This is a genomic window from Turneriella parva DSM 21527, assembly GCF_000266885.1.
In the GTDB taxonomy this organism is placed as follows: domain Bacteria; phylum Spirochaetota; class Leptospiria; order Turneriellales; family Turneriellaceae; genus Turneriella; species Turneriella parva.
In genome coordinates this window covers 57,672-113,274 of record NC_018020.1, presented here as the reverse complement: position 1 = coordinate 113,274, position 55,603 = coordinate 57,672, and the positions used below count along the sequence as shown (strand labels likewise).

The window sequence follows — 55,603 nt, the reverse complement described above, 5'->3', positions numbered from 1 at the left end:
GCCGCGTGTTCGTGCAACTCTACAACGAAGGTTTGATCTACCGCGGCGAGCGCATGATCAACTGGTGCCCGAAGGACCAGACAGCGCTGTCGAACATCGAGGTGGAGTATAAGGAAATCGGCGGTCACCTCTACTACGTGCGCTACCCACTCGAGGGGGCGGAGCATGATGGTAAGAAATACCTGCTCGTTGCAACCACGCGCCCCGAAACAATTCTCGGCGACGAGGCGCTGGCAGTGCACCCTGAAGACGAAAGATACAAGCATTTGAAAGGCGCGAAAGCTAAAGTACCTTTCCTCAACAAGCTAATCCCGATTGTCTTTGATGATTCCGTCGACAAGGAGTTCGGAACCGGCGTGGTGAAAATTACCCCGGCGCATGACTTCAACGACTTTGCCACCGGCACGCGCCACAACCTGCCGCTCACGAACGTCATGACCGACTCGGCGCACATGAACGATCTTGCAGGCCCGTACAAGGGCTTAAGCCGCGAGGCCTGCCGCAAGAAGATTGTTGAAGATTTAGGTGCATGGACGCACCAAAGCGCCGGCGGACAGGATGTCCTCGGTGCCGGCGCCGAAGGCGGCCTGATTGAAAAAATTGAACCGCATAGACACAGCGTGGGACACTCGTACCGCTCGGGTGCAGTCGTTGAGCCGCGCCTCTCGCTACAGTGGTTCGTGAAAATTCGCCCGCTCGCCGACAAGGCCGTGAACGCAGTCACTTCAGGTGCGACGCAGTTTTACCCCAAACGCTGGGAGAACCTGTTCTTCGACTGGATGAACAAGATCGAAGACTGGTGCATCAGCCGCCAGCTGTGGTGGGGACACCAGGTGCCGGCATGGTATTGCAGTGACTGCGAAGGTGTGACCGTGAGCGTCTCTGATGCGACGGAGTGTTCGCACTGCAAGTCGAAGAACATCAAGCGCGACAAAGATGTGCTCGATACGTGGTTCTCGTCAGCGCTGTGGCCATTCTCGACGCTGATGCCACAGGAGATTGCAGAAATCGAAAACGTGTGGCCATCGCGCTCCCCCTCCGCCTCCGGCACCTCCCCCGCTAGCGGGGGAGGACGGGAGGGGGACTATCCAGCTCCAAGGAGTCCTCTCCTGGATAATTTCTATCCCACTTCAACTCTCGTCACGGGTTTCGACATCATCTTCTTCTGGGTGTCGCGCATGCTCATGATGGGTATGCACTTCATGCACAAGACGCCGTTCGAGAAAGTGATCATCCACTCGCTGGTGCGCGACGCCAACCGGCAGAAGATGTCGAAATCGAAGGGCAACGTTGTCAACCCGCTCGAGAAGATGGACGAATACGGCACCGATGCATTCCGTTTCTTTCTTATCAGCATCATGCCCGACGGCAAAGACATTATCTACGACGAAGCGCGCCTCAAGGGTTACCAGGCATTCTGCAACAAGATCTGGAATACCGCGCGCTTCATTCTCATGAATACACCCGAGGCATATGAATTACCGAAAGCTGCGCCAAAACTTTCTGCGATCGACGAATATGTGCTGCGCGAGCTTGATGTTGCCATTGCCAAATGCGATGCAGCGCTCGAAGGTTTCTACTTTGCCGACTACGCGCTGGCGATCTACGACTTTCTCTGGAAAACTTTCTGCGACCAGTATATCGAGATGAGCAAGGTTGCACTCAAAGATGACTCGATGCGCGACGGCGCGCTTTACACTCTCTACACAGTCTTTCGCGCGGCGCTGCGCCTTTTGCACCCCGCGATGCCATTTATCACCGAGGAACTCGCCAGTGTTCTGCCGGGCGGTGACGCAAAATTGCTCACGGTGTCAGCTTGGCCAAAGGCTGGCGCACACGCACCTACAGCCGCCGCCGACAATCACACTGCCATAATGCTGGAACTCGCGGGAAAAATCCGGCAGGTGAGGGCCGAACTTTCGGTCGAACCGGGTGCTAAAATCGCGGTGCATGTCATGCTCGAAGACGCCAGCGCGGCGGATTTCGTGCGTTCTCACTCCGCCTTTTTGGTGAGCCTCGCAAGGCTCGGCGAGGTGAAATTCGACAAGCCGGCTACCAAGATGATACACGCTGTGCTGCGCAAGGGTGTCGAAGTTTACCTTGATCTCGCTGGCTCGATTGACATCGAACGGGAGAAGGGGCGCCTGGAAAAAGAAATCATTTCCATCGAAAAAGGCAGACAAGCAGCGCAGGCAAAACTCGACAGCCCGCAGTTCGCCGATCGCGCGCCGGCCGAGCTGGTCGAGGCCGAAAAGCAAAAACTCGCCGATTACAATACCCGCCTTGACAGAGTACGCGACATGCTGTCTTCGCTCTCTTGATCATGAGCGTATTCAAAGAACGGGCTGAAAGAAGATACCAGATTATAGAAGACCAGGCTAAGATGCCCGGTATGCTGCGCCAATACGCGGCTGGCAAAACCTATATGATCAAGGGTTTTTATGAGAAGATCGAAGTCAAGGTTCTTGATTTTAAAGACCCGAATTGCCTGATCATTGATTCGCTGCGCGATCTTGAGGGCGAGCTGACGCTCTACCACACATTCAATAAGCAGCTCGAAATAGTCGGCGCTATCAGCGATAAGCTGCCCGGAAACCAGTACAAGTTTTCAGTCGCGCACGTCAAAATCGCGGCGAACGAACGCAAATCTGCCCGTTACGCCATGAGTTCAGATCTGGTTGTCGTGAACAATATTCGTGCCGCGCGCAATACGATCAACGCCTCGCTCTTTAACGTACCCACTTCGGTTAAGATTCACCTCGAGAAATTTCAACAGCGGCTAAAAGATTTTGCTGATGAAGTAAAAGTTAAGATTTTTGAAAAAGACGATGAGAAAACAGAACTTGTTCGCAAGACCATGAAAATTCTCATGATACACGACACGCAAGACTTGCTGTCGTATATGCCCGAAGACACCGATGGGTTTGTCGACTACCGCGAGCACCTCAATACCGAAATTGGTACAGTAATGGAAGACTATCGCAAGAAGAAGATCGTTTCAGAGATGATCGTGCCCATCATCTATCTGGGCCACGACGGCGCCTCGATTCCGCTCGGCTTTATTCAGCTGATTTCTCACGAGAAGAAACTTGGCATTGATACAGCGCTCGAACTGAAAATGCTTGCGTTTGAAATGGTCGACCAGATGCGCGATTCGAACACGATGCTGATCAACAAACGCCAGTCGATCGCCGATATTTCACGCGGCGGCATGCGTCTCGTTGTGACCGACCCCGAACTCAAGAAGTTTCTGGTGCACCAGAAGGGGTTCAGCTTCGATGTAATTTTCAAGTTGCAGCAACCGATAACTGTATTCACGCAGATATGTTATACCGGGTATACTCCGCAAGATGATCTCGCGATTGGCGTGGCTATAAAGGGTTTCTCTTCGCGCAAGGGCGAAAGCGATCGGTACCACCAGTACATCGATAATCTGGCAAAAACACCTTAAAGGTACCAAAATCATCTTTACGTCGCGGCGAAATCAGGTCAGGCGGTAGATTATGCGTGTTCTTGATATAATCAATGCCAAAAGCGAGCCGAAACCGCAGGTAAAACAATCCGACTCTGTGCTGGCGGCAGTGAGGCACATGCTTTCGATAAAAGAGACGGGCCTTTTGATTCTCACCCCCGCAGGCGATGTTGTCGGCATTATTACGCAGAAAGACGTGCTTCGGCTTATCGCCGAGCGCTACACGCAGCTCGAAAAAGTTGAAGTGTGGGAGGTCATGTCGAAGAATCTTACGACGGTACCTTCAGAAACGCCACTCGACCAGGCGCTCGGTCTGATGACAGAAAATCACATTCACCACCTTCCCGTGGTGCGCGACGGCAAAACCGTCGGCCTAATCTCGTTAGACGATATCATTTCGGCGCGCCTGAAGCGCACAGAATCAGAGGCGCAGCTGCTGAAAGACTTTATTGCGCAGCAGTAGGTTCTACCCGAAGATTCAAGGGTTGCGCAGCATCCCTTGAATACCAAAACAAGACAGAAATGCCAAAAGAAATCACCCATTGTATTCTGGCTGAGCGGGCAGTGCATACACTTGCAGCGGCCGCGTCTCCCGATAAACATGCTGTTGGGCGCGAGATTGTTTTTATAGCCGAACGTCTGCCGCAACTCTTGTACTTCGGGTCGGTTTCACCCGATATTTTTTTCTACGACATCAAGCTGCCTTGGGAACTTCGCGTGAAGCACCGCGGTCTTTTTTGGGGCGAATTGATTCACGGTACGCAAGGTGAAGACTCGCTCGCGCATGTTATGGTGATGCTCGATACGCTGCGCGACGAGCGTCTGCAGGCCAACATAAACGCGGGCAGGGCATTTTCAACCGAGCAGCGTGACGGTTTGCTGCTCTTTGTGCTGGGCTATCTTTCACACGTCGCCCTCGATACCGTGATGCACCCGATTGTATACCATTATGCCGGCAACTATTATGCCCCCGACCGACGTGAAAAGCTGCGCTCTGAAGCCAGGCACCGCGCCATTGAGACTGTGCTCGATCTTTACAATCTCGCGGCGATTGATTCTGATCTGAAGAAATTCAGGGCAAAGCACAAACTCGCGCTGCCTGAAAAATGGCGCGATTTGGTGCTGGCCTTCTATACACAGTCGATTCTGCTGGCATTTCCCGAAGAGGCTACACGGCAGTTTGGGTCTTTGACTCAGTCTGAAATTCGCCGGCATCCGCTGATTGCGGTTGTCAAACGGTGTTACAAGAAGCAGAGCCGATTTAACCGGCTTTTTCAGAATGCGGGCATTGCACGGTCGGGTTTATGGTATAACCGCAAGCGCCAAGACAGGCTGCATTTCAACAGTAGCCTGCTTTACCCGGCAGTTTCTTACAGTGCGTACCTTTCGAAATCAAAGGGGGATTTTTTTAAGATATCAGATTTGCAGTCTTATCGCGATCCCGTGTCTAACCGCGAGCAATCCATTCGCCCTCAGGCTTTGCAGCGCCGGGCACTCGCCCGCTCGCATGCCTTCTTTCGCGCCGCTTTCAACTATGCAAGGGGCTTTTCGCACAGACAAGACGCCCGCAGAGTTCTCAAAGGTTACAGCCTGAACAACGGTCGCGTCGCCGTGCCGACAGAAAAAATGCAATACTTTTCGCCCTTACAGATTGACGGAAACTTTCGTTACATTACCCAAGCGCACCACAGGAGCAGCACATGAAAATCATCTACGGAGTTACCGCTTCGATAGCGGCCTATCGTGCCTGCGACATTGTGCGCGAGCTGGTGAAGCGGGGCCATGACGTTCACGTGGTAATGACCCGCACCGCCGCCGGGTGGATTAATCCGGTCGTGTTTGGGGCGTTGTCAGAGAACCGCGTCGTGGTCGATGACGATTATAGATCCTCATTATCGCAAGACGCAATGCAGCACATAGAGCTGCGCAATGATGCTAAATTGCTGCTCGTTGCCCCGGCGAGCGCCGATTTTATTGCGCGGGCAGCCCAGGGCAGAGCCGACGATGTGCTCGCCGCGACGCTGCTCGCCTTTACAGGCAAGGTCGCGCTTGCCCCGGCGATGAACCCTTCGATGTACGCGCACCCCGCGACGCAGAATTCTCTAAAGGTCTGCAAGAGTTTCGGTTACCATATTTTTGACGCGGCTGACGGCGAGGCCGTGTGCGGCGACGTGGGTCAGGGAAAAATGATGGCCGTAAGTGAGATTATTAAAGAGACAGAACGCTTGCTCGCTTTCTGAGCGTGCCGCGGCGACGCTATTTTTTCGCCGTGGTGCGCGGCTTCTTTTTTGCAGTCGCTGCCTGAGCAGTTTTGCGTGGCTTGCGCACCGGCTTTTTCTCAGGCGCTTCGACGGCTGCTTCTGCATCGCCAGACCGGTTGATCTTTAGCAGGTCTCGAAGGCCCTTGCGTGCGGGTTTTGGGGCCGTTTCGGCTTTTGCTGCGGGCGATGACCTTTCGTTAGCGACGCGCTCTTGCAGGTCGACCATATCTTGCGCCTGTTTAATTTTTGCGCTGACAATCTGGCGAATCTGGGCGGCGCGCAGGGGTTTTTCGAGCACAGGAAAACCATGCGCTCTCTGCGGGACAGCGTCGAGGCGGTGTGTCAGAATCACAAAATCACTTTCTGCCAGGCCGGGGTACCTTTTGACCGCGTGCGCGACGAAGTCTGTGCCCTTCATGCTCGATTCGGTGTTCTGTTCAACAATGACGAGAAAAACACCGCCCTCATTATAAAGCTTGGCCATAGTGGCGGCCTTTTCTTTGCTCTTTTTGGCAGATGAGGTGGCCGCTTCAACCTCGCTTGCCACGAGATCTTCTGGCTTGTCTGGCGTTTGCCGGTTGTAGAAAACACCTGTTTTGTCGAGCAGCGCGACGGCGTCGCTGAAACGAAATGCCTGAGCAAAATCGAGCGATAAATCGCGCAGCATAACCTTGAGGCTGTCGATAAAGCTGTGATTATCCTCGATGATAAGGACCTTGAATGTCATTAGCTCCCAAAAATGGGAGTCAGACACACGGACAAGCGTTTGTGCTTTTCGCCCTGTCAGCAGCAGACGTTTGAACCCATGATCGTTGTCACCGGTGGGGCGGGTTTTATCGGCAGCGCTGTGGTGGCGCACCTGAATTCACTGGGTGAAACCGACATTGTCATCGTTGACAATCTCGAGGCGTCGACAAAGTGGAAAAACCTCGTCTCACTGAAATACCGCGATTTCGTGCATAAGTCGCAGTTTCTCGAAGCTCTGCGCACACCTGCATTCAAGTCGGTGAGCGCGATTATTCATATGGGTGCATGTTCGGCGACAACCGAACAACAGGGCGACTACCTGATGGCGAATAATTATGCCTACACGCGCTTCATCGCCGAGCACGCGCTCGAAAAAGGCATTCGCTTCGTCTATGCTTCGAGCGCCGCAACTTATGGAAGCATTGAGGCAGGCTTTAACGACGACGATGCGACAAGCATGACCCTCAAGCCTATCAACCGCTATGGCTATTCAAAGCAGATTTTTGACGAAGTCGCGATTCAGAACGGCTGGCAAAAACACATTGCGGGTATAAAATTCTTCAATGTCTACGGCCCGAACGAATACCATAAGGGTGACATGTCGAGCGTTGTCTATAAGGCGTTTCACCAGATATCAGAAGTGGGATCTCTCAAGTTATTCAAATCTAACCGTGCCGAATTCGGCGACGGTGACCAGAAGCGTGACTTTGTCTACATCAAAGACTGCGTCGATGTTATTTCGCAGCTCGTTACCAAACGCAGCGCGAACGGCATATTTAATCTCGGTTCGGGCGTGGCACGCAGCTGGAACGACCTTGCCGCGGCAGTTTTCGCTGCCATGGGCAAAGAAAAGAATATTGAATATATCGATATGCCCGCCGCACTCAAGGGCAGCTACCAATATTTTACCCAGGCCAATGTCTCGCGGCTGGCCGAAGCAGGCATTGCGTTGAAAAAAACGCCGCTCGAAGAGGGCGTCACTGACTATGTGGTCAAATATCTTCAGCCCGGTGAATTGAGGCTGCAAGATGCGCGATAGGCAAACCGAAAAAGGAAAACCATGAACGAAACAGCAAAACAGATTGATAAACTGATTAGAAACGTGCCGGATTTTCCGAAGCCGGGCATTCAGTTTAAAGATATTACTCCGGTGCTGCAAGACGCAAAGACGTTTGCGCTGGTCATCAAAACTCTCGCCGATGGGTTGAGAAATGAAAGGCTCACCGCTGTTGCCGGTATTGAATCGCGCGGCTTTATTTTTGCGAGCGCGCTTGCGACTGAGTTGGGTGTGGGGCTGGTGCTGCTGCGCAAACCCGGCAAGCTGCCCTGGAAGACGCTGCGCGCAACCTACCAGCTTGAATATGGTACCGACGCGATTGAAATCCACGAAGATGCGGTGAAAGAAGGCGATCGGGTTGCAGTCATCGATGACCTGCTGGCGACCGGCGGCACGGCGACCGCCGCGGCCTGTCTGCTCAGAGACGCCGGTGCCGAAGTGGTGAAGGCAATGTTTGTTATTGAACTCGATTTTCTGCAGGGCCGCGAAAAACTGCGTACCGCCGGTTTCCCGGCAATCGAAAGCCTGCTGCATTATTGAGACATGGATGTCTCAGAGGCGGCAACAGGCACGGATGCCCTCTGTGTTGACGCCTTGGACATGGATGTCTCAGAGGCGGCAACAGGCACGGATGCCCTCTGTGTTGACGCCTTGGACATGGATGTCTCAGAGGCGGCAACAGGCACGGATGCCCTCTGTGTTGATGCCTTGGACATGGATGTCTCAGAGGCGGCAACAGGCATGGATGCCCTCTGTGTTGACGCCTGGGACATCGATGCCGCCGAGACGGCAGCGCGCTCGCCTGGCCGGGCTTTATGTGCATCTGCCGTTCTGCGACGTCAAGTGCGCATATTGTGATTTTTATTCGGTTGCCGCAAGGCATGTCGATGCGGCGTTCTGGCCGCGCTATCTCGTTAAACTCAAAGCTGACATCGACTGGCAATACCAGCGCCTTACCGAAGATTCTGCCAGTGTAGTGCTGGCGTCGATATTTTTTGGCGGAGGTACCCCGTCAAAGGCCCCGGCATTCGTTTTCAGCGAAATCATCGCGCACGCGCGTTCTGTGTTCGCACGCAGTTTGCCGGCGATCGAAATTTCAGCCGAGGCGAACCCCGAGTCTTTGACAGAACACGTTGCCAAAGACTGGGCAGCCTCAAAAATCAATCGCGTCAGCATCGGCATGCAGAGCCGCGACCCGGCGGTGCTGAAATATCTTGGCCGACTCTACAACAGCGGGGCATATGAAAAGGTCATACAGATCGTGCAGGACGCAGGTATCGATAATATCAATACTGATTTTATCACCGGCGTGCCTGGGCAGACGATCAGAAGCACGCTCACCGACATCGATTTCGCGCTGGCAGCAGGTGTGAAACATTTGTCGCTCTACCAATTGACGATTGAGCCGGGCACGCTGCTGAAATCCCGCATTGAGGCGGGGCGGCTTGAAGCTCCCGCAGACGGCCGGCAACTGAGACAGATGCGCATTGCCGCCAACCACCTGCAGCGGTCAGGTTTCATGCGTTACGAGATTTCTAACTTCGCGCTGCCGCATTTTCGTTGCCTGCATAACCAAATCTATTGGACGCACCGGCCGTACCTGGGCGTTGGCGTCGCGGCGCACGCTTTCACAGGCGAGCGAAGATTTCTGAACGTTCGCTCGCTCGACGGCTATACGGCGGCCGAAAGTCTGCCCGAAGAAGATACCAACGTTCAGCCGCGTGATGCGCTGATCAATCGCCTGCGTCTGCTGCAGCCGCTGGCTGTGTCGCGCCTGCTCGGCTATTTCGAAGAAGCGCAGCACGCGAAGGTGATGGCAGTGCTCAAGGCGGCAGAGGGCAGAGGGTGGATTGATATCACCACGAATACCATTCGGCTCACTGAAACTGGTCTCGCATTCACCGATTCAATCATCGCCGAGCTCTGGAACATCTGACAGTTCCCTGAAAAAGGAGCCAGCTGGTTCAGTTCCAGAGAATCGGCGGCCTGACGTCGACCACATATTCGAGTACTTCAGTCGAAGCCTGGCTTGGCCGGTACTTGATCGTTGCCCTGACGTAGCGGGGCATCTGCCGGCGCGATTTGAAATCCCAGCTTTCTTCGAAGTCGACCCCGTTATTCGAGCCTTCGACGCGAAATTCTTCAATAAAGTTCAGAACCGGTACCGCGATGCCACGATAGAGATTTTTTGGGTCGATGAACATGTCTTCTGAGCGGTATAGGGTGTAGTCCTGACCGGCAGGGCTTTGTTCGACGAAATAGGCGACCATGAAGCTGCGCGCCTGCAGCACCGACGGATTCGCGTTCAGCGCCGCCGAGGGAAATACAAATGCATCGAATCGTTTGCCACCGTGCAGCTCTTTCTCGACAAGAAAGATCTGGCGCACATTGTACTTTTCAAATATCAGATTCGCCAGATCGTAACTGATCGCCACACCGACGTCGATGACTGCGGCCGACTGGCTCGACACCTGCGTTTGCGCGGTGGTGAGTTTTTTCACCTGCAGATAAACGCCCATGAGTGTCGTGAAAATAAAACCTGAGAGACCGATGACGATCAGCAGTTCAATGAGCGTGAAGCCGGCGAGGCGACGAATGCTGCGCATCAGATGCCCAGGCCCCGGTAATAGTCGAGCTCATACTTTTCTTTTTCGTTGAAAAATACTTCGACATGAAAATGCAGCAGTTTGAAGGTTAATCCCGTTGCACTTTTTGCGGTAGAATTACGCTCTTTGAAGTATTTGCCTGCGGCGCTGTTGGCCACGGCGTTGCCTGCACCGAGCTCGTCGGCAATTTTCTGCAGGTCGAGCTCTTGCTCACGAATCACGTACGCGAAACGATAGCCCGGCGAACCCTGAAATTCTCCGCTGCCGCTGTCGGTCTTGTTGAGCGCCTTGATCTCGTGCATCTTCTTCTTGGCCATGGTGATGGCGCGGTTGAGGCTGAGTGCGCGCTGCCGCATCGACATCGCGTTCATGAGGCTCGTGATGAGCAACCCGGTCATCGAAGCGGCTATTGCCATTGCCATCAGAACCTCGACGAGCGTGAAACCGCGCCGCCCTTTTTGCAGCAGGTAGAACCGAAACCTTCTGCGCAGCGTCATTGTCGCAGCACCTTCTGCCGCTCAAACTGCTTCAGGTCGGGCAGATGCACCGGCTGCAGGTTATACCGCGGTATGTAGACATAGTTCGGTTTCGTATCACCGAACTGGAGTATAACCGAGTCTGAATTGCCAGTCGGGTAAAAGTGCACATTGATGATCGGCCCCGTGAGCTCAAGGCCCGAACTGCTGAGTATTTTAGTCAGCACAGTCGGTATCTTCTGCACCGAGCTGACCCATCTCGGCTTCGGCAGCTCTTGTTCGGCATTTTCTTTATCGCGTTCGCGTTCGAAACGGTAGCGCTTCATTTCGGCGAGTGCCTGCAGCGACGCGTCGGGGTTGATTTCGAGCTTCGGGTCATATTCCCTGAGACCAAAGGTCTTTTTGTCGAGATTGATTTCGAGCGTCAGCGTCTTCGACAGAATGATCGCCTGCCGGCGGGCATCTTGAAAATAGCCTTCAAAGGCGATATCCTGATTGCCAGAGAGGCGTGCCTGCATGAAGCTTGTGAGAAGGTTATACGCCATCAGAAGCAATGCGCCGCCGATCGTTAAGACGACCATCAGCTCAACGAGCGTAAAGCCGGCCTGCGCCGAGGTACGCCGCAGCCGGGCCAATGACAGTTCGTGTGCTCGGGCGAGGCTCACTGCGGTAGCAGCGCATAAGCCCGTTGGAGTGTCAGCGAAAACTAAGAATCGGCGAAAAGCAGCAGCAACTAATGAATCCTCATTATTTCTTTTTTCTTTGCAGGCTGAGCAAATTTGCAAATAAACCCCATGGCGCAGATAAAGAAAACCGCAGCAAAGAAAAAAAACTCAAAGGGTGACATCTTTGTATACCCCGAAAAAATTAACAGTCGCGTCGCGTCGGGTACCGGGCATTTCAGGCTGCATGTGCGCTTCATCACCACCGAAGAAGTCAAAGAAATAAAAGATTTGCCTTCGTACTTCAAAGCCGACCCCGGCAGCACCGCGACGCTCGTCGCCGGCCTGACCGTCGGGCTTGGGCCACTGGAAAAACTGGACGCCGAAATTTTTGCCGACACAGTGGCGGCGGCACTCGGCAAAGCTGCGGCCCAGCTCAAAGAATATGAGATTGTCGCGAGCCAGGCGGTTCTCGAAAAAGTGGGATTTCGTACCGCCCTGCGTCTCATTACCGTCGCGCAGCATAATGCCGAATACCCCACCGACTTTCTTAAAGGTGCGGATGCGCGCAAAAAAGTTACTGTATCGGCGACCGTCGTGGTTGTGCCGAAGAGTTTTCTCGCGGCGGCCGCTGAGATTTATAACTCTGCGCTCATCGAAGCGCGCCACGTGGCGGCCATGCGGCAGACACAGGCTTTGCCCGGCAACTACCTGACACCGCAGACGATGGACGCGCGTTCGCAAGAAATTGCGACGCGTTACAAGCTGACACGTAAATCGTTCGGCCGTGCTGATTTGACGCGTATGGGTGCGGGCGGCATTCTTGCCGTGGCACAGGGCTCTGAGCGCGAGCCACGGCTCATCGTGCTCGAATACCGGCACGTCGGGGCGAAAAAAACTCTCGCGCTCGTGGGCAAAGGCGTTACGTTCGATACCGGCGGCATTTCTTTAAAGCCCGGCGCAGATATGCACGAAATGAAATATGACATGTCGGGCAGCGCCATGGCGATTGCAGCTCTTGCTGCGATCGCAGAGCAGAAGATTCCCGTGAATGTCGTCTGCGCTCTCGCGATGGTTGAGAATATGCCCTCAGGCAATGCCTTTAAGCCCGGCGATGTCTACACTGCGCTGAATGGTAAAACAGTCGAAGTGCAGAATACCGACGCAGAGGGCAGACTCATTCTTGCCGATGCGCTGACCTATGTGCAGCAGAACTACAACGCGAACCTGATAGTCGATATGGCAACACTCACCGGTGCCTGTGTCGTCGCGTTAGGTGATTTTTATGCAGGGCTTTTCAGCAACAATACCGCAGCACGCGACCTCGTGGTCGCTGCCGCAGAAGAAACACGTGAACCGGTGTGGCCGCTGCCCGTTGGCAAAAGATACCGTGAACTCTTAAACTCCGACATTGCTGATCTCAACAATATCGGTGGTCGTTATGGCGGGGCATCGACCGCTGCCGAATTTTTGCATGCGTTTATCGAAGACGGGCAGATGTGGGTACACCTCGATATCGCCGGGGTCGGCATGATCAAGAAGCCCTTTAACGTCTACACGGCTTCGGGCAGCGGCTACGGCGTGAGGTTGCTCGCTGAAATTGCCCGAAAACTCGCTCAATAACACTAAGGATAAAAAATGAAACACAAAGCAGATATCGGTATCATTGGCGGCACGGGGGTTTACGGCGTCGAAGGCATGCGCGTCACAGACAAGGTGCGTGTCAAAACGGCGTGGGGTTACCCTTCAGATGAAATCACACTGGCAGAGTACCATGAGGGTGATAAAGCGATTACTCTCGCTTTTCTGCCGCGCCACGGCAAGGGGCACTTTATACCTCCGACAAAAATACCGGCGCATGCGAATCTTGCTGCGCTCAAGATGCTCGGCTGCGAGGCCGTTGTTTCATTCTCTGCTGTGGGCAGTCTGAAAGAAGAGATTCCCCCCGGGCATTTTGTTCTGCCGAGCCAGGTGATCGACCGCACACGCCACCGCCGCGACACCTATTTCGACGAAGGTATCGTTGTGCACGTTTCATTCGGTGACCCCATGGACAACACCCTTGCGACTATTCTCGCGGGGGCGATTCGCCAACTTTCTTTGCCGCTCGCCGAAAATGAAACGCTCATCTGTATGGAAGGGCCGCAATTTTCGACGCGGGCTGAATCGAAACTTTACAAGTCATGGGGCGCAGGCATAATCAATATGAGTGTTTTGCCCGAGGCGAAGCTCGCCCGCGAACTCGAACTGCCCTACCAGATGATCTGTATGGCCACCGACTATGATTCATGGCGCGAACACGACCACGCCGTGACGGCCGATGAAATTATGGCCGTCGTCAAAAAGAACTCCGACAATGCGCAGAAGGTTCTTAAGGCCGCGCTGCCCCATCTCGCCGCGAAAAAGGGCAGTCTGAACAGCCTTATCGGTTCGGTGAAATTTGGCATTATCACGGCTCCCGAGAAGCGGCCGGCCTCGCTGCGCAAAAAATATAACACCGTGCTGCCCGGCTATTTCTGACTGCGCTTTATCGAAAAGCCTTTTACAGCGCCTCGCGGCATCTGTGCATAGCGCATGGTTTCGCATAGCTGGCCCCCGCAGAATCAGGGCGCGAAAAAGCCGCATGTCGTCATTGTCGGCGGCGGTTTTGGCGGTCTCACCGTGGCGCGGCGTTTGAGGCGTGCGCCGGTCTACATTACCCTCATCGACAAGGCGAACCACCATCTGTTTCAGCCGCTGCTTTACCAGGTTGCAACCGCTTCGCTTTCTCCGGGGCATATCGCGATGCCGCTCAGGGCGATCTTTCGCAGCCAAAAGAATGTGCGCGTGCTCATGAACCGCGTCGGTGAAATTCGTGCCCAGGAGAAAAAAATCCGATTGGTTTCGGGCGACGAATTTACGTACGATCATCTCGTGATTGCCACCGGTGCGCGCCATTCGTACTTCGCGCACCCCGAATGGGAAAAAAATGCACCGGGGCTTAAAAGCCTCGCCGACGCATTGCGCATTCGCCAGAAAATTCTGGCGACATTCGAGCAGGCAGAGGCGATGCTGGCGATCGGTAAAGAAGACGATGCGGAGCTCAGAAAGTTACTGACGTTCGTCGTCGTGGGCGGCGGCCCGACTGGCGTCGAGATGGCCGGCGCGATTGCCGAGATTGCGCACCACACGTTAAAGAAAGAATTTCGCGGAATCGACCCGCGATCAACGCGCATTATTCTCGTCGAGGGTGGCGAACATCTGCTGATGGCTTTTCCCGGTTCACTGGGTGAAAATGCGCGCCGCGTGCTCGAAAAGCTGGGCGTTGAGGTGCGCACCGGCGCTGTCGTCAAAAGCGTCATGTACGATGGCGTTTACATCAATGATGAGCTCGTCTCGGCCGCCAATATTTTGTGGGCCGCTGGCAACACGGCTTCGACGTTGCTGAAAACGCTCGGCACTCCGCTTGATCGGGCGGGGCGCGCCGTGGTGAATGCCCAGCTCTCGCCAGAGGGTTTCGACGATATCTCTGTCATCGGCGATGCAGCGCATTTTGTCGATCAGGGCACCGGCCAGCCCCTGCCAGGCGTCGCCCCCGTGGCAATTCAGCAAGGGCAGTACGTGGCCAAAAAGATTCTGGCGACGTCTAGATCCGCCAAACTTGCCGACTTTCGCTACTGGGACAAAGGCTCTATGGCGACGATTGGCCGTGGTCGGGCCGTTGCCAAAGTCGGGCGACTGCACATGACGGGTTTTATTGCGTGGCTCATGTGGTCGGTAATTCACGTGCTCTATCTTGTCGGTTTTCGCAACCGCTTTGCAGTCATGATTTTGTGGATGTACAGTTACGTCACGAACAGCCGCGCCGTGCGACTGATTACCTCTGATGATTTGTAGAAGATGGCCATTTACTTTTGCCATCTGCCTTTTAGCGGCAGGTGTTCTTGCATGCAATTCGCGCACTACAAAGAAGCCTGAGATACCCAGCTTCGATGCCGGCGACGAAAAAATGCGGCCGCAGGCCGCGCTCGACGCTGACATCGAAAGTGTCGCGACGCCAGAAGTCACCGTTCAGGGCCTCAAAACTGATCCGCCCGTGATCGCGAAACAGAAGGGCAAAAAGCGTGGCAGGTTTCAATTCAGCGGCGACGAATTCGTCAAAGAGAGCGGGCAGAATCCCTTTGAAAACAAGAACGACACGATCATACGCCTAAAGGGGCATGCCAAGCTCAGCGCCAAGAACGTGAAGATCTCGTCGCCGCAGATCGAAGTTTATGGCGATGACGGTAAAATGGCGTATGCACGCGGGCCGGTTGAGATAATCGACACACGCAATGCCACGCGAATTACTGCAGACGAGGCGCTCTTCATCAGGGCCGAGAACCGGGCCGTGCTGCGGGGCAATGCGAAGCTCAATGCGGTTTTCGCAGGCAAGAAAAAGAAAAAAGAGAAGTTGCAGCTTACCTGCGCAGAAATTGAGCGCAACTTCGATACGTCAGTTTCGGTGGCGAGGGGCAAGGTTGTTGCAACGACGGCGAGTGGCGTACTCTACGCAGACAGCGCAGAGTTTCTCGAAACGCAGGACACGCTGCGTTCGCGCCAGAACCCCCGTATATTCTCAGGTGAAGACCTTTTTCTCGCCGATAACATACAGTGGAACATGAGCAAGAACACCGCTGAATTTCAGGGCCATGTGCGCGCTTATTTCAGCCGCAGCGAAGAGGGACAGAAAAAGAAGAATGTCGATTCGGCGGTGAGGGCATCCGAAGGCACGTTGGTACAAGATGATAGCCTGCTGCACGGCCAGCGTCTGAGCCTGCGCCGAAAAGTTTCCATTGAACGCAAGAGTTATTCAGCCTACAGCGAAGAAGCCGAAATTTTCGGTTCAGGCGCCGAACTGGTAAAAGCCCGGGAACAGGTGGTGCTGATCAACCGTGAAGAGAACAGCAAGTCATTCGGCGACGCTTTCGAATGGCTGCGCGAAACCGGTTACATGACCCTGACAGCGCGCAAGACCTCGCGCACACGCACGATTCTCTACAACAAGAAGTCTGTACCGACGGCCGAAATCGCCGCGTCGAGCATTACGCGTGCAAAAACCGGCGCGAACCCACAGGCGCGGGGCGACGTGCTCATTATGCAATTCAGCAAAGACGCTGCAGCACCCCCGGTGCGTATGGGCGCAGAATGGGCCGAAGTGCGGCGCGAGCAGAAAATTATTCAGCTCAACGGCAGCCCTTATGTAGAGGCAGAACTGGGGCGCATCGGTGCCAGAGACATTATTCTGCATTACGAAGAGCAGCGCTATGAAATGCTGGGCATCTTGCCGGGTGTAGTGGAAAAAAGAATGACAGATTCGGTTCAGGGAGATTAAGAATGGAGAATTGCCTCTTTTGCAGATTGGTCGCGGGTAAAATACCCGCAACCCAGGTTTATGCCGATGACGAAACGTTTGCGTTCAAAGATATTAATCCGGTTGCACCCGGCCATATTCTCTTGATACCGCGCCGGCACATGGAAAATATGCTCGACCTTGATGACGCCACCGCTCTGGCGATGCACAGGGCGCTGAAGAACATTGTCGCAGCCGAGAAGCTCGAAAAAGGTTTTCGCGTCGTGGCGAATACCGGTGAACACGGGGGGCAGACAGTGTTTCACCTGCACTGGCATATACTATTCGGTCGGCACATGGGTTGGCCTCCGGGTTGATTTGGCTTTATGGCGCGTTCTCACCGCATTCTGCGATGGTTGCGCTGGGCTTTTCTGGTGCTGGCGCTCGCTTTCGCCGGGCTCAGCATTTGGTTTGTGCTGCGCATCGAACGGTTCATTCTTGCACGGCTGCCGCGTGAGGTTGTCGTAGCCAATCTTTCGGTCTCGTTTCTCACCAGCCGATTTGTATTGAATGATGTGCAGATTCTGGGCCGCGAAGCCGGCGCCTGCCCGGCTAAGGTGCTCGCGACTCTGCGCCAGATCGAAGGCGACTTTCAGCTCAGGCAGCGCTTGCTGAAGAGTATTACGCTCGCCGATGTTCGTATTACAGCCGAGGGTCTTGACCGGCGCTGTTTCTCGAAAGACACGAACCAAAGCGATTTTAGTCTTCGTCAGTATACATCCGCCGCAGGCATCATATTCGAGATTCGCGGCGCTGACATACCGCTGCGCGAGATTGGCGCGGCGCGTCTGAATACCATCGCCACTCTGGTCTACCCCGATGAAAAGACCGTGGCGATCAAGGCAGACCGTATAACTCTGGCCGCAAAGAACCTGAACGTTACAGGCCGCAATGTTTCTCTGGCGCTCGAGCGAAATGGAAACGGCCTGCAGCTGCAAAATGTGTCGGCGAACGTGACGGCGCGTCACAGTGACCTGTCAAAGCTGCCCCGCCTCAGCAGCCGTAAACTCGTCGTTCGCGCCGGCGAAGCCGAACTGAAGCTGACCGCCGAACTCGCGCGTTCACAGTGGTCGGTGTTCAGCGCGGTCGAGCTCAAAGGTGTGAAAGTAGGGGGAGCTCCCCTTTACAACATGCCGATGGGGTTATTGCAGCTTTCGCCCGAGACACTCTGGCCGATGGCTGAAGACACGCCCGGTCTCTTCGAATTCAGTTTCAAGACACTGGCGACGACCGAAAGATTGCCTGCAGTGTATGCAGCCGATTTCAGAATTGCCCTCACGAACAAGGTGCGTAAGAATCTCAAAAAGAAGATTCCCGTGCTGCCGTTCTGACTTCGGGTGTCGCTCACGCCCGGTTTTCAGAACAGAGAATTTCGGCGTTTTCCCGGCGAGCGGCTGCCTGTATATGGTCGGCCATGGACAACAAGGTGCTGATCGATATTGAAAAAGCCCGGGGCGAGGTAATTCGCGTCGAAGTCGGTGAATTTAAGGGCAAGAAACTCTTGCATATTCGCACCTGGTACACCAATGAAGCGGGCGAGCTTGCGCCAACGAAAAAGGGTGTGGCACTCAGCTATGAGCAATTTCAGAAATTCAAGAGCATCATAGGCGCCGTCGATGATATAATGAAGAATGAGTAACTTTCTGGCCAGCTATTTCACATATGGGTTGTTTCTCCCTGGCCTGTCGCGCGGCCTAAACCCGGGATTCGCATGAGCGCCGAACTCGTTAAACGTTTTGGCTCGACCTACAGCGCCGGGCAGACTATCTTTAAAGAAGGTGACCACGCCGAAGAGATGTTTATCATTCACCAGGGGCAGGTGAATATATCGAAACGCGCTCGCAATGCCGAGCAGATTCTGGCGACGCTGCGAGATGGCGATTTTTTTGGCGAAATGGCCCTCTTCACCGATTCTGCCCGATCGGCGACGGCGACCGTCGCCGTCGAGAGCACAATCTTGCGCATAGACAAAAAATCGTTCGATTACATGGTGAATGGCAATACGGCTTTTGCGATCAACATGATTCGTAAACTCTGCGAGCGCCTCAGAAATGCGGATAACCAGATCAGCGAACTTTTAGTCTTTAGCCGCGAGACACGGGTGCTGAAAGCGATGTCGGCCTATTGGAACATAGAGGGACACAAAGATGCTTCGGGCGAAGTGTTGCTGCTACCCTATCTTGGTTTTTGCGATTATCTGAAGAAAACCTATGGCATTACTGTCGAAGACGCGAACCAGAGCCTCTTGAAGCTGCGCAACCAGAATCTGCTGCACATTCGTAAAGACCTCGCCGGCAAGCAGTACATATCGTTCTCGCCGAAAATTTTCGAATACTTCAATATCGTGTAAAGGTTCTAAAGCGGGTCTCTTTTCCATAAACCTGTTACGTGCCGCGCGACAGCATCAGGTAAAGGCTTGTCAGAATTACCTGCTGCCGGCCTGCGTCTGCGGTTTCACGGCAAAGCGCATCGGCCCGCAGCAGTGCATCCATCACCAGGCGAATGCCATCGGGTGAATATTTATTGATCAGCGTATTGTAGCGTTCGGCGCTCTTTTTCAGAGGGTAGCCGGTCATGGGGCGCGTCGAAATGATCTGCCCGATTTCGGCGAGCTGCATTCCCGAATCGCGGTAGTAATAGAAACGCAGCGACTCGCTGAACAGGCGAACAAGCGCCGCGATAAACTGCTCGCCGCTCTCGAGCGCGTGGCGCTGCAGCAGCTGCAGGCATTCGCCGATATTGCGCTGCGCAGTCAGGTCGAGTAACTGAAAATGCAGATTGCTTTCGGCGCTCGCCGCGGTTTCTTCGACGTCTTCGATACGAATTTCTTTTTCGTGCAGGCGAAAGGTGATAAGCCGGTCGAAGTTCGCGAAAGCGACCTTCTGTTGCCCCGCAGACTTGTCAACTAAGTGTTCGATCGTGTCGCGGTCGGTTTTGAAACCGAGCGTTGCCGCGCGCGCCACAAGGTGATCGACCAGATCGGGCCCTGAAAGCGGTATGTCTTCGTAAGTATGGGCCAGGTCTTCAATCGCCTGAAGTTTTTTCGAAATCTTCTTTTCGCGAAATTGCAGAACGGTGACGGTAAACTCGGGTGCCTGTGGAATATCGTGCAGATAGTTCTGCAGCGCGCGCGCGTTCGCTTCGATGCGTTTCAGCAGCGCCTCGGCGTGGCGAACAAGAATCAGCCTGCCCGAGGGAAACATAGGCATTGTCATGAGCTCGGCATGCCAGCTGGTAATTTCATTGTCGAGGCCCGAAAGGTGTACTTCGTCGCAGCTGCCATATGCCCTGGCGAGTTTCTGCCTCAGGGTACCGAGAAGTTCTTCAAGCTCGTCGGCGCTTTCGCCCACGTAGATAATGTAGGGCGTCGGTTCAGTGCTCGCGTCGAGCTTTCGGCAAAATGCCGCGAACTTGCCCGATGACTTTGCGGTCATTTCAGTTCAGCCCTTCGCCGCCGCAAAGCCGTTATTGGATGAAATTTCGGTATACGGCGATTTTAAACCTGCTTCGAAATAGAGTTCTGCCGCTGCGGCCACCATCGCCGCATTGTCGGTACAGAACTGGTTTTCGGGCACAATTAAAGGCACACGCAATTTTTCACAGAGTTGGCTGAGCGCGCGGCGCAGCCTTTGGTTCGCGAGCACTCCGCCTGCTGCAATAACCGGGCGCTTTGGGTTGAGGCCAATCGCGTGCGCGAGGTTGCGCACAATGTGTTCGACAATGCGATCCTGGTAGAAGAATGCGAGCGCCGGCACTTCTTCGGGTTTTGCCGCGTCAAACCTGCGCAGCAGTGCCGTCTTGATGCCGCTGAAGCTGAATTGTACCCGCTCACGTTCGAGGCTTTTCAAAATTAAGGGAAAAGGATTTTCTGCGTCGAGCTTCGCTTCTTCTCCGGTTAGAAATCCTCTTCGTTCAAGGTAGAGCGCCGCCTGCTTTTCGATAGCCGGCCCACCCGGGTAACCAAGCCGAAGAATCTGCGCGGCTTTATCGAGCGCTTCGCCTGCCGCGTCGTCGAGCGTGTCACCAACGAGCTCTGTTTGGCCAACACTCGACAACCGGTAGATAGCTGAATTACCCCCCGAGAGAATCATGCCGAGCGCGGGAAACTGCAATTCATGCCCCGACAACCTGACAGCGGCGAGATGCGCCTCAAGATGGTGCACGCCGATCAGCGGAACCTGAAAATGGCGGGCGGCGGCGCGGGCCGTCTGGTAGCCGACCAGCAGTGCGCCGACAAGGCCCGGACGCGTCGTCACGGCCACATAATCAAGATCGCCGGGCGCGAGCGGGTGTGCTTTGAGAATTTCTGCCAGCAGCGGTGTGAATTTTTCGAGGTGTGCGCGGCTAGCGTATTCGGGTACAATACCGCCATACGGCCGGTGCATCGCGATCTGGCTGAAAAGGGGAGCGCTGATCACACGCCGGCCATTTTCGACGAGCGCAACGCCCGTCTCATCGCAGCTTGATTCAAAGGCGAGGCCGAGACCCATGCGGCATGCGCGGTGCTGCAAACAGGGCGAAAAAGGTTTTTCAGCGTGTGTGAGTGCCCAGCCTCGCATACGCCCCCATGTTTCCCCTGCTGTTTATTGTATCGCGGCTCGCGATGATTTTCGCGGCGCACCGCGAGAATACCGACTGGTTCTCGTTTACTTTCTTTTTGGTATCAGGTGGATTTCTCGAATTCATCATCTGGCACACGTTCGCCGGCCGTCTGCGCGCCCGTTTCGTGAGGCCTGCATTTGCCCCCTTTGCAGACACAACTTTCAATCTGGTCTATGCCATCGTCTTCATCACTGACCTGCGCGTGTTTACTGCTTTCAGGCGTCCGCTCGATCTGATGCTCGTGCGTGAGGCGTTCAGCGCGATGCCCGCTGAAACCATGATTTCACTGCTGTCGTTGACTGACTGGCTGTTCATAGCACTCGCGCTGCTGACACCCTTCGCCGCGCGTTTACCGATCGTCAGAATAGAAAATCCCATGCGGATGCCGCGGGCTCTCTATGCGCTCACAGTCTTATTGGTTTGCACCGGATTTTTTGCAGGCCGGTGGGCGCCACAGATCGCCGCGCCGGCGGTGCGTGTGCCTCTGCTCGTCGTGCTGAATCTGTTTCAGAAGCCGACGGGTTTGGGGGCCGCCGTGGTCAAGAGCCCGGACAAAAACCCGGCCGAAGACTTTTCAGAATTACCAGTCGGTTCGCTTGCCGCATCGGCGATCGCCGCCAGAACGAACGTAATCCTCATTATTCTTGAGAGTACCGGTTCGCGCTATGTATTCGATGCTGCGCTGACCCGGCCTGGACAGGGCATGCCGATGCCGTTTTTGTACTCGCTGTCGCAGAAGTCGCTCTACCTTGCGCGCCATTATGCGACGGCGAACAGTTCGCCCCGGGCGCTCTTCTCAATTTTTACCGGACTATACCCTGAGCCAGTGCCCGAATTCTTCTCGTTACGCCCGTCGCTGCACATCAGAACCTGGACCAGTTATTTGCCGGCCGCTTCTCAATTTCTCGTCACCCCATGCGCAGTCGAATGGTATTTTCCCCTGGGCCTGCTGAAGAACAACGGAGTCGAAGAGATATACGGTCAGCGCCAGCTCGAGTTTTCTGAAAAGCGCACGCACCCGGCCGAAGGGCGCAATGAAGAGCAGACCGCAGATTTTTTTGTCGCGCGTGTGCTAAAAGCTACGCAACCATTCGTCGCGACCTACATCAGCTTTGCGCCGCATTACCCATACCACGATTACGGCGAACGCTGGCATATAACACAGGGTGACGAGCGCCTCGATCGCTACGTTGACAACCTTCGCCTTGTCGACGCGCAGATTGAGAAAATCCATGCGGCGCTCGAAAAAAGCGGGTTGCTGCAGAATACTGTGATCGTTTTGGTCGGTGACCACAGCGAGGCATTCAGGCAGCACAGGGGAAATTATATTCATTCGTTGCACAGTTATGAAGAAAATCTTGCAGTACCCGCACTGATTTATGCGCCGTCTTTGATCAAGCCGCGGCGTGTCACGTCGGTGACTTCGCACGTCGACATCGGCCCGACGGTACTGAACCTTCTGAAAATACCCTACAAAGCGAAGCAGTTTCAGGGCGTATCGCTGGTGCGCCCGTTCGATCGGGAGCATATTCTCGCGTATGGCAATGAAGAGACGGTGACCGTATATTCGAAAGACGGTTTAAAGACGCAATACCTGCGCACGGGCATCTGCCGCAGGTTTGACCTCGCCGCTGACCCGGCAGAATTGAAGCAGCTGAATTGCCCGCCAGGGCTTGACGCACTCAAAGCCGCGCGCAGCTACAAAGACCAACAGCTTGTTTTTCTCGAGAAGCTGCACAGCCGGGCGCTGCGCCAGCCCTGATCGGTTTCTGCACTAAAGACCTGAGGCTGTTATTCGAGTTCGAGGGTCGTTTCGAATACTTTTTCAAAACTCTCTTTTTTACGGTTAAAGGCCCAGCGCTCCATCTGGCTTTCTGCGTTCGTGTCAAAGCCCATGCGCCAGGTACGCGCGTCGATCTTCGTGCCCCTGAGGCCGGTGATCGAGCTCGAATAGCTGCGATCGAGGCTGTCGGCGATTCTGAGCAATACCGAAAGTTTGATGATCGTGTCTTGTTTGCGCGCCGAGAGCCGTTGAAATTCAACGTGCGATGCCTTGGGGTTCGACTTACGGTGGTACCGCGCAGTGTGGGCGATAATGTCGCGTTCATCGTTGTTGTATCCCGGCAGGCTCATGTTGCTCAGCAGGTAGAGGGCATGCTTGTGGTGCTGAGAATAATCGACGAACTTGCCGATGTCGTGCAGCATCGCTGCAGCCTTGAGCAGATCGCGCGCATCTGCCGGCAGCTTGTGCACTTCTGCGAAAATATCAAAGAGCTGCGCTGAAAGCGTGGCCACGTGCTGCGAATGGCCGCGGTCCATCTTGTATTTGTCGACGATCGTTGCAAGGCCCGCCTCGCGAAACTGTGCCTGGCTGCGCAGGTAGACGTTCTTGTTGACTTTGTTGTAAACGTAGTCAGCGAGCGCACCGTCTCTGAGTCCATTGGGCGAAACCATAAAACGCGTCATGCGCGTATGCTTGAGTAGCGCCAAAAGCAGGGCTGCCCCTGGCAAAATGATGTCGCGGCGGCCTTCGTCGATGCTCTTCAGCTTCGCGAGTTCTTTTCGGCTCATCTGCGAAAGCTGGTCGACAACCTCGGCAAAATCGCGCACTTCGACGACAGGCAGTCTCAGGTCTTCGCGCAACGAAACACCCATTTCACGCAATATCTCGAGAATTGTGCGAGCGGTACCACCGGTCGATAGCCCCGCTTCAGGCTTAAACCGCGCTATGTCTGACAGAAAAGGTTCGACCGACCTCTGCACATAGCGATCGATCAGCTTCACGAGGTCTTTCGCCTCGCTGGCGAACATTTCGCGCAGCCGAACAGTGCCGAGCCTCAGGCTTTCGACAAAGTGTATGTCGTCGTCGTTACAGACCAGAATTTCGGTCGAGCCACCGCCGATGTCGTTGACCAAGAAGTTGCGGTTGCCGAGCGAAGTATGCGCTCGCACGCCGCTGTAGACGAGCCGCGCCTCTTCAAGGCCTGAGATGAGAGTGACATTGATCTGCGCCTCGCGACGCGCGCGCTCGATGAAATCGCCGCTGTCGCATTCTCTGAGCGCCGCAGTCGCCAGTGCTACCGTCTGTTTGCACTTGAATTCTTGCGTGATGCGGCGAATTTCTTTGAGTGCCCCGATCGCGACCTCGGTATTTTCGCTGCGTAACTTTCGTGTCAAAAAAACATCGGCACCGAGGCGGGCGGGAAACTTCTCGCTGAACACCAGGTGCGAATGGCCCTCGGCATTCACTTCAAAGATTTCGAGCTTTATGTTGTTTGAGCCAACGTCGACGATTGCAATATTCAAGTGGTTTCCTCAGAAATGACTGAGGCACTTGGTTGAAAATCTGCCGCGAACGGCAAACCAAAAATATCCAGTATCACCTGCGGAATATCGTTCAGCGCCTTGACGCGGCCGGCAAATAGCGCTGCGTGTTTGCCGTGAACCCATGTACCCACGGGGTTCTGGGTGTGCGTTTTAACTGACAGGTCTTCGAGATTTCCATGGTCAGAACTGATGACGACCGTGTCGCGCTCTGCGTCGAGCTCTTCCCACACGCCACTGAGAAAATCGTCGACCTGGCGAATAATGCGCTTCGCTGCGCCCCAAGATTGCTCATGGCCAACCTTGTCGGTAAAAAAATACTCGAACACCACCATGTCATAATTCTGTGCGATCTGCACGAGCTTGCGTCCGCTGGCGCGCGCTGAACCGAAAGGAATCTTCATGCCATTCTTGCGCAGAAACCAGTTGTTCAGATCCATATAGAGGCTGCGTCCCTCGAGGTAATCTTCAGTGGTGAAGTAGGGGCGGCCCGAGTGGCGTTGCATGAGCGATGAGGCGGATAGCATACGTTCTGCCCGCGGGTGTTCAAGGCGCTTCAGGTACCAGCTCGAATATGAATTGACCAGCGTCGCCTTGAACCCCGCGTCATTCATCACTTTGAGCAGATTTTTTTCTTTGAAATAAGGCCGCAGCGTGAATGTCGGGTAACCGTTCACATGCCGCCCGAGTATCATCGGGCCGTTGTAGCCGGTGAACAGCGCAGTTTGGCCCGTCGCCGACTGTGGCAGGCCGGGAATACCCATATGCGCATCGGTACTGAGCAGCTGCCCGGGCAGTTTGTACTCACGACCCCCGTGGCCTGCGAAAAAGGGATTATCGAACCTCGCGAACGGGTTCTTTGACCTGTCGCCTGTGCCGATGCCGACACCATCGAGAAAGATATAGATGATGGGCCCAGGCCTTTTCATAATTGATTCGTGATTGTTATTGCACCTTTGGTGCAATAACAATCACGAATACTACCCATCGTGTTACGCCGGCTGCGCGCCTGAAAGCAGATCTTGCCCAAAGGCCGGGGCCGGGTTGTTCGGCGTCTTTTTGTCGCCGCTCTTTTCAGGTGGCGGCGGGGGCAGAGGCTTGAGTTTGCGGCCGCTCATGATTTCGCGCAGTTCTTCGCCCGAGATTGTTTCACGATCGAGCAACGCCTGCGCTACCTGATCAAGACGCTTTTTGTTCTTTTTCAGCAGAGTGCGGCCGCGCTCGAATGCGGTGTCGATGATTCGCTTGATTTCTGAGTCGACCAGCTTTGAATATTCTTCTGAGTGGTCGCCTTTACGCGAATAGTCGCGGCCAAGAAATACAGCGCCATTATCCGCACCGCTGAGGCGCATCGGGCCTACGCGATCAGACATGCCCCATTCGGTGACCATGCGGCGCGCAATTTCAGTCGCACGTTCGATATCGTTGGCAGCGCCAGTCGTGACGTCTTCAAACTCAATTTCTTCAGCAAGGCGACCACCCATGAAAACAACGAGCTGGTCGAGCCAGTAGTTGCGTGAGCGCATGTGCTTCTCTTGTTCTGGCAGGTGCTGCGTCATGCCGAGCGCACGCCCACGGGGGATTATCGTCACCTTGTGAATTTCTTCGCCGTGCTCGAGCAATTCGCCGAGAATTGCGTGGCCTGCCTCGTGGTACGCGATTATTTTTTTCTCTTCAGGAATAATAAAGAATGAACGCCGCTCAGGGCCCATCAGAACTTTATCGCGCGCATTATCGAGATCGGTTTCTGTTACCTTCTTGCGGTCGCCGCGCGCCGCCAGCAGCGCAGCTTCGTTGATGAGGTTCGCGAGGTCGGCGCCGGTGAAACCCGGAGTGCCACGCGCAACTTTCTCGAGTGAAGCACCTTCTTCAAGCGGCACCTTGCGCCCATGAATCTTGAGAATCGCCTCACGACCCTTGAGGTCGGGTGTGTCGACGACGACCTGGCGGTCAAAACGGCCGGGGCGCAGTAGCGCAGGGTCGAGTACATCTGCACGGTTCGTTGCTGCGATAATGATGATACCGTCGTTTTCTTCGAAGCCGTCCATTTCCACGAGTAGCTGGTTCAGAGTCTGCTCACGCTCGTCATGGCCACCGCCGAGGCCTGCACCCCGCAATCGACCGACTGCATCAATTTCGTCGATGAAGATGATGCAGGGCGTCTGGCGTTTCGCCTGGTTAAAGAGGTCGCGAACGCGGCTTGCACCCACGCCGACAAACATCTCGACGAAGTCAGAACCTGAAATTGAGAAGAACGGCACGCCGGCTTCGCCCGCAACGGCCTTCGCGAGCAGAGTCTTGCCGGTGCCTGGGGGGCCGACGAGCAGAACACCGCGGGGAATCTTGGCGCCAATGGCCTGAAACTTTTGCGGGGCCTTTAAGAAATCCACAACTTCTTTGAGTTCTTCTTTCGCCTCTTCAACGCCCGCAACATCGTTAAACGTGACGCGGTTTTTCATGTCGGGGCCGATTTTCGGCCGCGATTTGCCGAACGTCAATGCGCGGTTGCTGCCCGACTGTACCTGGCGCGCCATCATGAACCAGAAGAAGCCGACTATCGCAATCCACGGAAGAAGTGGCATGAGCGTGCGCCAGAAGAAACTTTCTTCGACTGCGGCGCCCTTGAAATATTTCACCTGCTTCGTTTTCAGAAGTTCAAGCAATTCGCCGTCAGGGTACGGTATTATTGTGCGGAATGTCAGTTCTTCGTTTTTATCGTTTTTGAAGCGGCCCATGATCTGGTGCCCCTGAATCGTCAGGGGGCTCTGCTCTGTGGTGATGACAGACTGTTTTTCGATCAGGTCGAGAAATTTGGAATAGTGAATTTCTTGAACTTTGCCCTGCTGTTCTTGAAACACTTCGTACGTCAGGGCTGCCATAATGACGATGAGCAAGATGAGCGCGATGTTTTTCATGGTTTTATTGGGGCTTCCTGAGCCGAGTGGGCCGGGCTTTTGTGGTGTCATGTTATTCGTGTCTCCCTAAAATACGCAACGGCTGAGCGCCTGAAATTCAAGTGTAATTGCAGATAAGTGGTCAATTGCATTGCCATTTTGGCATTCTTGCACTCACAGAATAACAAAAAACGGTGGTATTGCCAAAAATACTTGACCCCGCTTTTGTCATTTTGCCCACGCGTAACTATGCACGAAATGAATGACGAGCTCGAAGCGGGCCTCAAAGCGAAGATTTACCTCGCATCTGACGATGACGACGATGACGATGACAAGCCAGAGAAAGAGTTCGACGACGAAGACGAAGAGACGGTCGGTGGCGAACGTGAAATCGCGATCAGCTATGCCTGCGAAGACTGCGATTACCGGTGGGAGGTCTACCTAGAAGAAGAAGACGACGAACTCGACGACACGCAATATTGCCCGATGTGCGGCAGCGCCAATACCAGCCAGATCTGAGATACCGGCGCCGCCCTGCATGTCTTACCGCCTGAACGCGCTGGCGATTGCCAGCATTTTGATTGTCTTGATGCTGCTCATCAATAACCACCGCGTTCAGGTGCAGATTCTGTTCGTCAGCACCCTCATGCCCCTCGGCGCGATCATGTCTTTGTGTATCGCAACCGGCGTTGGCCTGACTTTTCTGTTTCTGAGTATTTCGCGCAGTTACATGCGCCTTGTTCGAAGAAAGATTAACCTCTGAATCTGCGGCATTCGCCGCAGATTCAGATTGTCTTACCTGCCGCTCTGCAGACGCTTAATGCGGTCTTCGAGCGGTGGGTGGGTTGAGAAGAGTGCCAGAATGCCGCCTTTGTTTGAAATTTTCATCGCAGCCAGCGCCGGTGCCTGAGAATTGTCAACCAGCTCGTGCGTGCGGCGCAGGCGATCGAGCGCAGCGATCATCTTCTGTTTGCCCGCGAGATTTGCCCCGCCGGCGTCGGCGCGGTATTCCCTGAAACGCGAGAACGCGGCAACGACCAGCGAGCCCAGCAGCGTGAAGAAGATATCAAAGACGAATGTCAGAATAAAATTCAGCATGCGCGGAAAAGCGTTCTCTTCGTCGCTGCGGCTGACCGCAGTGCTGATAGCGAACGCGAGCACACGCGAGAGAAACATGACGAAGGCGTTGACAACGCCCTGCACGAGCGCCATCGTCACCATATCGCCGTTGGCGATGTGTGCAATTTCATGGCCGAGCACGCCTTCGACTTCATCCCAGCTCATGCTGTGCAAGAGGCCTGTCGAAACGGCAACCAGCGAACTCGAACGGGTTGGGCCCGTCGCGAAGGCGTTCACTTCTTCAGATTCGTAGATTGCAACATCGGGCATGGTTGTCAGTCCCGCTGCGCGCGCGAGGCGGTGCACGGTCGAAACGAGTTGCGCTTCACCACCCGAAGCATTGCGAGGGTCGATGATCGTGAGCCCCATCATCCACTTCGCCATGACCTTCGACAGGGCGAGCGAGATGAAGGCACCGACAAAACCCCAGACGAGGCAGATAATCAGCAGCTTCTGCATGTTGAGGCCATAGCCGCGGCCCGCGCGCTCGACATAGTGCGTGACGCCAAAGACGCTCAGCAAGATCGAAATGGTCGCGACGACCAGAATGTTCGTCAGAATAAATAGAAACACGCGTTTGAACATTTTATCTCCTCTTTAAAATCAATTATATGCCTGAAAATATCCAAGCCCGGCACTGTCGGCCATTTTTCGTCCCGGGTGGTTCAGCCCCCTCAGCGGTAACCCGCGCCAGCACGTTCGCGCTTTGGTGACGACGAATGGCCGCAGTCTTATGGCGAATGCGAAAAGCGCACGAATACCGTGTCAGACGGGCCCGATTCATGGTCGGCAAATTCTTGCGCGTCAGTGTACGCGTTGTCGCATGCAGTCACCCAGAAGTAATAGCCCAGACCCGGTGCGAAAAACGGATACCGGCTCTTGAACCGTGGGTTCTGGTCGGCGTAATACTTGTTGCGGGCGAGCAGATCGTTCGTGATCGTCAGGCGCACCGGCACCCGGTGGAGTATCGGCTCACCTTTGACTGTTGCGCCCTGCACAGTTGTCGACGTGTAATAGACGGCACCCTCGCTTCTATGCGGCTTATGGCCGTAGTAGACGATGTAGCGCCCGCCCTTGACCACATCGAGTTCGCTGTTGGGCGCAATCTCGAGCGTCACACTTTCTGCTGTTGCCTTGACGACCCGCGGTGGCAGCGGCCTTTCAGGCGGGGGATTTTCCCTGTACTCAAGATTGAACGCTTTTAAAGCCGGGGTCGCTTCACCGGCATTGTCGGCCGTGAGCTGCGCATGCAGCTGCAAAAACCTGCATTTACTGCCTGCAGCAGTCGCGAGCGGCTGAAAGGGCAGAGCAGCCGGTATGAGTGCTGCGTCAAACCTGCGGTTGTGGCAGCGAAAACTGAAGTCGGCGTGCGTGCCCCGTGGCAGTTCTGCATCCGCACTGATTGTATTGATATTGCTCGCCGAGAAACCCATGTCGAATACCTGCGTCGTGATGCTGCCGCGGCGCTGTGTGTAGCGATCGCCATAGGGCTCGAGCGCGCCGTAATGCCTCTGGTCTTCGCTGTTCAGTACCCGGTTCGCAAACAGAATGTTGTCGGCATAACCGCGAAACGGCGAAAACAGCGACAGCGGTGCCGCCTTGAGCGGAGTGAAGTCGAGAGCAAAATTATCGCTCTGTTCACGCTTCAGAAATTTCACCGTCTGCTCGCGCCCATTGACGTTGAGTTCGACCCGGCCCTGCGCCTCGTCGTAGCTCAGAATAATGGCGTTGCGTTTCTGCGATTTGACTTTGTCGATAGAAACCAGCTCGATGCTGTCGAGTATCGTCTCAGTGCCGCCGATTCTGCGCAACAGGTTCGTGAGCTTAACGCTAACGTGTCCGTTCTGCAGCGCTACGGAAAACAGGTAGTGCCGCCCGCCCTTGAAATTTTCACGCCGCAGAATCTCTGCATTGGCTGCATGCGGCTCAATTTCTGCAGAAAAGCTAAAGTCGCCCGCTTCACGCCTCTGTGTGTTACCCGAAAGATTCAGGTAGTCGGGCAGCTTCATGCGTACCAGGTGCGATGGCAGCGTAAACAGGCCTGCTTTGCCCGACATGCTATTGTGCACTGACAGTTCGACGGCAGATTTGAGAATGAGCGACTGGTGTGCGGGGTTTGAGAACAGCGATTCAGACTCAAAATTCATGAAAAGATCGTCGCCGCCCGGTTCGCGTTCGCTGCGGCGCACGAGCCGCAGCACGCTTTGGCGGCCGAGCTGTGTGCGTTCAACATCAATCAGCTGAAAGGCTGTGAAATTGTCGCTCGCGAGAAAGCGTTTATTGCGCGTCGCAGACGGCCGTGTGCCTTCTTGCGCCAACAGGCTAAAACTGCCCGCGAGCATCAGCAGCGCGGCAAGTTTGAGTCTGTTATTTTTCGAGCGCCGAAATTTTTTCCACGCGCCGCGCATGTCTGCCACCTTCAAATTCGGTATTCAGAAATAATTCGGTCATGGCTGTTGCGGTCGCTTCGTCAACGACCCGGCCGCCCATCGCAATGATGTTGGCGTCGTTATGCCGGCGCGCCATTTCGGCGGTGTATGCATTGTGGCAGAGCGCGGCGCGAATGCCTTTGATTTTGTTCGCGGCAATCGAAATACCAATGCCACTGCCGCAAATCAAGATACCGCGGTCAAACTCACCCGACGCGACGCGCTTCGCGAGTGCCGCGCCAAAATCGGGATAATCGACCGAATCTGAGCCATGCGTGCCGAGGTCGGTGATGCCCAGAGCCGAAAATTTCTGCACGAGGGCGTCTTTGAGTTCAACGCCGCCGTGGTCTGCTGCAATGGCTATTTTCATGTGTGCCAATACGCCCAAAGCATCAGCACTCCCTGCAGGGGCAGGCGCAGTGCGAGCGCCCATTGGGGTATTTTCATTCCTGCCCCGCCGCTTGAGAAGTGGTAGAGGTTTGCCGGGAAAACTGCGACCAGCAGAGCGATAACTCCCCACGCTGCCCAGGCAGAGTAGGCGGGCATAATGAGCAAAATACCGAGGCCGATTTCGGCGACGCCGCTCAGGTACACGATCGGTTTATGCCACGGAATGTAAGGCGGCATGATGCGCATGAAAAACTTCGTCATCACGAAGTGCCCGATGCCCGCGAGCGTGTAAAAGCCCGCCATGCCATAGAGCGACAGGGTCTTCAGTTCCATGCGGCATTGCACTAATGTGACATAACATAGCAAGAAATTTGCGCAGCCGGCACGGTAATCGGGTCACCCATGTGACCAGGCGGGAACTCGCGAAGCATAACAGACTAGGCGCATTTTCTTGCCCATGCGAATTGCGATGCCGCCAAGGGCGGCAAATCAGCGCAAATTCTGGCGGCTTTGCGGCCCTCGCATAGCGAATCGCTTCGATTCGCGGAGGAATTTGCTTTGATTAGCTGTTCGCATGGGCAAGAAAATGCGCGTCAGCAAGTGCCCGCCTGGACACCCGTGCAAATTTCCAATTTCTCGACGGCCTGTCTCATGCGTAGTTTGCGGTGGCATATGCAACTCGCGCGCCGCCTTGAACTGATTGAGCCATCCCCCACGCTCGCCATCACGGCACGCGCCAATGAACTGAAGGCCGAGGGCAAAGACATCGTCGGCTTCGGTGCCGGCGAACCCGATTTCGACACACCGGCGCACATCAAGGCTGCCGCGATTGAGGCGCTCAATAAGGGGTTCACGAAGTATACGCCGGTATCGGGCATTCCCGAGCTCAAACAGGCAATCATCACCAAATTTCAGCGTGACAACCAGTTGGATTTCAAACCCAACCAGATCATTGTCGGTACCGGGGGCAAACAGGTGCTCTACAACTTCTTTCTGGCTGTGATCAACGACGGCGACGAAGTTGTATGTCCTGCGCCTTACTGGGTGAGCTATAAAGATATTGTGCGCCTCGCGGGCGGCGAGATGAAGCTGATACACACCACGTTTGAAAGTGGCTTTAAGCTGTCACCGCACGATATCGAAAAAAATGTCAGTGCGAAGACCAGGGTTTTTATTCTCAATTCGCCTTCGAACCCGACCGGGGCAACCTATACTCCCGATGAGATTCGCGCCCTTGCGGCGGCGCTTGAGAAGTATCCCGATCTGCTCGTCGTGACTGACGACATCTACGAGAAGCTCGCCTATGGCACCGATGTTCTGAATATTGCAACCGCTTCAGAAAAACTGCGCCCGCGCACCGTGGTGGTCAATGGCCTTTCGAAAGCCTATTCGATGACGGGATGGCGCCTGGGTTACGCGGGTGGGCCAAAAGAAATTATCGCAGCGATGGACATGATTCAGGGGCAATCGACGTCTAACCCCACGAGTTTTTCGCAGAAGGGAGCTGTCGCCGCTCTGAATGCCGAGCAGCAGTGCGTCGAAGACATGCGCGTGGTATTCGAAAAGCGCCGCGACCTCGCGTTCAATCTGCTCTCGAACCTCAAAGGACTCAGGGTTTTTAAGCCGCAGGGGGCGTTCTACCTTTTCCCTGATATTGCAGGTTTAACCGCAGCGCCCGGCTGGCCAGACCTGAAAAAGCGAACCGGCGAAACCGATACGGGAAAAATATTCAGCACGGGCCTTCTGAACGAGAAGCTCGTTGCGGTAGTGCCCGGTTCGGCGTTTGGCTATGAAAACGGTTTTCGCATTAGCTATGCGACGAGCGAGGCGCAGATCGAAAAGGGCCTCGGCCGCGTGCGCGAGTTTGTCGACGCCCTCTGGGCATGAAGATCCCGAAGGGGATCTCAGGCCGTTACGTCTACTGAACCTGCGGCGAGAGACGCGGCCGCTTCTTCGCCGGCCACGCGCAGCATCTTGTCTTCAAGCGCGAGCTTCGCATCGCTCATTTTCATCAGCGTCTGGCTCATGTCTGCCATGCTCGCTGCCAGATTCGCAATCGGGTCGATTTCCATAATATATCTTCGTATCGGCGCCCGGGTCAACTTGACCCGAAGACGTACGCGAAAAAGCAGGCTGCTGGCAGGCAGCTCACTACAGATCAGAAAAGCCCGCAAAAAAACTTGCCATATAGTGTATATGCACGTACATTACGTGCGTATACACTATATGGAGGCGGTATGAACCCGACAAACCTGGCGAAAGAGCTTGAATCTGAGGCGTGGATAGACTTTCAGGACTGTGACCCGTTTGGGCACCTGAACAATGCCCGCTACCTGAACTATTTCATGAGGGCGCGCACAGACCAGCTGAAAGAGAGCTATGGCTTTGACCTCTATGCGCATACCGCTGAAACCGGCAATGGGTGGGTGGTTGCGCAGACCCATCTCGCGTACCTTATACCCGCGAAGTTCAATGCAACCGTGACGATTAAGACGCGCCTGCTGCACTACGATTCTTTCAGAATCGTGCCAGAAGCCTATATGGTCAGCCGCGACGGTAAACGCATTCACGCTCTCGGGTGGATCGAGTTCATTTATGTGAACACGGCAAAGGGCAGGCCGGTAAAATATGACGAGGCGCTGCAGAGGTTCTTCGCGGCGATCAGCACCGAAGAGCCCTGGGGTGGCGAAAATTTTGCGGCCCGCGTCAAAGAATTGCAGAAGCTGAACAGGTCTGGCAGCAAGACCGCCTTAGAGGCAGTTGTGAATTAACCTGACGGCAATTTCAGTTCTGCATGGTCTGGTATCTCAACTCTCTTCATGCGCGAGGTCTCGCCGCTGACGATGTGCACAGCTGATTTTGCGATATCGTAGAGCTCTGCAATCCTTTCGATGACAGCCTGGTTTGCCTTGCCGTCAACCGGAGGCTCGTGAATTTTCAGAATAAGAGTACCGTCAGCCCCAAGCTCGACGCCAGGCTTTTTACTGCGGGGTTTGACCTGTACTCTGACGATCACAAATCAAAATCGTAGATGCGGTATTTTTTGTATTCGATACCGCTGAAGTGACCGAACAGGTTTCTCAGAATCATGTTCTCTTCAAGCACGAGCGATGCCTCGACTGCACGCACCGAAGTGTGCTCATATAGATAATTGCGCGTCGCAAAGAGTACCATCGCGTCGATGCCCTGCTTGCGGTATTCGGGGCGTATGCCAAAGAACATGATGCGTGCGCGAGAGATGCTCTTCTTGCCCAGAAAAAAGCGCAGCAACCGCACAATGTCTGAATTGCCAAAGATGCTGCGGCGGCGCAGAAATTTTTCGTTCAGGTCAAGCAGCGTGCCGATCACGGCAACTTCGCGCTCGCCATCCATAACGAATAGCAACAGATTCGGGTCGGCGACCATTTTGAGAGTCTCGGCCATCGCCTGGCCGTCATCGCTCGTCAGCGGCAGAAATGCCCAGTTGTCTTTCCAGGCTTCGTTGTAAATTTCAATAACCTTGTCGACTTCGGCGCGCAGGTTTTTCATGTCCATCTTGCGAATGCGAAAACGCGACCGGTGCGTCATGCGTTCGAGTAACTTGTTATCCCTGTCCCATTCGACGCTCTCAACCGGATTGAGGTAAGCGAAGTAGTCTTTCGCCTTGTACATACCGAACTTTTCTGCCATCTTGGGGTAATACCATTTTGACATCGTGAGTTCGACTGTCGGCGCGTCGTGAAAACTGTTCATCGCCCACGACTGAATTTCGTGTGTTGCGTTGCCATATTGGCCCGGGCCGCGCATTGTTTTCATGCCCTGAGCCTTCAGCCATTCAGCAGCCGCAGAAAAGAGTGCCGTCGATACACGTTCATCTTTGATCGATTCGAAGAAGCCAAAGTTGCCGATTTGTGTTTTGTGGTGGTTGTTATAGACCTGATTCACCGAAGCTGAAATACGCCCCACGACTTTGCCGTCTTCATACGCAAGCCAGTGCCGTACGCTCGCATGTTTGTGATAGGGATGTTTTTTTGTGAAGAGACCTTTGATGCCTAAGAGTCCGTTGCCGAGCAGTTCTGCGTTCAGCTGCGGTATATACTTTTCTTTGAGAGAATAGTGTTTCCAGGGAAATTCAGCAAACTGCTTTAGCAGCTTGCGGTCGTTAAGACCGAAGTCTTTTAAAGCAATACTCATACAGCGCTATCTGACACAGACAGGTATGGTCAAGGCAATAGCTGACAGCTCAGTCTGAGTCGGCCTGTTCGTTTGCGAACGACGAATGAAGCGCGAAATACCGGCGAAAGGGTTCGCCTGGATCAACTACGCTTGAGTTCAGCGGGAGAGAAAGTTTTGCATCAGCGGCAAGAATTCGCGTTCGAGTGCCTGATAGATATCGCGTTTGAACGGCACGATCTGGTTCGTCGCTTCAGCCATCGGCATGAAACGCACGCGCGCAAATTCTTGCGTGTGTGTTTTGAGGTTCGCTGATTCTGCCGGGTGGTTCCAGTACGCGAGGTACCAGCGCTGCTTTTGCCCGGCGTAGCGGTTGGTTAACCCGGGTATCACCAGATCAGGGGGAAAATCATAATAAAGAAAATCGCTCGTGACGGCTACGAACGCGTCGACCGCGATGCCTGTCTCTTCGTAGAGCTCGCGTCTGGCGGCTGCGTCAAAGTTTTCACCTTCGTCGACACCACCTTGCGGATATTGCCACGCACCCGGGTTGTCGAGCCGCTCGCCGACAAGCGCCTCGCCTGCGTCGTTGAAGACGACGATGCCGACATTCGGTCGATAGGGCAAATTTTTCTCTGGCATATGGGTCTTGCGCTCAGGGTTGTGGGTGGGTTTGGTGCGTAAAACGATATTCGCGTAGCGTGTGAACCGGGTTCACAGCTGAACATAACTTGACCGCCGCGCGCGAAATCTCAGTCGGGCAGATGGCATACAGCACAATCAACGAGATTTTTTATCAATCCAACGAACTTTACGGCAAGAAGAAGCTTTTTTACTCCAAGAACGAAAAAAAAGATTATGTCGGCACAACATTTGGCGAAGTGCTGAAAAATGCAGAGAACTTCGCGATCTCGCTGATCGATATGGGCGTCGCCGCCGGCGATCGCATCGGCTTTCTCGCTGATAACCGCGTCGAGTGGATTATTTCAGACATTGCCGTTCTGCTCACGGGCGCTGCCAATGTGCCACGCGGCACCGATGTGACTGTCGATGAAATCAAGTATATTATGTCGCATGCAGAATGCAAAATCTGCATCGTTGAAAACGAAGCCACGCTCAAAAAGCTGCAATCGGTGATCAAAGATACGGGTGTGCAAACTATCATTGTACTCGACCCCAAATACAAGAGCGACGCCGAAAACATTTTGACGCTGCAGAATCTTCTCGCAAAAGGCGCCGCGGCACGCGAAGAGAAACTCGCAGGCCTCAAAGAGCGCTGCGATGCGGTCAAAAGCGACGACCTCTTCACCATTATTTATACTTCTGGAACAACCGGCCTGCCGAAAGGTGTGATGCTTTCGCATGGCAACATGGTATACAATATCAACGAAGTGCCCAAGGCGATTGGCCTTCGCCCCGATGACAGCATGCTTTCGCTTCTGCCCGTATGGCACATCTTCGAGCGCGCGGTCGACTACGGTGCGATCGCCAAGGGTATTCCGCTCTATTATACCAATGTGCGCGATGTGCGCGATGACTTTGCGAAGGTAAAGCCCACGTTCATGCCGTCAGCCCCGCGCCTGTGGGAGAGCCTCTATCAGGGCATTATGCAGCGTATCGAAAAGTCTGAGCCCGCACGCAAGGTCATGTTCGAAACCGCTTACAGAATTTCAAAAGAGTACAAAAAGGCCGTCGACTACCTTGCGGGCAACGAACTCATGCAACAACCCGAAAGCGACGCCGACCGTCTGTCGCGCACCGCTTCATCGCTCTTCACTGCAGCAAGCCTCTATATTCCCGCGCGTCTCGCAGACCGTGTCGTGTTCTCGAAAATTCGCGAGGCGATGGGCGGCCGTTTTCGCGGCAGCATCTCGGGCGGCGGCGCTCTGCCCGCGCACGTCGACGAGTTTTTCAATGTCATCGGTATTCCCGTTTATGAAGGTTATGGCATGACTGAATGCGCGCCGATTATCTCGGTGCGAACCGAAGGCAAAATTATTCAGGGCAGCGTCGGCTTTGTGCCCAATGGCACTGAAGTCGCGATTCTGAACGACAAGGGCGAACGCGTGCGCACGGGCGAAAAGGGCGTGATTCATGTACGCGGGCCGCAGGTCATGAAAGGGTATTACAAAAACCCCGAAGCAACAGAGAAGACCATCAACAAAGACGGCTGGCTGAACACGGGGGATATAGGTTTCTTCAGTTTCAACAACACGCTTTCGATTCGTGGCCGCGCCAAAGAGACGATAGTGTTGCTCGGCGGTGAAAACGTCGAACCGGTACCGATCGAGAACAAACTTCTCGAAGACGCCCAGATCAACCAAATCATCGTCGTCGGTCAGGATAAAAAAACACTCACGGCGCTTGTGTGGCCGAACCTCGAAAAGGTCAAAGAGGTCGCCGGAATCTCAGCCGACCCGAAATCAGACCTCAACGCGAACAAAGAGCTAGTTGACCATTTTAACAAAATCGTAAAGCGCCAGGTCTCAGCCGACAACGGCTTCAAGGGCTTTGAGCGCGTGACAGACTTTCGCTTTCTGCCGAAACCCATGGAGGTCGGCGAAGAAATTACGAACCTCTTTAAGATGAAGCGCAACTTCATCGCCGATAAATATGCCAAGCTGATCGACAGCATGTACTGAGGCGACGATGCGTATTCGACCAGCAGGGCGAACTGCCAAAGCCAAAAGCGCATCGGGTAAAAACCGCCGGCGCTCGGCGCGACGCAACCGCAGCGACCGCTCGCCCTATACTGCGCGGCCTTCGTTGCAGAAGGTCAATATCGATATCATCGCAGCATTTCTGCGGCGCTTTCCGTTGAAGTTCAGCACGGCCCGCCTGACGCTGCTTGAGATTGCCGATAAGGTTCTCGAAAAAAAAGTGCAGATGCCAAGGCCCGCGAAACTCAAGGCGCACATGGTATTCGAAATGCTGACGCGTTCGGGTGGCCGGGCGCGCGCCGGCGTCACGGGTGCGTGCAGCGAATGGCGTGGTGCGTTCAAGGGAGGATATCCCGTTGTCACGACGGTGAACTCACAACGGGGGCATCGCCTCAATGTCGACGCACGAAAATATATTCTTGAAAACCCCGCACGCGGCCGACGCCGAAACTTTCGCACGATACCCCAGAATTTGTGCGGCAACGTCAAGTGCGTGAATCCACGGCATATTCGCATGGTGCCGATTAACCCTGACAGCCACCAGGGCGAAAACCATCCGCGCTCGAAATTCACCGACAAAGACGTCGTGAGAATGGTGAAAGAATACAACGCCGGCTCAACGGCGCGCGAAATTGCCAAGAAATATGATATCCAGCTGACCTACGTCGAACAGATTATGCGCAAAGAGAAGCGTACCGAAGCGACCGAAGGGCTCAAGATACGCGGCCGCTTCGGATTTCGATGACAGTTGCCCGAATAAGCCCACTGCGTACGGGCCTGCGGAATCAAAAACTCAAAAAGTAACAGCGGGCGGCGCCCAAATTCGGGTGCCGTCCCGCCTGGTTACTCAAAAAACCCTGCGTAACCTGCTGGACACCGCGTTTTTGAAATGGAGTGAAGCCTATGGCAATCAAAATTGGTATCAATGGGTTTGGCCGCATCGGCCGAAATGCGTTTCGCGCGGCATGGGACCGCAAAGATGTCGAGATCGTCGCGGTCAACGACCTGACCGACACGGGCACTCTTGCGCACCTGCTGAAATATGACAGCGTATTCGGCGTGTGGAACCACGAAGTCTCGCACGACAAAGAGCACATCATTGTCGACGGCAAGAAGATTCACGCGACTGCGATCGCGAAGCTCGAAGAGCAGAAATGGGGCGAATTTGGCTGCGACATCGTGATCGAATCAACCGGCCGCTTTACCGACGCGCACCAGGCGAAGACACACATCGAAAAGGGTGGGGCAAAACAGGTAATTATCTCAGCGCCGGCAACGAACGAAGATGGTACATTCGTGCTCGGGGTGAACGAAAAGAGCTTTGATAAGGCAAAACACAAAATTATCTCTAATGCCTCGTGCACAACGAACTGCCTCGCGCCGGTTGCCAAGGTGCTGCTCGAAAACTTTGGTATCAAAAAGGGTCTCATGACCACGATTCACAGCTATACCAACGACCAGCAGATTCTCGACCTGCCGCATAAAGACCTGCGCCGCGCGCGGGCTGCTGCACTTAACATGATTCCCACTTCGACCGGCGCGGCGAAAGCCTTGTCGCTGGTTATTCCCGAGCTCAAGGGCAAACTCGACGGCATTTCAATTCGAGTACCGACACCCGACGTCTCGGTCGTTGACCTGACGGTCGAAACCGAAAAAGCGACAACGAAAGAGGCGGTGAACGCTGCGCTCAAGGCCGCGTCAGAAGGCGCGCTCAAGGGCATTCTCGGCTATACCGACCTGCCGCTCGTCTCGAACGACTTCAAGGGCAACCCGCTGTCGTCAATCGTCGACGGCCAGATGACTGCCGTTATTCAAGACAACATGGTGCGCGTGCTCACGTGGTACGACAACGAGTGGGGCTATTCAACGCGCGTCATTGACCTGGCCGTATTGATCGGTAAGTAGGCGCACCCTTCGAGCGCCTCAGGGTGCGCTATTTGCACTCTTGGCCGTTCGGCTGTGTCTGCGGCTTGGGTCGCTGAGGTGCTCGAAGCGACCCTGATTTATCTCAGCGCTTCTTCTAACGCATCGACCACGGCGCGCATCACCTTGATGCGGGCGTGGTTTTTGTTATTCGCTTCAACCAGAATCCATGGTGCATACGCCGTTGAGGTGTTGGCGAACATGTCGCACGCAGCGGTTTCATAGGCATGCCATTTGTCGCGGTTGCGCCAGTCTTCTTCTGTCAGCTTGTATTGCTTGTACGGGGTAATCTCGCGGTCTTTGAAGCGGGCGAGCTGTTCGTCTTGCGTAGTGGCGAGATAGAACTTGCGCACAGTGACGCCAGCTTCGGTCAGCGCGAGCTCAAAGTCATTGATTTCGCCGTACGCGCGCTGCCACTCATTCTCGGTGCAGAATTTTTCGATTCGTTCAACCAGTACCCGTCCATACCACGACCGGTCAAAAATATGCAGCTTGCCGTCGCGCGGGGTGTTGCGCCAGAATCGCCACAGGTAGGGGCGCGCTTTCTCTTCGTCGGTCGGGGCGGCGATGCCGATCACGCGGTAATGCCGCGGATCCATGCCGGCAATAACGCGGCGAATCGCGCCGCCTTTGCCCGCAGCGTCAGGGCCTTCGAAGACGAGCGCGAGGCTCTTTTTTGAAGTCGACATCTTGTCGGCGAGGGCCGCAGCTTTCGCTGTCAGAATTTCGAGCTGCTCTTTGTATTCGTCATCATTGATTTTTTTGTTCTGGTTCAGGTCGGCAATGTAGTTGCGCGGCGCTGTCTTAAACCGGGGGCTGATCTGCAGGTGCACCGCGCCCGACGGGTGCAGTGCCTGGCGCAATTTTTCGACAAGCGCTTCGCCTGCGGCCAGTTCGCGCGATTTTTCAGAAGCCGCGTCGATGATCGTCCACGGTGCGATCGTCGTGTGGGTTTGGCTCAGCACCTCAAGGTCAACCTTCTGAAAACGCTTGCGTTTGCGCGCAAACTTGCGCGCGAGCGAAGAGATGCGCCAACGGGTTTTCGCTTTTGCCTTCTTGGCTTTGGCGATCGCCTTCTGCGCATCGAGCGACAGGTACATCCAGAATTTAATGAGGATTACCCCCTCTGCGATCAGCATTTCTTCAAGGTTGCGTATTTCACCGAGTTGCCGTTCAAATTCTTCTTTACCGATGTTCTTAAACGCCCGGTCGATAATGGGCTGCGTGTACCATGAGCCAAAATAGATACCGATGCGGCCGCGCGCGGGCAGCATTTGCCAGAAGCGCCACAGCGGCGGGTGTTCGGCTTCTTCGCCTTGCGCTGTCCAGAATGCGTTGGTTTCTACGCCGCGCGCATCGAGCCATTCGAGCAGCTTACGTGTGGTTTCTCCCTTACCAGAGCCTTCGACTCCGTTCATGAGAATCAGTATTGCCCGATTCGATGTGGCGAGTTCTTTTTGCAGCGACAAGAGCCTGAGGCGAAGGCTTTCTTCGCGCACCTTGTAGTCGGCCTTGTCGACCTGCACGGCGGCAGTCATGTTTTTCAATATTGCTTTCATGGTTTTCTCTGGTCAGAAAAATGGCTGAGTGGCCTGCTGCAATGTAAATTAGTCGCGCATGCCGGCAAACATAACTACGCCCACCATTACGTTGAAAGAGTTTCTCGATCGGTATCCGTGGCAGAAGACTGAGACGGGTTCGACAAGGCCGCAGAATTTTCTGTGGAAATTTTCACTGCCAGAGGCTGTGGCAGACCTATGGCCTTTTCTCATTGATACATCCACCTTTAACAAATTGCTCGCCCTGCCGCGCATGACCTATGTCGAAAAAGATGGCCGGCTTTTCGGCAGTTCGGTCAACGCAGGCATTCTTTCTGAATGGGAAGAGGTTCCCTGGGAATGGGAATACCATAAGGGCCTGAATAATGCACGCATCTATTCGAAGGGTTTCGCCACCTATGTGCGCAGCCGTTACCTGCTGGTGCCGAACGGTAATGCGACAGATTTTTATGTCTACTTCGGCTGGGTGCCGCGAACGTGGTGGGCGCGTCTGCTGCTCAAGGTCGCAATGCCGCGCCTGCGAAAAGATTACGAGCGTGCGCTTAAGAAAATTACCGAAGCGATTCATACGCGCCGCGATTTTGAATCGCGCCAGCGCGCAATCTACGCTGAAACCGCGCCAGAAGAGAAACCCGTCGACGCAGAACACGAAGCGCGGCTTGAGGCGCTGGTTAAGCGTGCGGTCGAGGCAGGTGGCAATAGCGAAGATCTGCACGCGCTTGCTAAGCATATCGTCGAAGCGCCCGAAGAAGAGCTGACGCGGCTAAAACCCAAAATGCTGGCAAGGCAACTGTCGCGGCCGCTTGAGCAAGTGCTCAAGACTTCGCTCTATGCGACGCATGCCGGTATTCTTGCCCTGTCGTGGGATGTCACCTGCCCGCACTGCCGCGGGGTGAGAAAGTCAGTCGGCTCGCTGGGAGACCTGCCGCAAGAAGAACGCTGCGATGTCTGCGACATTAATTTTTCGACTTCTGAAATCGGCAATCTCGAAGTCATTTTTCAGGTGAACCCTGAAATTCGTAAGGTTGAGAAAAAGTTTTTTTGCGCGGCCGAACCGGCGACAAAAAGACATATCTACCTTCAGCGCCGGGTTTTGCCGCAGACAACGGTCGAGCTCAACACCGATTTTGATAACGGAGAATACCGGGCGCGCGTTATCGGCGACAACCGCTATACGCAGATATCAGTCGGTGCGGGCTCTGAGAAAAAACTCGCTCTGAAAACAGGCCTACCGCAGCTCAGCACTGCGCCTCAGCCCGACTTTGTGTTTGCGAACGAGACACCCGCGCCACTGACGCTCGTCATCGAGCGCAAAGACGAAGACAACGACGCGCTCAGGCCCGCCGAAATTTTCGGGCTGCAGACGTTTCGCGATCTGTTCGGCAGCCAGACGCTGGCTGAAGGTCTGAAGATCGAGCTCGGCACGCAGAATATTCTCTTCACCGACATTGTTGGCTCGACTGCGCTCTACCTGAAGAGCGGCGACGGCGAAGCGTTCACCGCAGTGCGCCGCCACTTTCAGCGCACTTACGAAGTGATTCGGCGCAACAACGGCGCGGTTGTTAAGACCATCGGCGATTCGGCGATGGTCGCATTTGCCGACGCCCTGCAGTGCATCAGGGCCGCTGTCGAATTACAGCGCGAATTCAATGGAGACCCGGCGACCGGCGCCGTGCTGCTGCGGGTCAGCATTCACAGCGGGCCATGCCTGGCTGTGAACCTGAATAATGGCATCGACTATTTTGGTAATACCGTAAATTTCGCGGCCAAGCTGCAGCAAATGGCGGGCGCGCGCGAAATCGCCTACAGTGCAGAATTCGCGCAAGATAAGCGCGTGGCGGAGTACCTGCGCGCAGAGAGACTGCAGCCAGAACTGAAGCCGTTCAGCGCAACCTGGACAAGCGCACCTCTGCAGATACCTGTCGTGCGTATTGCCTGAAAAACCTCGTCGGCTACTGCCCTGTTTTGATTTGACGCTGCAAAGCGCATTCAAGTCGCTATTGTATGCGTTTTACGGTTCTCGCGTTCGCACTTGCGGCATTTGTTCTGGCATGTAAATCAACGGGAGAGGGTTCAGTGCCCTCGGCAGCGGGCGCAACTTCGGCGCTCGTTGCGAACCAACCGATCAAGGCCGATGTGGCTCATGCAGGTTACCCCTCAGATGCCGAGGTTGCAGAAATGCGCGAGGCCTTCTTTAACCGGCCCGCGGAAAACGAAGAGGTGTTTCGCGTCTTCGTAACCTCTGACGGCTTTACCCGCAAGCAAATCGCGTTTAATGAAAATATCAGCGTCAAAGAAGACCTCGCAGGCGATCAGGCGATTGCTGAAGAATTTCGCAAATTCGACATGGTGAATAGTCTGCAAGAAGGGCAGATTCGCGTAGAACTCTACCCGACGACCGGCAAACCCTATCGCGTTCGGCAGTCGAAACCGTCGATTATGAAAGAGACCGACAAGATTATGAGCGACGATATTACACGCTGGCAGCTGCAGTTTGCCAAAACGGAAATTGTGCCCAAAGATTTCAGGGTCAGTTATCAGGTGGTGCTGCGAAAGAAGATTACACGCGAGCAGGCGCTGAAGATACTCAGCGAGCAGAACAAAAAGAAGAAGTAGGTTACATGTCAGACACAGAGAAAAAAGAAATTATTATCAGGGTAGGGCTCGACAAAGACGCTATTCCCGAATCGATCAGCTGGCTTGCCCCGGGAGCATCGAACGGCGAAGAAAAAGCCGATGCATTCATGCTCTCGCTTTTCAGCGGCAGCGAAAAAACCACGCTCGGTATCGACTTGTGGACAAAAGAGATGCTCGTCGGTGACATGAATATTTTCTTCTATCAATCCCTCAAGAAAATGGCCGATGTGCTTGATCGTGCCACTCAAGACAAAGAAGCAGCGCAGCTCGTGCGCAATTTCAGCCGCGAATTCGGCAAACACGTAAAACTTCTGCAAGATTCATGACGCTCGCGCTGTCACTTCTCTGCATTGCGGCTCTGCTCTTCGGCATGCCGCTCTTTATCGGTCTGGGTACTCTCGGCACGATCTACCAGCAGACGAACGCTGCGGCAATTGGTACCGATAGTTTTGCCGACATGACCCGACAAATGACAGTCATATTCAGCGACCCGCTCGCTAAATTAACCGGGGATCAAAGCGCACTTTTTCTGACGATTCCTTATTTTACGCTCACGGGCTATCTCATTGCGCATTCAAATTTTGCAAAGCGGGTGATTAACCTGTACCTCATCGCAGTGCGTCGGGTCGGCTCGGTGGGCACTTTTGGTCTGGGTGTTGTGTGCATTTTTATCGCCGCTCTTTTCACGCCCCTGACCGGTGCTTCTGGCGTCACGATCGTCGCGATCGGCGGCATTCTGTTGCCGATTTTGACGGGTGTCGGTTATTCTAATCAGAGGGCCGTCGGCCTCATTACGGCCTCTGGCTCAATTGGTCTGCTCTTCAGCCCCAGCCTGCCGGTAATGCTCTTTGGTATCATGAGCGAAAACAAGGCCGACATCAACGAACTCTACCGCTCGGGTCTGTTGCCGGGCCTTGTGCTGCTGCTGGCGCTGGCGACGGTTGTGCTGCTGCATTCGTTCACCGCAAAGACGGCAGCGCAGGCGAGCGAACTCAAAGTACAGCTCGATGCAGCGGTGTTTTCTGCGCGTGACGCGATAAAGCTCGGCGCAGAGCTCGCGGCGATTCCGCTGCTCTACGTGCTGATGCACTCGCGCTTCATGGTAATCACAGAGCTCGGCGTATTTTTTCTGCTCTATTACCTGGTACTCGAAGTTTTTATCTTTCGCGAGATCGGCTGGTCTAAGCTCGTGCAGGTATTTGAAGAAGCGATTGCGATGGTCGGCTCAATCATCATGATCATCTTTTTCGCGATGATTCTGACGAACGCACTGCTCTACGACGCGCTACCCGGCAAGATGTTTGCCTTTATCAGCCAGTACATTCACTCGCCTCTGACGTTTCTCATGCTGCTGAATATCTTTCTGCTGATCGTCGGCGCATTGATGGATATTTTCTCGGCCATTATCGTCATTTCACCGCTGATTATTCCGATCGCAGAAAGTTATCAGATTCCGATGCTGCACCTGGGCATTATTTTTCTGACGAATCTCGAGATCGGCTATCTCACCCCACCGGTAGGATTAAATCTTTTTCTGAGTTCACTGCGCTTTCAGAAGCCTATGAGCGAAGTTTATAAGTCGATAATCCCCTATCTTGTCGCTTTGATACTGGCGCAGCTGCTGATAACCTATGTGCCGTGGCTCAGCCTTTGGTGGCGCTGACCCGCAAATATCGCCTCAGGCGCGGCTGAGAGCCGCCATCAGCATCGCAAAGGTAAACGGCTTTGGTATGTAGTCGTCCATGGTCTTCAGGTAAGTCTGCCGGTCTTCGGTTTCGACATTGCCGGTAACCGCGACAAGCCGGGGTGGCTTGCGCATGCGGTCTTTAACGAGCCGCGCAACTTCGGTGCCGTCCATGCCGGGCATCTGCACGTCGAGCAGAACGACGTCGTAGGCGCCCGTCAGAATTGCATCGACTGCTTTAAAGCCGTCGTCGCATTCACCGATATTCTGAAACCCGAGTTTTTCGAGCATCGCGATCGTGAGCATGCGGTTCACATCGGTGTCGTCGACGACAAGAATACGCAATGGAATTCTCTGCGCGAATGCCGCATCGACCTCTGACTCGGCATTCGCCGCAATGGCACTGGCATTCGTTTCGGGCAGAGACACCTTGAAACGAAAGCTCGAGCCCTTGCCTTCGGTGCTTTCGACGTCGATGTGCGATTGCATGAGTTCTGCCAGGTGGGCGCTAATCGAAAGCCCAAGCCCGGTGCCGCCGAATTTTCTGGCAGTTTCACGCTTTGCCTGTTGAAACGGCATAAACAGGCGTTCGCGCTCTTCTCTGCGCATGCCTATACCCGTGTCTGTGACACTGAATGTACACGCGCCATCGCGGTAGAGAGCCTCGACAGTGACCGAGCCTTTCTCGGTGAAGCGTAGAGCATTTGCTGACAGGTTCATCAGAATCTGTGTAATTCTGAGCGGGTCGCCCTGAACTGCGGCGGGCAGGCCAGAGCTCTTGATGCTGAACGATAAACCTTTTCTTTCGGCGGCATTGGCGAACATGCTCTTGATTTCGGCGAGCATTGCAGACGGGTCGAAGGCTATCGTTTCGAGGTGCAGCTTGCCTGCCTCGAGTTTCGAATAATCGAGCACGTTGTTCACCAGGCTCGCCAGCGTGTGCGCAGTACCCGAAAGGGTCTCGACATATTTTTGCTGTTCTGCGCTCAGCTTGGTGGTTTTGATGAGCTCTGTTGCGCCGATTACCCCGTTGAGCGGCGTGCGAATTTCATGGCTGAGCGTGATCAGAAATTCACCCTTGGCCTTAATAGTGGCATAGTTTCTCTCAGCGACGAGGTAGTCTTCACGCTCCTGAATTGTCGCGGCGAGCACCATCGTCATGACGGTAAAGACCCCGATGTACAGTTCGAGCAATAGCAGTGAGTCGTTTATCGACAATTGGTCGCCGCGCATAATGGCGAAAGGTCCCTGCTGCCTGATCGTGTAATAGATCGAAGCGAACGACAAGATGATGATTGCGCTGACCGCTCCGTGCATCTTGAAGCGAAAGATCGCCCAGATGATGAACGGAATCGGCAGATATGTCAGGTCAAAGCCGGCGCGAAAGACAGCGTACGAGAGCGCCACGAGGGATGAAATGAGTACAGGTGCTTCGATACTGCGGTCGAATGACCAGCGGATTGCCGGCAGCTTCGATCAGGTATAGACGAACGGCGCCACGATAATGAGCCCCTGCATTTCGCCTGTCCACCAGGTGAGCATCACCCGCCAGTAGGTTTCTGGCGGCACAAAACCAAATGCGCGCAGTGACGTGACGCCCGTGAATGCACTCACCGCTGCGCCGGGCATGGTGCCGACGGTCAGAAAAATCAGAACGCTGCGCACGCGTGTAAACGGATTTGCCCTGCCGCTGTATTTTTGTATGAAATACGCCGCGAGCAGCACACTGCTGGTGTTACCGGCCGCGATCAGGGCCGCAGTCGGCAGGTGCGGATTATGCAGGTAATTTGCGAGAAACGCACCAGCAAGCACGCCGGGAGCAATTCGATAGCCGCGCAAAAGTACCAGTGCCAGCGAAATACCTTCTGGCGGCCAGACGGGGGAAACCTGCGAATGCAAGAACGCCAGAAAAAAGCCAAGCTGCGCGCCCGCAATATACGCGGTTGCCACCAGCAAGATCTCGAGAACGTAAAAGGCATTTTGTACTCTTTTATTGATGACCCAAGAGTACACGCCGCCGCTGCGGGGGCAAGCAGAAACTCTTGTGTTAGAGCGTGGCGAGCGCCTGCTGAAGGTCTGCGATCAAATCGGCGGTGTCTTCTAGCCCCACCGAGAATCTGATCAGGTTGTCGTAGATGCCCTCTTTGAGTCTGGCGTCGGCATCCATATCGGCGTAGCTCATGACCGATGGCTGGTGCACCAATGATTCGACACCGCCGAGTGAGGCGCCGATTGTTGCAAGTTTCAGCGCTTCAACGACCTGGGTCGACGCTTTAAGCCCCGCGCTCTGCGAACCGTCTTTTCCCTTTACCTGAAATGAGACGATGCCGCCACCGCCGGCCAGCGTTTTTTTTGCGAGCGCATGGTCGGGGTGCGATTCAAGCAGCGGGTACCAGACCTTTTCAATCTGGGGCTGCTTTTCGAGAAAACGGGCAATCTCGAGCGCTGATCGATTATGCTCGCGCATGCGTACGCCAAACGATTTAATGCCGCGCGAAATCAGGTAACACTGGTGCGGGTCAGGGTTGCTACCGAAGAGGTTGCGAAATGACCTGGCTTTTTCGATCAGCTCCTTCGACCCCAGAACCGCACCCGCGATAACGTCATTGTGACCGTTCAGAAATTTCGTCAGCGAATGCGTCACGAGGTCGGCGCCCTGCCTGAGGGCATTAAAATTCATCGGTGAAGCGAAGGTTGCATCGACGAGAGTGTAGATGCCTCTGCCACGCGCGAATTTCACCAGAGCTTCGATATCGACGAGGCGCAGGTATGGGTTGGTCGGTACTTCGACAAAAATCAATTTTGTCTTTTCGGTGCAGGCCGCTTGAATCGCTTCAAGCGAAACACCTGAATAACTGATGCCGATGCCAAAGCGGGCGAGGTGCTGGTCAAAGAGTTTAAAGGTGCCCCGGTAGCCTTCGCGCAGCGACACCATGTGGTCGCCCTGGCCGAGTAGCCCGCAAATCGCCGTTGCGATGGCATTCATGCCGCTCGACATGACGATGCAGTCTTCTGCCGACTCAAGCGACATCAGGGTCTCTTCGAGGGCGCGCTGCGTCGGCGTGCCATAACGCGCATATTCGGCGAGGCGGTCAGACTTCTTGTCGTAATACGCCCACAGGCCCGCGACCTCGTCGAATGCATAGCTCGCCGTCTGGTAAACAGGAGTGATCAGCGGCTGGTGCGGGTCGCGTGTATTGTCGTGGCCTGCATGAATCGACCGGGTTGAAACCCCGCTTGCGGGTAAAATCTTGTTTCTGTCTTTTCGCATTGTTTGTTTTTATTTTTTCTTGTCGAGAAACGCCGCCACCGCATCTTTCACGGCACCGAGCGTTGGCTTCAGATCAACCGGCAGATTTTTATGCGGCGCAGTCGATTCTGGGGAATGGTAGTTGATTTTGAAATCGGCAAACTTGAGGCCGTGAGCCGTCGAAATCACGACGGCCGATTCGTGTTCGCGAATCACTCCGGCGGCCTTCAGCTTTTTGAACGCCGCCAGCGCAACACCTGTATGGGGGTCGACCAATAAACCCGCCTTGTCGCCGAGCGCCGCAGCATCAGCGAGCTCGCGTTCTGACGCCTGTTCAACGACGCCGCCAAACTCTTTGAGCGTAGCGATCGCCTTTTTGACCGAGATCGGGTTGCCGATGCGGATTGCAGACGCCGCTGTCTCTTTCGCCGTGATAGGCTGAAAATCTTTGAAGCCGTTTTTTGACGCGAGGTAGAGAGGGTTGGCCGCTTCGGCCTGTGCCACCGCAATGCGCGGCAATGAGTTCACGAGGCCGAGTTCATAGAGCATCTTGAGGCCCGCACTGAGCGCCGAAACATTGCCGAGGTTACCGCCGGGAATTATGAACCAATCGGGAAGTTGCCAACCGAGTTGTTGCGCAACTTCGATGCCCACAGTCTTCTGACCTTCGATGCGCAGACTGTTCATCGAATTGGCCAGGTAGATGTCTTTCTCCAGGGTGAGCTGCTGCACAATCTCCATGCAGCCGTCGAAGTCGGTGTCGAGTGCGAGCACGAGAGAACCGTTTGCGATCGGCTGCATCAGCTGCGCGAGTGAGATCTTGTTCTTCGGCAAAAGTATGACGCTCAAGATACCCGCATACGCCGCGTACGCGGCGAGCGCAGCCGAAGTGTCACCCGTCGAGGCGCAGGCGATCGCGCGAATCGGCGCACCCTTTTTGATCATGTGGTTCACCTGCGAGACGAGCACCGTCATGCCGAGGTCTTTAAACGAACCCGTGTGGCTGTTACCGCAGAGTTTTACAAAGATATCCTGGTGTGCAAATTGCCGCGAAAGTTCGGCGCCCGAAAAAAGCGCTGTTGCGCCTTCGCCGAGCGTTACAATATCTTCAACGGGCAACTCGGGCAAAACCCATTCGCGTTTGCCCCAGATGCCCGAGGCGTCGGCCTTATTCTGCGAGCGCCAGCGGCTTTCAAAGAGGTCACGCCAGTCCTGAGCCGATTTCTTCTTGAGCGCGTCCATGTCATGGCGCACCTCGAGCAGATCGCCTGAACCGGGGCAGCGATAGATAATCTGGTCGAGCGCATACCTGTCTGTGTATTGCGGATTTATACTTTGAAACCAGGCTTGGGACACATGCGCAAGTTTCGCCCCGAAACGTGCGGACAAGAAGTTAACAAGATGCGCGACCTGCCGTGCAACCCGCGATCAGCGAAAAGGCTTTGCTGTGGCTTTGGCGGTGGTAATGTTGGCAAATGAGATTGGGTTATCGCCTCGCCTTTGCAGTGCTCGCACTCACGTTTATCGCGACGTTGCCGTGGGCGCCATACGGCGGCAGTTTTGTGCCCAAGGTTGCGCCCATTCTGCTGCTCATTTGGGCGACGCTGCAGGCGCCACGCTTTGCCGGCAGGGGTTTGCTCGTCGCGGCGATTTTCTTCTCTGGCGCAGGCGATGTCATTCTCGATTTAGTATTTGAAGGCAGCTTTATCGCCGGACTTGTTTCGTTTCTGACGGCGCATGTTTTCTATGTGGTGCTCTTTCTCAAAGGCGCGAGGTTTCGTCGTAGCTTGGCCTTCGCCACGCTATTGGCGCTCAGCTTTCCCGTGGGCATGGCGCTATTCTTGTGGCCCCATCTCGGGCCGATGCAGCTGCCGGTCGCGCTTTATATCAGCGTGATTGCCTCGATGCTTGTGACCTCGCTGCACAGGTCAAGTCTCAACCTCACAGTGGTAGCCGGGGCAATAGCCTTTGTAATCTCTGACAGCATATTGGCGCTGAACAAATTTTACTCCCCCTTTGTCTGGGCGCGTTACGCGATTATGGCGACCTATTACCTTGCGCAATACCTGATCGTGACCGGCGTCTTGAAAGAACAGGCGGATCTAGCATAGCGAGAAGGGTGTATTTTCATTTTCATCGTATGCCCTGATTTTAAGCAAACCCGTGTTACAGCTGCTCTTAACTCCGTTACAAAAGCAGGTTTCGTGGTTTAGAATTTTCAACTATACCTCGTTTAGGCTCGTTGCCGCGGCGATCACCGCGCTGCTGCTTGCCTATTTTTTCGGGCCGCGCTTTATTCGTTTTCTGCGCAGGTTGCGTTTCGGCGAGTCTGTCAGAAACGACGGCCCCGAATCGCACCAGAGCAAAGCGGGCACCCCCACGATGGGGGGTATGCTCATCATGGCGAGCATGAGCATTTCAATTCTGCTCTGGGGTAACCTGAGCAACCTTTATGTGATGCTCGTTTGGCTCGGCACGCTCGCGCTGAGTGCCGTCGGCTTTATAGACGATTACAGCAAGTCGGTGCTCAAGATCAGCGGCGGCATGAAGGCGCGTACAAAGTTCTTCTGGCAAATCGTCATAGCGCTGGGGTTTGCGATACTGGTGTATATGTTTCCATATACGGCGAAAGGCGCGCCCGAGCAGGCGACGAATCTCTACCTGCCGTTTATGAAAAATCCGCTGTTTAACATGGGTGTTTTCGCCGTGCTGTTCTGGATGTTCGTGGTCGTGGGCACGAGTAATGCGGTGAACCTTACCGATGGGCTCGACGGCCTTGCCGCCGGCATCTCGGTTGTGGTCATCGTGACGCTGGCGCTGATCGCGTACATTACCGGTCTCGATGAGATTACGCGTTACCTGCTTCTGGTGCATGTGCCCGAGGCGAACGAAGTTTCTGTCTTTTTGGCCGCGCTTGCAGGGGCATGTGTCGGGTTTCTCTGGTTTAACGCGCACCCGGCAGAAGTTTTTATGGGCGATACGGGCTCTCTCGCGATCGGTGGTTCAATCGGCATGACCGCGATTTTAATTCACCGTGAAATTCTGCTCATGATTCTCGGCGGCATTTTTGTCGCCGAGGCTCTCAGCGTAATCTTACAGGTAGGCTCTTACAAGCTGCGCCAAAAACGTATCTTTCGTATGGCGCCATTGCACCACCACTTTGAACTCGGCGGCTGGCATGAGAATAAAGTCGTGATTCGCTTCTGGATCGTCGGTATTCTGCTGGCGTTGATATCTGTTTCGAGCCTGAAAATATTATGAGCACGCAAATAAATCTGCGCCTGCCGCAGATTTATTTGCGTGCATAAAGCACGTAGCTACTCGTCAGCGGCCGGCCGCGCCAGCGCATCTTAGACTTCAGGTGGTAGAGCGACATTTTCCAGTATCGACCGAGGTCGCTGAACGTTTTTATATCCCCCCAGGCTTTGCGCCATTTAGCGCACAGGGAAAAATCAACCGGATAAAATTCTCTGAACTCGCGAAAGCCAATTTGCGCGAGCAGGGTCTTGAGGCCGGTCGCCGTGTAATAGACCAGGTGCCCGGGAAGGTAATAGTGGTAGTCTGCACCACCCCTGACGGCCTGCCAGCCTTCAAAGTTCGCCGTTTGAATCACGAGCACGCCGCCCGGTGCGAGCAGGCGATAGGCTTCGGCAAATGATTCGCGCGGTACGCTGAGATGCTCGGCAACTTCGATCAGTGTAATGGCCGCAAAACTGCCTGGGGAAAAAGTCTCGCGGGCGACCTTCGATCGGGGCAGGTGCGTCAGATCACCCTGCCAGAGGCGGGCAGGATTGTTTTGCGCCGCGTTGATCTTATTGCCCTCATCAACCGCAAACCCTGAGACGTCAAGGCCGGTGGCCTCGAAAGATTTAGCCGCCGCGCGCACGAATGTCCCGAACGCACAGCCAACATCAAGAAGCTTCGGCCGCTGAGCAACCGAAGCATTGATTCTTGTAACAGGGCTGTTGCCACCGTTACAAAATCGCTTTATCGTTTTTATGCGGGCATGGTGTACGAAGTTGTGGTAATACTCTTGCTTGCGTTCGTCCTGGTAGTTGAAGGCAGACGTGCCGGTGTAATAGCCCTCGTCGTAATAAGCGTCGGCGTTCTGGGGAAAAGGATGCTGAAATTCAGAGTGGCAGTCAGCGCAGGCAAAAACGTCGAAGCCATGCCGCTTGATGCGATATTTCAAAGCGGTGTTCGCTGAGCCGCAAACGGGACAGGTCGTTTTTTTCACCGTTGGTTTTTTATGCCGTTTGGCTTTCATTTTTCGGCAAGAATCATGTGGTGTGCGACGAGGCCCTCTTCACCCAGCGGCTGCCGTGCGATATAGCCATACGTGGTTTTCGAGAAATGTTGAAAAAGCGCGACTGCCACACTCTTGGTGAAGAGTTCGGCATGCCCGGTTGCGAGGTCACCCGATCGGAGCTGTGCCTTCAGGTGAGTGTCAGAGTCAGACCTTAATGTGAGAAAAACCTGCCCACCCGGTTTTAAGATGCGCAGAATTTCAGAAACCGCTCGGGGCACGTCGGCAGACTGCAGATAGTGCAGAACGCCCCAGCAGAGAACAAAATCAAACGATTCGGCCGCAAAAGGCAGATTGGGCAGGGCAGCCTGAGCGGCAGTTACCTCGCTGCCCGCTGCTATCACGAGGCTTTCGCGCGAAAAATCGCATGCAACAACCTTCTCAAAATGCTGCACGAGAAGCGGCAGGTGTCGACCGCTGCCAGTGCCCAAATCGAGACTGACCGCATGCTGCTTGCCGGCAAAATTCTTGCGCAGCACGCGCACGACATTCTCATCGGGAAACTGCTGCCGCGAGCGGTCGCGCGTATAGTGGTTATCCCAGACTGATTGGTTAATCATTGCACACGGCCTTGCGGCCGGTTCAGCTGAGCGGTGCGGGCCTGCTTATTCAAAACATAGAGCTTCACGTACTTCGTGAAGGTCGCCACTGCCGAATAGTACGTGATAATAATGCCCGCCGTGCCATCGAGAAATGAGAGCTCGAAGAAGAATTTGCGCACAATTACCCAGCCAGAGCGAAAGAACACGCCGGGTAGCGATACGCGGCGGCCGCGTGCGTGCATCGCCTGCGCCGCGAGCTCTGAGTAGTTGCGTATGGTTTTCAGGTGGTCGTCGATATTACGAAAAGAGTAGTGCAGCAGGTCGCCCGTGAGTTTGCCGGTTTTTTCGGGCGGCGTGTTGATGATCTCGTGCACTTTGTCGCCCTGCCACTCAGCGAGGCGACGGTTATAGAGCCTTACCTTGTCGTCGGGGTACCAGCCCGAATGCCTGATGAAGCGGTAAAGGTACCAGGTCAGGCGGTTGAAGCGAAAGCCCGCCTTGTCGGTGCCACTGCTCTTCAAGGCCAGAATTGAATCGCGCAGTTCGGGGCTGAGGCGTTCGTCGCAGTCGAGGTTGAGTATCCAGTCGAATCTGGCTTTGCTCGCGGCAAAGTTCTTCTGCGCGACATAGTTGTCGAATTTGCGGTAAAAGATTTTTTTTGTGAATTGTTTTACGAGGGAGATTGTTTTGTCGGTCGAATGGCTGTCGACAAAGATGATTTCATCAGCGACGCCGGCAAGTGACAGAAGACAATCCTCAATGTTCTGCTCTTCGTTAAGACCGATGATGCAGGCTGAAATTTTCATAATGCTTGCGCCGTATCTGGCAAGCGGCGTCAGCCGCTTGTCAGATACGGCATTGGGTTCACCGGGTGATCCATGATGCGAACCTCGTAGTGCAGATGCGGCCCTGTGGCGCGGCCGGTAGAGCCGACGCGGCCGATGGTCTGCCCCTTTCTGACATAACTGCCACAGGCGGCATAGAGGCTGCTCATGTGGCCATAGAGTGTCTGAAAACCGAACGGGTGCGATATTTTGACCGCGAGGCCATAACCGCCGCTGTAGCCGCAGCCGATGACGCGGCCGTCTGCCGCTGCATAGATCGGCGTGCCTGTCGCGTCCGCGAGGTCGACCCCGGTGTGAAAGTCTTTGCTGTGCCCGAAGGGCGAGATTCGCCCGCCGAAAAACGAAGTGAAGTGTCCGCCGGCGAGGGGCCAGTAGTAGGGTAATGCCTGCTGCACCACTTCGCGTTCTTTCAGAAGCTGCTGCAGCATCGTAACGGCATTTCGCGTCTGGTTGAGGTCGAGCTTAAGTTTGCGGTAAAGCGTGATCTCGGGGTAGAAGTAGAACCCTTCTTCTTGTGACTGGCCCTGCGCGATTTTCAGTGTCGTCTCGAAATTGAGAAATTTAACTGTGCGGTTTTCTTTGTAGCTGAGGCTGCGCGCAAAATCTTCGCCTTCAGCGTCGAGCATCTGCACGGC

Annotated in this window: 55 protein-coding genes and 1 pseudogene (2 of these 56 only partly in view); 30 read left to right on the top strand and 26 right to left on the bottom strand. The window is 54.7% G+C overall.

The window, feature by feature from the left end:
• The 5 genes in view from TURPA_RS00555 to TURPA_RS00535 are tightly spaced (at most 59 nt apart) and all read left to right on the top strand, a layout consistent with a single transcriptional unit that may run on beyond the window.
• On the top strand, positions 1–2,321 hold the 3' portion of the coding sequence (locus tag TURPA_RS00555; protein ID WP_014801329.1) for a valine--tRNA ligase. 496 nt of this gene lie to the left of the window's left edge; the window shows 2,321 of its 2,817 coding nt (coding positions 497–2,817); its start codon lies off the left edge, out of view; its stop codon occupies positions 2,319–2,321.
• Between the two features lie 2 nt (positions 2,322–2,323).
• Entirely contained in the window at positions 2,324–3,451 is a 1,128-nt protein-coding gene (locus TURPA_RS00550; RefSeq protein ID WP_014801328.1) for a DUF1577 domain-containing protein, read from the top strand.
• A gap of 52 nt (positions 3,452–3,503) precedes the next feature.
• Positions 3,504–3,935, top strand: coding sequence for a CBS domain-containing protein (locus tag TURPA_RS00545; protein ID WP_014801327.1), 432 nt, complete (start codon positions 3,504–3,506; stop codon positions 3,933–3,935).
• A 59-nt stretch (positions 3,936–3,994) separates the two neighbouring features.
• Entirely contained in the window at positions 3,995–5,176 is a 1,182-nt protein-coding gene (locus TURPA_RS00540) for a zinc dependent phospholipase C family protein (protein WP_014801326.1), read from the top strand.
• The gene (locus TURPA_RS00535) at positions 5,173–5,712 is read left to right on the top strand and encodes a flavoprotein (protein WP_014801325.1); all 540 of its coding nucleotides are present in this window, start codon (positions 5,173–5,175) and stop codon (positions 5,710–5,712) included. The genes TURPA_RS00540 and TURPA_RS00535 overlap by 4 nt, the downstream gene beginning before the upstream one ends.
• Before the next feature lie 16 nt (positions 5,713–5,728).
• Here the strand turns inward: TURPA_RS00535 and TURPA_RS00530 are convergent, their stop codons facing one another.
• Entirely contained in the window at positions 5,729–6,460 is a 732-nt protein-coding gene (locus TURPA_RS00530) for a hypothetical protein (protein WP_041948212.1), read from the bottom strand.
• A gap of 78 nt (positions 6,461–6,538) precedes the next feature.
• Here TURPA_RS00530 and rfaD point away from each other — a divergent pair, with 78 nt between their 5' ends.
• From rfaD to TURPA_RS00515, 3 genes are all read left to right on the top strand, one after another.
• On the top strand, positions 6,539–7,519 hold the full coding sequence (rfaD, locus tag TURPA_RS00525; protein WP_041948211.1) for an ADP-glyceromanno-heptose 6-epimerase: 981 nt from the start codon (positions 6,539–6,541) through the stop codon (positions 7,517–7,519).
• Between the two features lie 21 nt (positions 7,520–7,540).
• Positions 7,541–8,077, top strand: a complete 537-nt coding sequence (locus TURPA_RS00520; protein ID WP_014801322.1) for an adenine phosphoribosyltransferase — start codon at positions 7,541–7,543, stop codon at positions 8,075–8,077.
• A 235-nt stretch (positions 8,078–8,312) separates the two neighbouring features.
• Complete coding sequence (locus tag TURPA_RS00515) at positions 8,313–9,473, top strand: coproporphyrinogen-III oxidase family protein (RefSeq protein ID WP_014801320.1); 1,161 nt, start codon at positions 8,313–8,315, stop codon at positions 9,471–9,473.
• Positions 9,474–9,501: 28 nt separating this feature from the next.
• On the opposite strand, the gene TURPA_RS00510 is transcribed toward TURPA_RS00515, so the two are convergent.
• Genes TURPA_RS00510 through TURPA_RS00500 form a run of 3 tightly spaced genes read right to left on the bottom strand, consistent with a single transcriptional unit; the run spans position 9,502 to position 11,284 of the window.
• On the bottom strand, positions 9,502–10,143 hold the full coding sequence (locus TURPA_RS00510) for a type II secretion system protein (protein ID WP_014801319.1): 642 nt from the start codon (positions 10,141–10,143) through the stop codon (positions 9,502–9,504).
• Positions 10,143–10,640: a type II secretion system protein gene (locus TURPA_RS00505; RefSeq protein ID WP_014801318.1), complete on the bottom strand. Its 498-nt coding sequence runs from the start codon at positions 10,638–10,640 to the stop codon at positions 10,143–10,145. Before TURPA_RS00505 ends, TURPA_RS00510 begins: the two co-directional genes overlap by 1 nt.
• Entirely contained in the window at positions 10,637–11,284 is a 648-nt protein-coding gene (locus tag TURPA_RS00500; protein WP_014801317.1) for a pilus assembly FimT family protein, read from the bottom strand. Before TURPA_RS00500 ends, TURPA_RS00505 begins: the two co-directional genes overlap by 4 nt.
• A 129-nt stretch (positions 11,285–11,413) precedes the next feature.
• Here TURPA_RS00500 and TURPA_RS00495 point away from each other — a divergent pair, with 129 nt between their 5' ends.
• The 8 genes from TURPA_RS00495 to TURPA_RS21155 all read left to right on the top strand — a co-directional run bounded on the left by TURPA_RS00495 (position 11,414) and on the right by TURPA_RS21155 (position 19,002).
• On the top strand, positions 11,414–12,904 hold the full coding sequence (locus TURPA_RS00495; RefSeq protein WP_014801316.1) for a leucyl aminopeptidase family protein: 1,491 nt from the start codon (positions 11,414–11,416) through the stop codon (positions 12,902–12,904).
• Positions 12,905–12,919: 15 nt separating this feature from the next.
• A complete protein-coding gene (gene mtnP, locus TURPA_RS00490; RefSeq protein WP_014801315.1) occupies positions 12,920–13,801 on the top strand; it encodes an S-methyl-5'-thioadenosine phosphorylase in 882 nt (293 codons plus the stop codon).
• Between the two features lie 54 nt (positions 13,802–13,855).
• Positions 13,856–15,157 (top strand): NAD(P)/FAD-dependent oxidoreductase, encoded by a 1,302-nt coding sequence (locus tag TURPA_RS00485; RefSeq protein ID WP_014801314.1) that lies wholly within the window; start codon positions 13,856–13,858, stop codon positions 15,155–15,157.
• Positions 15,158–15,269: 112 nt separating this feature from the next.
• Positions 15,270–16,634: a hypothetical protein gene (locus tag TURPA_RS00480; RefSeq protein WP_014801313.1), complete on the top strand. Its 1,365-nt coding sequence runs from the start codon at positions 15,270–15,272 to the stop codon at positions 16,632–16,634.
• Between the two features lie 2 nt (positions 16,635–16,636).
• The gene (locus tag TURPA_RS00475) at positions 16,637–16,969 is read left to right on the top strand and encodes an HIT family protein (protein WP_014801312.1); all 333 of its coding nucleotides are present in this window, start codon (positions 16,637–16,639) and stop codon (positions 16,967–16,969) included.
• A 9-nt stretch (positions 16,970–16,978) separates the two neighbouring features.
• Entirely contained in the window at positions 16,979–17,983 is a 1,005-nt protein-coding gene (locus TURPA_RS00470) for an AsmA family protein (protein ID WP_014801311.1), read from the top strand.
• Positions 17,984–18,066: 83 nt separating this feature from the next.
• Positions 18,067–18,291, top strand: coding sequence for a transcriptional coactivator p15/PC4 family protein (locus tag TURPA_RS00465; protein WP_014801310.1), 225 nt, complete (start codon positions 18,067–18,069; stop codon positions 18,289–18,291).
• Positions 18,292–18,363: 72 nt separating this feature from the next.
• Positions 18,364–19,002, top strand: a complete 639-nt coding sequence (locus tag TURPA_RS21155) for a Crp/Fnr family transcriptional regulator (protein ID WP_014801309.1) — start codon at positions 18,364–18,366, stop codon at positions 19,000–19,002.
• Between the two features lie 34 nt (positions 19,003–19,036).
• On the opposite strand, the gene holA is transcribed toward TURPA_RS21155, so the two are convergent.
• Complete coding sequence (gene holA / locus TURPA_RS00455) at positions 19,037–20,086, bottom strand: DNA polymerase III subunit delta (protein WP_014801308.1); 1,050 nt, start codon at positions 20,084–20,086, stop codon at positions 19,037–19,039.
• Positions 20,087–20,092: 6 nt separating this feature from the next.
• A complete protein-coding gene (tsaD, locus tag TURPA_RS00450; RefSeq protein WP_014801307.1) occupies positions 20,093–21,142 on the bottom strand; it encodes a tRNA (adenosine(37)-N6)-threonylcarbamoyltransferase complex transferase subunit TsaD in 1,050 nt (349 codons plus the stop codon).
• A 77-nt stretch (positions 21,143–21,219) separates the two neighbouring features.
• On the opposite strand from tsaD, the gene TURPA_RS00445 reads away from it, so the two are divergent.
• Positions 21,220–23,016 (top strand): LTA synthase family protein, encoded by a 1,797-nt coding sequence (locus TURPA_RS00445; RefSeq protein ID WP_014801306.1) that lies wholly within the window; start codon positions 21,220–21,222, stop codon positions 23,014–23,016.
• Positions 23,017–23,045: 29 nt separating this feature from the next.
• Here the strand turns inward: TURPA_RS00445 and TURPA_RS00440 are convergent, their stop codons facing one another.
• The 3 genes from TURPA_RS00440 to ftsH form a co-directional block, all read right to left on the bottom strand.
• On the bottom strand, positions 23,046–24,560 hold the full coding sequence (locus TURPA_RS00440) for a Ppx/GppA phosphatase family protein (protein WP_014801305.1): 1,515 nt from the start codon (positions 24,558–24,560) through the stop codon (positions 23,046–23,048).
• The gene (locus TURPA_RS00435) at positions 24,557–25,507 is read right to left on the bottom strand and encodes an alkaline phosphatase family protein (protein ID WP_014801304.1); all 951 of its coding nucleotides are present in this window, start codon (positions 25,505–25,507) and stop codon (positions 24,557–24,559) included. Before TURPA_RS00435 ends, TURPA_RS00440 begins: the two co-directional genes overlap by 4 nt.
• Before the next feature lie 63 nt (positions 25,508–25,570).
• Positions 25,571–27,544, bottom strand: a complete 1,974-nt coding sequence (gene ftsH / locus TURPA_RS00430; RefSeq protein ID WP_014801303.1) for an ATP-dependent zinc metalloprotease FtsH — start codon at positions 27,542–27,544, stop codon at positions 25,571–25,573.
• A gap of 177 nt (positions 27,545–27,721) precedes the next feature.
• Here ftsH and TURPA_RS00425 point away from each other — a divergent pair, with 177 nt between their 5' ends.
• Positions 27,722–27,991 carry a hypothetical protein gene (locus TURPA_RS00425; protein ID WP_014801302.1) on the top strand — a complete coding sequence of 90 codons (270 nt, stop codon included), beginning with the start codon at positions 27,722–27,724 and terminating at the stop codon, positions 27,989–27,991.
• Between the two features lie 19 nt (positions 27,992–28,010).
• Positions 28,011–28,235: a hypothetical protein gene (locus tag TURPA_RS00420; RefSeq protein ID WP_014801301.1), complete on the top strand. Its 225-nt coding sequence runs from the start codon at positions 28,011–28,013 to the stop codon at positions 28,233–28,235.
• A gap of 32 nt (positions 28,236–28,267) precedes the next feature.
• Here the strand turns inward: TURPA_RS00420 and htpX are convergent, their stop codons facing one another.
• The 4 genes from htpX to TURPA_RS00400 all read right to left on the bottom strand — a co-directional run bounded on the left by htpX (position 28,268) and on the right by TURPA_RS00400 (position 31,743).
• Positions 28,268–29,176 (bottom strand): protease HtpX, encoded by a 909-nt coding sequence (gene htpX, locus TURPA_RS00415; RefSeq protein WP_014801300.1) that lies wholly within the window; start codon positions 29,174–29,176, stop codon positions 28,268–28,270.
• Positions 29,177–29,322: 146 nt separating this feature from the next.
• Complete coding sequence (locus tag TURPA_RS00410) at positions 29,323–31,008, bottom strand: hypothetical protein (RefSeq protein WP_157210338.1); 1,686 nt, start codon at positions 31,006–31,008, stop codon at positions 29,323–29,325.
• Positions 30,959–31,390, bottom strand: a complete 432-nt coding sequence (gene rpiB, locus TURPA_RS00405; protein WP_014801298.1) for a ribose 5-phosphate isomerase B — start codon at positions 31,388–31,390, stop codon at positions 30,959–30,961. The genes TURPA_RS00410 and rpiB overlap by 50 nt, the downstream gene beginning before the upstream one ends.
• A complete protein-coding gene (locus TURPA_RS00400; RefSeq protein ID WP_014801297.1) occupies positions 31,387–31,743 on the bottom strand; it encodes a DoxX family protein in 357 nt (118 codons plus the stop codon). Before TURPA_RS00400 ends, rpiB begins: the two co-directional genes overlap by 4 nt.
• Positions 31,744–32,082: 339 nt before the next feature.
• Here TURPA_RS00400 and TURPA_RS00395 point away from each other — a divergent pair, with 339 nt between their 5' ends.
• Positions 32,083–33,297, top strand: coding sequence for a pyridoxal phosphate-dependent aminotransferase (locus TURPA_RS00395; RefSeq protein ID WP_014801296.1), 1,215 nt, complete (start codon positions 32,083–32,085; stop codon positions 33,295–33,297).
• A gap of 17 nt (positions 33,298–33,314) precedes the next feature.
• Here the strand turns inward: TURPA_RS00395 and TURPA_RS23235 are convergent, their stop codons facing one another.
• Positions 33,315–33,482 (bottom strand): hypothetical protein, encoded by a 168-nt coding sequence (locus tag TURPA_RS23235; RefSeq protein ID WP_014801295.1) that lies wholly within the window; start codon positions 33,480–33,482, stop codon positions 33,315–33,317.
• Positions 33,483–33,647: 165 nt separating this feature from the next.
• Here TURPA_RS23235 and TURPA_RS00390 point away from each other — a divergent pair, with 165 nt between their 5' ends.
• The gene (locus TURPA_RS00390) at positions 33,648–34,181 is read left to right on the top strand and encodes an acyl-CoA thioesterase (protein ID WP_014801294.1); all 534 of its coding nucleotides are present in this window, start codon (positions 33,648–33,650) and stop codon (positions 34,179–34,181) included.
• On the opposite strand, the gene TURPA_RS00385 is transcribed toward TURPA_RS00390, so the two are convergent.
• From TURPA_RS00385 to TURPA_RS00375, 3 genes are all read right to left on the bottom strand, one after another.
• A complete protein-coding gene (locus TURPA_RS00385; RefSeq protein WP_014801293.1) occupies positions 34,178–34,426 on the bottom strand; it encodes a DUF167 domain-containing protein in 249 nt (82 codons plus the stop codon). The genes TURPA_RS00390 and TURPA_RS00385 overlap by 4 nt on opposite strands.
• Positions 34,423–35,583 (bottom strand): GNAT family N-acetyltransferase, encoded by a 1,161-nt coding sequence (locus TURPA_RS00380; RefSeq protein ID WP_014801292.1) that lies wholly within the window; start codon positions 35,581–35,583, stop codon positions 34,423–34,425. The genes TURPA_RS00385 and TURPA_RS00380 overlap by 4 nt, the downstream gene beginning before the upstream one ends.
• A 138-nt stretch (positions 35,584–35,721) precedes the next feature.
• Positions 35,722–36,204, bottom strand: coding sequence for an RNA pyrophosphohydrolase (locus TURPA_RS00375; protein WP_014801291.1), 483 nt, complete (start codon positions 36,202–36,204; stop codon positions 35,722–35,724).
• 122 nt (positions 36,205–36,326) lie between these two features.
• On the opposite strand from TURPA_RS00375, the gene TURPA_RS00370 reads away from it, so the two are divergent.
• From TURPA_RS00370 to gap, 3 genes are all read left to right on the top strand, one after another.
• Positions 36,327–38,204 carry an AMP-dependent synthetase/ligase gene (locus TURPA_RS00370; protein WP_014801290.1) on the top strand — a complete coding sequence of 626 codons (1,878 nt, stop codon included), beginning with the start codon at positions 36,327–36,329 and terminating at the stop codon, positions 38,202–38,204.
• A gap of 7 nt (positions 38,205–38,211) precedes the next feature.
• On the top strand, positions 38,212–38,967 hold the full coding sequence (locus tag TURPA_RS00365; protein WP_014801289.1) for a hypothetical protein: 756 nt from the start codon (positions 38,212–38,214) through the stop codon (positions 38,965–38,967).
• Between the two features lie 158 nt (positions 38,968–39,125).
• On the top strand, positions 39,126–40,127 hold the full coding sequence (gene gap, locus TURPA_RS00360; protein WP_014801288.1) for a type I glyceraldehyde-3-phosphate dehydrogenase: 1,002 nt from the start codon (positions 39,126–39,128) through the stop codon (positions 40,125–40,127).
• Positions 40,128–40,225: 98 nt separating this feature from the next.
• Here gap and pap read toward each other — a convergent pair whose 3' ends face one another.
• A complete protein-coding gene (gene pap / locus TURPA_RS00355) occupies positions 40,226–41,704 on the bottom strand; it encodes a polyphosphate:AMP phosphotransferase (RefSeq protein ID WP_014801287.1) in 1,479 nt (492 codons plus the stop codon).
• 58 nt (positions 41,705–41,762) lie between these two features.
• Between pap and TURPA_RS00350 the strand changes: the two genes are divergently transcribed.
• From TURPA_RS00350 to TURPA_RS00335, 4 genes are all read left to right on the top strand, one after another.
• Positions 41,763–43,643, top strand: a complete 1,881-nt coding sequence (locus tag TURPA_RS00350) for an adenylate/guanylate cyclase domain-containing protein (protein WP_014801286.1) — start codon at positions 41,763–41,765, stop codon at positions 43,641–43,643.
• Positions 43,644–43,708: 65 nt separating this feature from the next.
• The gene (locus tag TURPA_RS00345; protein ID WP_014801285.1) at positions 43,709–44,320 is read left to right on the top strand and encodes a hypothetical protein; all 612 of its coding nucleotides are present in this window, start codon (positions 43,709–43,711) and stop codon (positions 44,318–44,320) included.
• Between the two features lie 5 nt (positions 44,321–44,325).
• The gene (locus TURPA_RS00340) at positions 44,326–44,667 is read left to right on the top strand and encodes a protein involved in gliding motility GldC (RefSeq protein ID WP_014801284.1); all 342 of its coding nucleotides are present in this window, start codon (positions 44,326–44,328) and stop codon (positions 44,665–44,667) included.
• Positions 44,664–46,004: a TRAP transporter large permease subunit gene (locus tag TURPA_RS00335; protein ID WP_014801283.1), complete on the top strand. Its 1,341-nt coding sequence runs from the start codon at positions 44,664–44,666 to the stop codon at positions 46,002–46,004. Before TURPA_RS00340 ends, TURPA_RS00335 begins: the two co-directional genes overlap by 4 nt.
• Positions 46,005–46,019: 15 nt before the next feature.
• On the opposite strand, the gene TURPA_RS24110 is transcribed toward TURPA_RS00335, so the two are convergent.
• The 4 genes and pseudogenes from TURPA_RS24110 to thrC form a co-directional block, all read right to left on the bottom strand.
• Positions 46,020–46,850 (bottom strand): ATP-binding protein, encoded by an 831-nt coding sequence (locus tag TURPA_RS24110; protein ID WP_281054989.1) that lies wholly within the window; start codon positions 46,848–46,850, stop codon positions 46,020–46,022.
• A gap of 72 nt (positions 46,851–46,922) precedes the next feature.
• Positions 46,923–47,975: pseudogene (locus TURPA_RS23915) on the bottom strand (MASE1 domain-containing protein); the annotation flags it as partial.
• Between the two features lie 97 nt (positions 47,976–48,072).
• On the bottom strand, positions 48,073–49,296 hold the full coding sequence (locus TURPA_RS00320) for a trans-sulfuration enzyme family protein (protein ID WP_014801280.1): 1,224 nt from the start codon (positions 49,294–49,296) through the stop codon (positions 48,073–48,075).
• 9 nt (positions 49,297–49,305) lie between these two features.
• The gene (gene thrC / locus TURPA_RS00315) at positions 49,306–50,631 is read right to left on the bottom strand and encodes a threonine synthase (protein ID WP_014801279.1); all 1,326 of its coding nucleotides are present in this window, start codon (positions 50,629–50,631) and stop codon (positions 49,306–49,308) included.
• Positions 50,632–50,750: 119 nt separating this feature from the next.
• Between thrC and TURPA_RS00310 the strand changes: the two genes are divergently transcribed.
• Both TURPA_RS00310 and mraY read left to right on the top strand, forming a co-directional pair.
• Positions 50,751–51,386 carry a lysoplasmalogenase gene (locus TURPA_RS00310; protein ID WP_014801278.1) on the top strand — a complete coding sequence of 212 codons (636 nt, stop codon included), beginning with the start codon at positions 50,751–50,753 and terminating at the stop codon, positions 51,384–51,386.
• Positions 51,387–51,438: 52 nt separating this feature from the next.
• Positions 51,439–52,536: a phospho-N-acetylmuramoyl-pentapeptide-transferase gene (gene mraY / locus TURPA_RS00305; RefSeq protein WP_014801277.1), complete on the top strand. Its 1,098-nt coding sequence runs from the start codon at positions 51,439–51,441 to the stop codon at positions 52,534–52,536.
• Positions 52,537–52,567: 31 nt separating this feature from the next.
• On the opposite strand, the gene TURPA_RS00300 is transcribed toward mraY, so the two are convergent.
• From TURPA_RS00300 to TURPA_RS24105, 4 genes are all read right to left on the bottom strand, one after another.
• Positions 52,568–53,467: a class I SAM-dependent methyltransferase gene (locus TURPA_RS00300; RefSeq protein WP_157210337.1), complete on the bottom strand. Its 900-nt coding sequence runs from the start codon at positions 53,465–53,467 to the stop codon at positions 52,568–52,570.
• Between the two features lie 71 nt (positions 53,468–53,538).
• Complete coding sequence (locus TURPA_RS00295; RefSeq protein WP_014801275.1) at positions 53,539–54,141, bottom strand: class I SAM-dependent methyltransferase; 603 nt, start codon at positions 54,139–54,141, stop codon at positions 53,539–53,541.
• On the bottom strand, positions 54,138–54,929 hold the full coding sequence (locus tag TURPA_RS00290) for a glycosyltransferase family 2 protein (protein WP_014801274.1): 792 nt from the start codon (positions 54,927–54,929) through the stop codon (positions 54,138–54,140). The genes TURPA_RS00295 and TURPA_RS00290 overlap by 4 nt, the downstream gene beginning before the upstream one ends.
• Before the next feature lie 29 nt (positions 54,930–54,958).
• Positions 54,959–55,603, bottom strand: the 3' portion of a protein-coding gene (locus TURPA_RS24105; RefSeq protein WP_014801273.1) for a M23 family metallopeptidase. 411 nt of this gene lie beyond the right edge of the window; 645 of the gene's 1,056 nt are visible here — the last part of the coding sequence; its start codon lies off the right edge, out of view; the stop codon is at positions 54,959–54,961.

What these genes read in the sequence shown, in the direction of transcription:
- TURPA_RS24110 (WP_281054989.1), bottom strand. Translation starts at nt 46,850, where the DNA reads ATGTTCGCCAATGCCGCCGAAAGAAAAGGTTTATCGTTCAGCATCAAG.
- gap (WP_014801288.1), top strand. Translation starts at nt 39,126, where the DNA reads ATGGCAATCAAAATTGGTATCAATGGGTTTGGCCGCATCGGCCGAAAT.
- TURPA_RS00390 (WP_014801294.1), top strand. Translation starts at nt 33,648, where the DNA reads ATGAACCCGACAAACCTGGCGAAAGAGCTTGAATCTGAGGCGTGGATA.
- TURPA_RS21155 (WP_014801309.1), top strand. Translation starts at nt 18,364, where the DNA reads ATGAGCGCCGAACTCGTTAAACGTTTTGGCTCGACCTACAGCGCCGGG.
- ftsH (WP_014801303.1), bottom strand. Translation starts at nt 27,544, where the DNA reads ATGACACCACAAAAGCCCGGCCCACTCGGCTCAGGAAGCCCCAATAAA.
- TURPA_RS00335 (WP_014801283.1), top strand. Translation starts at nt 44,664, where the DNA reads ATGACGCTCGCGCTGTCACTTCTCTGCATTGCGGCTCTGCTCTTCGGC.
- TURPA_RS00435 (WP_014801304.1), bottom strand. Translation starts at nt 25,507, where the DNA reads ATGAAAAGGCCTGGGCCCATCATCTATATCTTTCTCGATGGTGTCGGC.
- TURPA_RS00475 (WP_014801312.1), top strand. Translation starts at nt 16,637, where the DNA reads ATGGAGAATTGCCTCTTTTGCAGATTGGTCGCGGGTAAAATACCCGCA.
- TURPA_RS00540 (WP_014801326.1), top strand. Translation starts at nt 3,995, where the DNA reads ATGCCAAAAGAAATCACCCATTGTATTCTGGCTGAGCGGGCAGTGCAT.
- TURPA_RS00510 (WP_014801319.1), bottom strand. Translation starts at nt 10,143, where the DNA reads ATGCGCAGCATTCGTCGCCTCGCCGGCTTCACGCTCATTGAACTGCTG.
- TURPA_RS00505 (WP_014801318.1), bottom strand. Translation starts at nt 10,640, where the DNA reads ATGACGCTGCGCAGAAGGTTTCGGTTCTACCTGCTGCAAAAAGGGCGG.
- TURPA_RS00395 (WP_014801296.1), top strand. Translation starts at nt 32,083, where the DNA reads ATGCAACTCGCGCGCCGCCTTGAACTGATTGAGCCATCCCCCACGCTC.
- TURPA_RS00320 (WP_014801280.1), bottom strand. Translation starts at nt 49,296, where the DNA reads ATGCGAAAAGACAGAAACAAGATTTTACCCGCAAGCGGGGTTTCAACC.
- TURPA_RS00290 (WP_014801274.1), bottom strand. Translation starts at nt 54,929, where the DNA reads ATGAAAATTTCAGCCTGCATCATCGGTCTTAACGAAGAGCAGAACATT.
- TURPA_RS00495 (WP_014801316.1), top strand. Translation starts at nt 11,414, where the DNA reads ATGGCGCAGATAAAGAAAACCGCAGCAAAGAAAAAAAACTCAAAGGGT.
- TURPA_RS00465 (WP_014801310.1), top strand. Translation starts at nt 18,067, where the DNA reads ATGGACAACAAGGTGCTGATCGATATTGAAAAAGCCCGGGGCGAGGTA.
- TURPA_RS23235 (WP_014801295.1), bottom strand. Translation starts at nt 33,482, where the DNA reads ATGGAAATCGACCCGATTGCGAATCTGGCAGCGAGCATGGCAGACATG.
- TURPA_RS00470 (WP_014801311.1), top strand. Translation starts at nt 16,979, where the DNA reads ATGGCGCGTTCTCACCGCATTCTGCGATGGTTGCGCTGGGCTTTTCTG.
- pap (WP_014801287.1), bottom strand. Translation starts at nt 41,704, where the DNA reads ATGAAAGCAATATTGAAAAACATGACTGCCGCCGTGCAGGTCGACAAG.
- tsaD (WP_014801307.1), bottom strand. Translation starts at nt 21,142, where the DNA reads ATGGGTCTCGGCCTCGCCTTTGAATCAAGCTGCGATGAGACGGGCGTT.
- TURPA_RS00530 (WP_041948212.1), bottom strand. Translation starts at nt 6,460, where the DNA reads ATGACATTCAAGGTCCTTATCATCGAGGATAATCACAGCTTTATCGAC.
- TURPA_RS00515 (WP_014801320.1), top strand. Translation starts at nt 8,313, where the DNA reads ATGCCGCCGAGACGGCAGCGCGCTCGCCTGGCCGGGCTTTATGTGCAT.
- rpiB (WP_014801298.1), bottom strand. Translation starts at nt 31,390, where the DNA reads ATGAAAATAGCCATTGCAGCAGACCACGGCGGCGTTGAACTCAAAGAC.
- TURPA_RS00485 (WP_014801314.1), top strand. Translation starts at nt 13,856, where the DNA reads ATGGTTTCGCATAGCTGGCCCCCGCAGAATCAGGGCGCGAAAAAGCCG.
- TURPA_RS00425 (WP_014801302.1), top strand. Translation starts at nt 27,722, where the DNA reads ATGCACGAAATGAATGACGAGCTCGAAGCGGGCCTCAAAGCGAAGATT.
- TURPA_RS00350 (WP_014801286.1), top strand. Translation starts at nt 41,763, where the DNA reads ATGCCGGCAAACATAACTACGCCCACCATTACGTTGAAAGAGTTTCTC.
- TURPA_RS00550 (WP_014801328.1), top strand. Translation starts at nt 2,324, where the DNA reads ATGAGCGTATTCAAAGAACGGGCTGAAAGAAGATACCAGATTATAGAA.
- TURPA_RS00380 (WP_014801292.1), bottom strand. Translation starts at nt 35,583, where the DNA reads ATGAGTATTGCTTTAAAAGACTTCGGTCTTAACGACCGCAAGCTGCTA.
- TURPA_RS00520 (WP_014801322.1), top strand. Translation starts at nt 7,541, where the DNA reads ATGAACGAAACAGCAAAACAGATTGATAAACTGATTAGAAACGTGCCG.
- htpX (WP_014801300.1), bottom strand. Translation starts at nt 29,176, where the DNA reads ATGTTCAAACGCGTGTTTCTATTTATTCTGACGAACATTCTGGTCGTC.
- holA (WP_014801308.1), bottom strand. Translation starts at nt 20,086, where the DNA reads ATGACCGCAAAGTCATCGGGCAAGTTCGCGGCATTTTGCCGAAAGCTC.
- TURPA_RS00545 (WP_014801327.1), top strand. Translation starts at nt 3,504, where the DNA reads ATGCGTGTTCTTGATATAATCAATGCCAAAAGCGAGCCGAAACCGCAG.
- TURPA_RS00535 (WP_014801325.1), top strand. Translation starts at nt 5,173, where the DNA reads ATGAAAATCATCTACGGAGTTACCGCTTCGATAGCGGCCTATCGTGCC.
- TURPA_RS00295 (WP_014801275.1), bottom strand. Translation starts at nt 54,141, where the DNA reads ATGATTAACCAATCAGTCTGGGATAACCACTATACGCGCGACCGCTCG.
- TURPA_RS00310 (WP_014801278.1), top strand. Translation starts at nt 50,751, where the DNA reads ATGAGATTGGGTTATCGCCTCGCCTTTGCAGTGCTCGCACTCACGTTT.
- rfaD (WP_041948211.1), top strand. Translation starts at nt 6,539, where the DNA reads ATGATCGTTGTCACCGGTGGGGCGGGTTTTATCGGCAGCGCTGTGGTG.
- TURPA_RS00340 (WP_014801284.1), top strand. Translation starts at nt 44,326, where the DNA reads ATGTCAGACACAGAGAAAAAAGAAATTATTATCAGGGTAGGGCTCGAC.
- TURPA_RS00445 (WP_014801306.1), top strand. Translation starts at nt 21,220, where the DNA reads ATGTTTCCCCTGCTGTTTATTGTATCGCGGCTCGCGATGATTTTCGCG.
- TURPA_RS00365 (WP_014801289.1), top strand. Translation starts at nt 38,212, where the DNA reads ATGCGTATTCGACCAGCAGGGCGAACTGCCAAAGCCAAAAGCGCATCG.
- TURPA_RS00420 (WP_014801301.1), top strand. Translation starts at nt 28,011, where the DNA reads ATGTCTTACCGCCTGAACGCGCTGGCGATTGCCAGCATTTTGATTGTC.
- TURPA_RS00375 (WP_014801291.1), bottom strand. Translation starts at nt 36,204, where the DNA reads ATGCCAGAGAAAAATTTGCCCTATCGACCGAATGTCGGCATCGTCGTC.
- TURPA_RS00480 (WP_014801313.1), top strand. Translation starts at nt 15,270, where the DNA reads ATGCGGCCGCAGGCCGCGCTCGACGCTGACATCGAAAGTGTCGCGACG.
- mtnP (WP_014801315.1), top strand. Translation starts at nt 12,920, where the DNA reads ATGAAACACAAAGCAGATATCGGTATCATTGGCGGCACGGGGGTTTAC.
- TURPA_RS00370 (WP_014801290.1), top strand. Translation starts at nt 36,327, where the DNA reads ATGGCATACAGCACAATCAACGAGATTTTTTATCAATCCAACGAACTT.
- TURPA_RS00400 (WP_014801297.1), bottom strand. Translation starts at nt 31,743, where the DNA reads ATGGAACTGAAGACCCTGTCGCTCTATGGCATGGCGGGCTTTTACACG.
- TURPA_RS00345 (WP_014801285.1), top strand. Translation starts at nt 43,709, where the DNA reads ATGCGTTTTACGGTTCTCGCGTTCGCACTTGCGGCATTTGTTCTGGCA.